Raw genomic sequence first — 48,630 nt, forward strand, 5'->3', positions numbered from 1 at the left:
AGGTTCTTGGCGATCGCCTCGTCCACGGCGGCGCCCAGCGCGCCGTCGTCGCTGACGACCTGGAGCCCGCGCGCCCGGACCACCTCGTCGGGCCCGCCCTCACCGGCCAGCACACCCTCCACGACCTGGCGGGCGAGCTTGTTGGTCAGCGTGCCCTCGGCCACCAGCGCGATGATCCGGGCGACTTGGTCCGGGGAGACGGGCAGGGCGCCCAGCTCGACCTCCTGCTCGGTGGCGCGGCGGGACAGCTCGTTGAGCCACAGCTTGCGGGCCTCGGCGGACGGCGCCCCGGCGGCCACGGTCGCCTCGACCAGCTCGATCGCCCCGGCGTTGACCAGGTCGCGCAGCTCGGTGTCGCTGAGGTCCCACTCGGCCTTGACCCGGGCCCGCTGGGCCGCGGGCAGCTCCGGGAGGGTGGCGCGCAGCTGGTCGATCCACTCCTCGGACGGGGCGACCGGAACGAGGTCGGGGTCCGGGAAGTACCGGTAGTCCTGTGCCTCCTCCTTGGAGCGGCCGGAGATGCTGCGCCCGGTGTTCTCCTGGAAGTGGCGGGTCTCCTGCACGACCCGGTGCCCGGCGTCGAGGACGCCCGCCTGGCGCTCGATCTCGGAGCGCACGGCGCGCTCGACGGAGCGCAGCGAGTTGACGTTCTTGGTCTCGCTCCGGGTCCCCCACTCGCTGGTGCCGACCGGCTGGATGGACACGTTCACGTCGCAGCGCATGGAGCCCTCCTCCATGCGCACGTCGGAGATGCCCAGGGAACGGACCAGGTCGCGCAGCTCGGCGGCGTAGGCGCGCGCCACCAGGGGCGCGAGGTCGCCGGTACCGGCGATGGGCCGGGTGACGATCTCCAGCAGCGGGATGCCCGCGCGGTTGTAGTCGACGATCGAGTAGGTGGCGCCGTGGATGCGACCGGTCGCGCCTCCCACGTGGGAGGTCTTGCCGGTGTCCTCCTCCATGTGGACGCGCTCGATCTCCACCCGGAACTCGCGCGGGCCGTCGGGTGTGTCGACGGTGACGTCGAGGTGGCCGTCCACGCAGATCGGCTCGTCGTACTGCGAGATCTGGTAGTTCTTCGGCATGTCCGGATAGAAGTAGTTCTTCCGGGCGAACCGGCCCCAGGGCGCGATGGAGCAGTTCAGCGCCAGCCCCAGGCGGATCGCGCCCTCGACGGCCTTCTCGTTGACGACCGGGAGGGAACCCGGGAACGCGAGGCAGACAGGGCACACCTGCGTGTTCGGCTCGGCGCCGAACCCGGTGGGGCAGGAGCAGAACATCTTGGAGGCGGTGCCCAGCTCGATGTGGGTCTCCAGTCCGAGTACGGGCTCGTACCTGGTCAGCGCCTGCTCGTAGGCCACCGGGGTGGGTTCGCCACCGCTCTTGGCAGGGCTGGGAGCTACCGCGTGGTCCATCGCCGCAAACCCGTTTCCGTAGAGGACATACCTTCCAGGTCAGCCTACCGAGCGCGCGGAGGTGGAGCGCCCGGTCCTGCGGCGGGGGCGCCTTCCGGGAGGCCCGCCGGCGGCGCGACCTGCGTCTGCGGAGGTCACGGCGAGTACACGATTGGGCTGCTGTCCAGGCGTCAAACGATCACATAGCGTGCTTGGCCGTTAGTGTGGGGTTCCCAGGAAGATGATTTCGCCGGTCGGCCCCGACGGCCCTCCGTCCTTCGCACGGGAGCGCAAGAGCATGTCCGGCATCCTGCTTCGGTGCGCCGTGCTGCTGTCCTCTGCCGCCCTGACGGGCGTTCTGGTCAGCGCACCGGCCGCTGACGCCGACGAATTCTCACGTGTGGACCGCGACCCCGTCGAGGGAGCGTCACTCGTCCTCGCCGACGGCCACGAGGCCGACACGGCGCTCTTCAGCCTGCGCGTGGCCGACCAGGCGTCGGTCCGGGCCTACGCCGCCCAGGCCGACGAGGAGGTCCGGCCCCGCACCGCCTACGTCGAGTCTGCGTGGTCGGACAACCCGGGGTGGACCGGGGCCGGCCAGGGCGCGGACCCGGCCGACCGCGCGAACTGGATCGTCTCCCACTCGTATCCGACCGTCGACCTCCCACTCCTGACACGGGTGACCGGGTTGGTCCAGCTGGACGAGCGGCAGGCCATCGCGGGTACCCAGGCCGCCCTGTGGCACGTGCTCGACGGGGCGGAGCCGGACCCCCTCGCGAACGACCTCGCGGTCGTCGCCCTCTACGAGTTCCTGGTGGCGGGCAGCGAGGCGGCCACCGGCAACGCGACGACCCGCTCGGTCGAGGTCTCCCCCTCCCACGTGGAGGCGGTCGCGCCCGACGCGCCCCTGGGACCGCTCACGGTGAACAGCGCCGGCCCGGACCCGGCCCAGGTGTCGGTCCGCGGCGCTCCCGCGTCATGGCTGGTGGACGGGGACGGCGACCAGGTGACCCAGGCCTCCGACGGCGACGAGCTCTTCCTCGACGTGGACCCGTCGGTCCCGGCCGGGGTGGTGACCCTGCACGTGCTCGGCCTGGACGTGCCGCTGCCCGAGGGCCGGCTGTTCACCGGCCGGGACGGTGTGCGCACCCAGCCCCTGGTGACCGCCGAGGAGGTGGCCGCGACGAGTTCGACCACCGCGACGATCACCTGGCACCCGGAGCAGACCGCGGAGCCGAGCTCCGAGGAGACCCTGGAGCCCACCCCGACGGAGGCGCCCCCGGCTCGCGGGGAGGCCCCTGACGACGGCCCCACCGAGGTGGCGACACCTGCGGGAGCGGATGACCGAATCCCGGAGGACGGTCTGGCGCGCACCGGCACCTGGCTGTCCGGTCTACTCATCATCGCGGGCGCCCTGGTGGTATCCGGCCTGCTCATCCTGGTTCTGGGTCGTCAACGACGCGGTTAATCCCGGACGACACGGCCGTCCCCGGACTTTCGATCCATAACATCGGGTCATAATGCGGATTTGCCCAGCTCGGATTTTTTCCTGCCCGTATCACGTCACATTTTCAGCGAACCGGGTTGGAAGTGGCGAGGGGGGTCGCTAGTATCGGCCGGGCGGTTGGCATTCCACGGCGAGCGCGGCCCGCTCCCGCGTCACAGCGAGCCCTCACCGGACGATCGCGCCCACCCCACACGGCGCCACGTCCCAGACCCCGACGTGGTGACCCCGGAACGGGCGAACGCACACGACCGAATCCAGCTTTTCCCCTGACCCCGTCGTGCGCCGTTGCCCACCGCAACCGTCCCACCGGCCCGTTCGGCCTCTTGGACGGGTATTCCATCCGGTAACCCCTAGAAGACACCGGGACACAACTTGACTAACTCCTCATTCCCCCGCACCGTCGGGCGCGCGGGCCTGGCGGCCTCCGCCGCGGCGTTCCTGGCCTTCGGCCTGGCCGCTCCGGCCGCCGCCGACCCCGTGGAGACCTACGAGGGTTCCGTCCGCGGCCAGTACGTCGGCAACGCGGAGAACGGCACCAGCGTGAAGGTCGGCGGTGAGAACACGCGGACCAGCCTGTTCAACCTGGAGCTGGAGGACGGCACCGTCCTCACCACGTACTGCATCGACTTCCGGACCCGCATCATCAGCGATGCCTGGTACCGCGAGGACAAGTGGGAGAACTACCCCGGTAAGGGCGACTTCGCCGAACCCGGCAAGGTCCACTGGATCCTCCAGAACTCCTACCCGGCCCTGAGCGCCGAGGAGCTGGGCGCCGCAGCCGGCGTCGAGGGCCTCAGCGCCGAGGACGCCCTGGGCGGCACCCAGGCCGCCATCTGGCACTTCAGCAACGACATGGCCCTCGACGGCGACAACAACGCCGCCGTCACCGGCGTCTACGAGTACCTCATCGGCGAAGCCAAGGACCTGCCGCAGACCTCCGAGCCCGACGCGGCCCTGAGCATCACCCCGGGCACCGCCTCCGGCACCGCGGGTGAGACCGTCGGCGAGTTCACCGTCGAGACGAACGCCGCCGAGATCCCCGTCGTCCTGGACGCGCCCGGGGGCGTCACCCTGGTCGACATCGAGACCGGCGAGTCGGTCGAGACGGTCGAGAGCGGCGACACGGTCGGGTTCGCCGTCCCCGCCGGCACCGCCGCGGGCGAGGCCTCCTTCTCCCTGGAGACCACCGCCACCGTCGCCACCGGCCGCCTGTTCAAGGGTGAGTCGGACGAGCCCACCCAGACCCTCATCACCGCCCAGGGCGGCCAGACCACCGTGTCCGCCTCCGCCTCCGCCACCTGGGAGGAGGGCGGCGAGACCACGCCGCCCACCGACGAGCCCAGCGAGCCGTCCGAGGAGCCCAGCGAGCCGGAGGCCCCGGCCCCGAGCCCCAGCGACGAGCCCAGCGAAACCCCGTCGGCCCCCGCTGACGACAGCAACCAGCCCACCCTGCCGGTCACCGGTGGCGCCTTGGCCGGCCTGGTCGCCGCGGGCATCGCCGCGCTCGGCGCCGGCGGTGGAGCCATCTACCTGAGCCGCAAGCGCAAGGCCGCCAGCACCGAGGGCCTGGAGGGCTAACCCCCTCCGCCGCCTCCGAGCGGTGGCACCCGAGGGCCCGTCCCCGTGGAAGACCACGGGAACGGGCCCTTCGCATGCCCGGGGTGGAAGGGCCCCGCCGAGGAAACTTTCGAAAAACCCGAGGTCGTGGCCGGATGAGGACAACCGGAAGCGCGAGTTCCACGTCTTATCTACGCACCACTTTCGTCCCAACCGTGCGCGGCACGGCCATCGGGCCGCACCAGGGTGGGGACGACGGTGCGCATCACCCACAACCCACTCGGCTCTGCTGTGTCCCGGGCGTAGACCCGCCACCGGCCGTCCAGGAGACGTGCGCGCCCCACCGGGCTCCGCTCCTTCCCCTCCTTCGTGGCAGCCCCGCTCCCCGGCGCCGTTCCCGGCACCACCCCGTGAGCCGGCTCCACCGGCCCGCCCCCGGACCCGGACCCGTCCGCCGACACCGCAGAACCCCACAGGAAAAGACGTGACACACGTGTCCCTCCCCCGCACTGCCGGGCGCGCGACCCTCGCCGCCTCCGCCGCCGCACTCCTGGCCTTCGGCCTGGCCGCTCCGGCCGCCGCCGACCCCGCCGAGGTCTACGAGGGCTCCGTCCGCGCGCGGTACGTCGACAACGCCCAGAACGGTGAGACCGTCACCGTGAACGGTTCGAGCGTCGGCACGAGCCTGTTCAACCTCGAACTTGAGGACGGCACGGTCCTCACCACGTACTGCATCGACCTCGAGACGGACATCATCGGCGGCGCCTGGTACCGCGAGGACAAGTGGGAGAACTACCCCGGTAAGGGTGACTTCGCCGCCCCCGGCAAGGTCCACTGGATCCTCCAGAATTCCTACCCGACCGTGTCGGCCGCCGATCTGGGCCAGGCTGCCGGGCTGGGCCGCCGCGCCTCCGAGGCCGAGGCGCTCGCCGCGACCCAGGCCGCGATCTGGCACTTCACGAACGGCGCCACCCTCGGACGCGCCCCCGGCAACACGACCAGGATCTACGACCACCTCGTCGAGAGCGCCGAGGAGCTGCCGCAGGAGCCCGGGGCCACGCTGGGTATCACCCCCGAGACCGCTTCCGGCTCCGCGGGTGAGACCGTCGGCGAGTTCACCGTCGAGACGAGCGCCACCGCCATCGAGGTCGACCTGGAGGCGCCCGAGGGCGTCACCCTGGTCGACATCGAGACCGGTGAGTCGGTCGAGACGGTCGAGAGCGGCGACACGGTCGGGTTCGCCGTCCCCGCCGGCACCGCCGCGGGCGAGGCCTCCTTCTCCCTGGAAGCCACCGCCACCGTCGCCACCGGCCGCCTGTTCAAGGGCGAGTCGGACGAGCCCACCCAGACCCTCATCACCGCCCAGGGCGGCGAGACCACCGTGTCCGCCTCCGCCTCCGCCACCTGGGAGGAGGGCGGCGAGACCACGCCGCCCACCGAGGAGCCGTCGGAGGAGCCCACCGAGGAGCCGTCCGGGGAGCCCGGCGAGCCGGAGGCCCCGGCCCCGAGCCCCAGCGACGAGCCCAGCGAAACCCCGTCGGCCCCCGCTGACGACAGCAACCAGCCCACCCTGCCGGTCACCGGTGGCGCCCTGGCCGGCCTGGTCGCCGCGGGCATCGCCGCACTCGGCGCCGGCGGTGGAGCCATCTACCTGAGCCGCAAGCGCAAGGCCGCCGCCTCCGAGAGCCTGGAGGGCTAACCCCCTCCGCCGCCTCCGAGCGGTGGCACCCGAGGGCCCGTCCCCGTGGAAGACCACGGGAACGGGCCCTTTTCCGTTCACACCGTGACCGGTTCCGGACACACCGCGATTATTCCGCTACACCGGGTTGGAGGGGCCGGGACCGGTCACTACCATCGGCCGGGTACGCCCGCCCCCACCTCGACCGGAACTCCCCTGCGCGCCCCGCTCCCGTGGTTGTTCCTCCCCTCTGCCCTCCCGTGCCGCACCGGCCCCGGCCCGCCCCCTCGGCACGGCGGAACCACAGGAAGCGACGTGACGCACGTGCCCATCCCCCGCCCCGGTCCCGCACGCGCCGTCCTCGCGGCCGGCGCCGCGGCCGCGCTCGCCCTCGGCCCCGCCGTACCCGCCACCGCCCTACCGACCGAACCCCGGGTCTACTCGGTGCGCGGACAGTACACCGGCGTCGCGGAGCACGGCCACGCCGTCACCATGAGGGGCGAGACGTACACGACCACGAGCACGTTCAACGTGGACCTGGAAGGCGACCAGCTCCTCACCACCTACTGCATCGACTTCCGCACCGGCATCGTCGCCGACTCCTGGTACCGCGAGGACCGGTGGGACACCTACCCGGGCGAGGGCGACTTCGCCGAGCCCGGCAGGGTGCACTGGATCCTCCTCAACTCGTATCCGGTCACCGGCATCCGTGACCTGCGCGGGGCCACGGGGATCGCGGGCGTGGACGAGGCCGAGGCACTGACCGCGACCCAGGCGGCGATCTGGCACTTCAGCAACGGCCTGGAGCTGGAGGAGGTCCACCAGGGACCGAACCTGGGCGGGAAGGTCGTCGAGAGCAACGTCGTCAGGCTCTACGAGCACCTGGTGGAGAACGCGGAGGACCTCCCCCACGAGCCGGGGTCGGCGCTGACCGTCAGTCCCGACCGGGACTCCGGGCTGGCCGGGGAGACCGTCGGCGGGTTCACCGTGGAGACCAGCGCCGAGGACGTCCCGGTGACCGTGGACGCCCCCGAGGGCGTGGAGCTGGTGGACGTCGCGACGGGTGAACCCGTCACCGGGGTCGACGACGGTGACACGGTCGGCTTCGCCGTCCCCGCGGACACCGGGGCGGGCGAGGCGTCCTTCACCCTGGAGGCCGAGGCCACCGTGCAGACGGGGCGCCTGTTCAAGGGCGAGGACTCCAACGCCCCGACCCAGACCCTGATCACCGCCCAGGACAGCGAGATCGCCGTGTCGGAGACGGCCTCCGTGGCCTGGGACGAGGAGGGCGGGACACCGCCGCCGGTCGAGTCCACCGAGGAGCCCGCCCTCGCGGCGGCCCCGGCCCCGGACGACCGGTCGCTGCCCCTGACCGGCGGTGCAGTCACCGCCCTGGTCGTGGCGGGCATGGCCGCCCTGGGCGGCGGAGCCGTTCTCGTGTCCCTGGCCCGCAGGCGCAGGGCCGCGGGGGAGGGCGGGACCGCCGGGTAGGCGGCGGTCGCCACTCTGCTCGCCCGGCCCCGACCCGCCACCGGCCCGACGAACACGTGTGCCCGCCGACCCGAAGGGCGGCGGGCACACGGGGTGCCGCTGAAGACGTCCGGCGTCTACCCGACCGCGTAGGGGCTGCGGGCGAGCAGGGCGCCGTCGCGCTCGGTCAGCGCGCGCTCGACCGCCGCGGCCACACGGTAGGTCCGGTCGTCGGCGAGCGGCGGGGCCATGATCTGGAACCCGACGGGGAGGCCGTCCTCGGGGGCCAGGCCGCACGGGACCGACAGCGACGCGTTCCCGGCCAGGTTGGACGGGATCGTGCACAGGTCGGCCAGGTACATGGCCATCGGGTCCTCGGAGCGCTCACCGATCGGGAACGCCGTGGTCGGCGTGGTCGGTGAGACCAGCACGTCGACGCTCTCGAACGCGGCGTCGAAGTCGCGCTTGATCAGCGTGCGCACCTGCTGGGCGCTGCCGTAGTAGGCGTCGTAGTAGCCGCTCGACAGGGCGTAGGTGCCCAGCATGATGCGGCGCTTGACCTCGGGGCCGAAGCCCTGCGCACGGGTCAGCGACATGACCTCCTCGGCGCTGCGCGTGCCGTCGTCGCCCACCCGCAGGCCGTAGCGCATGGCGTCGAAGCGGGCCAGGTTGGACGAGCACTCGCTGGGCGCGATGAGGTAGTACGCCGACAGGGCGGCGTCGAAGCTCGGGCAGGACACCTCGACGACCTTGGCGCCCAGGGACTCCAGCAGCTCCACGGTCTCGCGGAAGCGTTGGCGCACACCGGGCTGGAAGCCGTCGCTGTCCAGCTCCTTGACCACGCCGACGCGCAGGCCGTCGACGTCACCCAGGCGTGCGGCGTCCACGACCGGCGGCACCGGGGCGTCGATGGAGGTGGAGTCGCGCGGGTCGTGGCCGGAGAACGCCTCGTGGAGGAGGGCGGCGTCGAGCACGTTGCGCGCGAACGGGCCCGGGGTGTCCAGGGACGACGCGAACGCGATCATCCCGTAGCGGGACGCGCCCCCGTAGGTGGGCTTGGCGCCGACCAGCCCGCACAGGGCGGCGGGCTGGCGGATGGAGCCGCCGGTGTCGGTGCCGGTGGCCAGGGGCGCCTCGAACGCGGCGACGGCCGCGGAGGAGCCGCCGGAGGAGCCGCCGGGGATGCGGTCGGTGTCCCACGGGTTGCGGGTGACCTGGTAGGCGGAGTTCTCCGTGGAGGAGCCCATCGCGAACTCGTCCATGTTGGTCTTGCCCAGGATGACCAGGCCGGCCTCGCGCAGGCGCGCGGTGACGGTGGCGTCGTAGGGCGGCTGCCAGCCCTCCAGGATCTTGGAGGCGGCCGTGGTGGGCATGTCCTTGGTGGTGAACACGTCCTTGTGGGCGACCGGCACGCCGGCGAGCGGTCCCAGTTCCTCACCGGCGGCGCGGCGGGCGTCGACCGCGCGTGCCTGGTCGAGGGCGGTCTCGCGGCGCACGTGCAGGAAGGCCTTGATCTCGCCGTCCACGGCCTCGATGCGGTCCAGGTAGGCGGTGGTGACCTCCTCGGAGGTCATCTCGCCCGCCTTGATGGCCGAGCCGAGTTCGGCGGCGGTCAGGCAGGTGAAGTCGCTCATCTACTACTCACCCTCTTCGAGGATCCGCGGGACCCGGAACCGCTGTTCCTCCACCGCCGGGGCCCCGGCCAGGGCCTGCTCGGGGGTGAGACCGGGCCTGGCCTCGTCGGGGCGGTAGACGTTGGTCAGCGGCAGGGCGTGCGAGCTGGGCGGGATGTCGCCCTGGGCGACCTCCTGCACCTTGGCCACGGCGGTGAGGATGTCACCGAGCTGGGCGGCGAGCGTGTCGAGCTCGCCCTCGTCGAGCGCCAGCCGCGACAACCGGGCGAGGTGTGCGACCTCATCGCGGGTGATGGCGGTCATGAATGCGGAACCGTTTCTTCGGCGGAAGGACTATCGGGTCAATCCTATGGCGTTTTCCGGGGCCGCAGCCCGTCGGCGGTGACGCCCTCGGCGCGGTCTTCGCGGGGACGGGGAGGCCCCCGCGGGCAGGCGGGGTCAGACCCGGCTGTCGGCCGGGGTACCGCCCTCGTGGGCGGACACCCAGGCGACGACCTCGTCGGCCGTCAGCGGGGGCGAGTAGTGGTTCCCCTGGGCGGCGTGGCAGCCGGTGGTCCGGGCGGCGACGGCGAGCGCCCGGCTCTGCACGCCCCCGGCGGTCGCGCGCATGCCCAGCGCCCTGACCAGGGCGATGGCGGCCCCTACGACGGTGTGGCCGTTGTCGGAGCCGTCCACGAGGCGGGTGGTGAAGGACTCGTGGATCTTCACCTCGTCCAGGGGGAGCCCTGCGAGCTGGGCCAGGGTGAAGTGGCCGGTCCCGAAGTCGTCGAGGGACAGGCCGACGCCGAGGCCGCGCAGCCGCAGGACGGCGGCCGTGGCGGCGTCGGTGTCGCTGATGAGGGCCCGCTCACCGATCTCCAGGACGAGCTCCGCGGGCGGCACCCCGTGCTCGCGCAGCGCTGCGGCGACGGTGGCGGGTAGTTCGGGGTCGAGGAGTTCGCGGACGCCGAGGTTGACGGCGACGGGCAGGTGGAGGCCCTCCTCGCGCCACTGGGCGGCGCGGGCCAGGGTGATGTCGAGGACCTGCTCCGTGAACGCGCGGAACAGGTTGGAGTGCTCGACCACCGGCATGAACTCCTCGGGTGCGAGCAGGCCGCGGGTGGGGTGGTGCCACCGGGCAAGTGCCTCCAGTCCGACGACCCGCCCGTCGTCGAGGGACACCTTGGGCTGGTAGTACATCTCCAACGCGCCCTCGGCCAGACCGCGGCGGAGCTCGCTGTAGAGGCTGAGCCTGGCGGTGGAGTTGCGGTCCTTGCCGGGGTCGTAGGACTCGACTCCGGTGCGGGCGGCCTTGGCGACGTACATGGCGACGTCGGCGCGCTGCATGAGGAGTGCGAAGTCGGGTGCGTCGTGGGGGAAGAGCGCGATCCCGATGCTGGCCTCCAGGTCGAAGTCCATGCCGTCGAGGCGCACGGGCTCGGCGAGGGCGCCGCGCAGGCGGGCGGCGACCTCGCGGGCGGCGGAGGTGTCGCGGACCTGGGGCAGGAGCACGGCGAACTCGTCACCGCCGAGCCGGGCGACGAGGTCGCCGGGGCGCACGCTGTGGGTGAGCCGGTAGGCCACGGTCTGCAGGAGCCGGTCGCCGGTGGGGTGGCCGAGGGTGTCGTTGACCTCCTTGAACCGGTCGAGGTCGAGCAGGAGCAGGCCGACGCTCCCGCCCCGCTGGTGGGCGTGGGTGATCTCCTGGTGGGACCGGACGGTGAGGAGCTTGCGGTTGGCCAGCCCGGTGAGCTCGTCGTGGTTGGCCTGGTGGTCGCGCTTCACCGACAGCATGGCGCTGGTGTAGAGGGCGCCGAGCGGGAAGGCGAACAGGGGCACGTAGAGGACCGAGTGGGCGGTGGCGACGACGACGAGCGGGGCGAGGCTGATGAGGACGCCGCTGACGTAGACCTGCTGGCCGATCCCCTTGAACAGGATCTGTCTGAGCGGGACGCGTTCGTGCATGGCCACCGCGCAGACGACCAGGACACGGTTGACCGCGAAGTAGGCGGTCCCGGCCAGGGCGACGGCGATGAGCTCGCCCGCCGCGGGGGCGGGGTTGTCTGCGACGAAGCCGGGCAGGGCGAGGCGCAGGGCGGCGTCGGCGACACCCAGGGAGAGGGTGTACTGGGCGGCGTTGAAGGCGGTGCGGTGGGGCGCGTGGCCGCGCGCGAACCCGGCGACGGTCGTGGCGGCCGCCTGGACCAGGGCGGCGACGGGCAGGCCGAGGAGGAGGACGAGCGCGAAGGAGAAGGGCAGCGACGTGGGCGCACCGCTGCCGGGTGACTGTCCGGGCATGGTGATGGGACGGAGCTCTCCGAGGACGATCATGCAGAGCAGGACCCAGGTGAGCGGCTCGCCGGCAAGGCCGCGGAGCTCGTCGGCTCCCAGACCGAGGCTGGAGACGACGAGCAGGCCCGCACCGGCGACCGTGGTGCCCAGCATGTACAGCCAGAGCGGTGTCCCGGCACGGGGACCGATGTCCCTGGTGCTGATGGGGTCCTTCATCCGTGGTCCTCGTGAGGGGCCGTGGGGCGGTGACGGCGCGGCGTCACCGGTCCCGCGCTCAGGGTTCCCCGGATCCGGCCACCCCTCATGACCGAATCCGGGTTTTGGATGTGTCCAGATCCAACGCGTTCATGTCCAGCTTACGCGGCTTCGTCACCAACTGTCGTTTGCCCGGAACTATCAGTTAACCAAGGTGTGGGTCGCGTGGGGTGGGGGACGCACAAAATGGAACTCCGACCCGCTGTGATCACCCCGCAGCCCTCTGCTGTTCCACGGGCTGCGGGGCGACCGGAACGGACCCCGCGGCACCGGCTGCTAGGCGTCAGCCCCCTCGGGAGCCGTGCTCCGGGCTGCGGCGTCCTCGGCGTCCTCGCCGCTTCCGGAGGCCGCCTCCTCCTCGGGCGAGCGGTTGATCCGCGCCTTGGCCGCCGCCTCGGCGCCCTCCCGCAGGAGCACCTGGAACCCCTGCTCGTCCAGGACCGGCACGCCCAGTTTGACGGCCTTGTCGTACTTGGAGCCGGGACTGTCGCCCACCACGACGAAACCGGTCTTCTTGGACACCGACGCCGTCGCTCGGCCGCCGCGCTCGGCGACGGCCTCCTTGGCCCCGTCCCGGGTGAACCCCTCCAGGGAACCGGTCACCACCACGGTGACCCCGTCCAGGAACCGCGAACCGAACTCGGGTTCCTCGTCCTCCATGCGCACCCCGGCCGCCGCCCACTTGCGGACGATCTCGGTGTGCCAGTCCACGGAGAACCACTCGCGGATCGACGCGGCGATGGTCGGCCCGACCCCGTCCACCGACGCCAGCTCCTCCTCGGTGGCCCCGCGGATGGCGTCCATGGAGCGGAAGTGGCGGGCGAGGTCCTCGGCCGCGCGCGGGCCCACGTGCCGGATCGACAGAGCCACGAGCACCCGCCACAGCGGCTTGGCCTTGGCCTCCTCCAGCTCGTCGAACAGCTTCTCGACCGTCTTCTTGGGCTCGCCCTTGAGGTTGGCGAAGAAGGACACCACCTTGGGGTCGCCGGTCTTGGCGTCGGTCTTGGGCTCGGTGGTGTCCGGGTCGAGCACGTGCGTGCGGATGGGCAGCAGCTGGTCGACGGTCAGGTCGAACAGGTCTCCCTCGTCCCGCAGCGGGGCCTGCGCGGGCTCCAGCGGCTGGGTCAGGGCGGTGGCCGCCACGTAGCCGAGCGCCTCGATGTCCAGGGCCTTGCGGCTGGCGATGAAGGCCACCCGCTCGCGCAGCTGTCCGGGGCAGGAGCGGGCGTTGGGGCACCGCAGGTCGACGTCGCCCTCCTTCTGCTGGCCGAGCGGGGTGTCGCACTCGGGGCAGCGCTCGGGCATGACGAACTCGCGTTCGCTGCCGTCGCGGCGTTCCAGGACGGGGCCGACGATCTCGGGGATGACGTCGCCCGCCTTGCGCAGCACCACGGTGTCGCCGATGCGCACGCCCTTGCGCGCGACCTCCTGGGCGTTGTGCAAAGTGGCGAACTCGACCTCGGAGCCGGCCACGACCACCGGCTCCATGACGCCGTAAGGGGTGACGCGCCCGGTCCGGCCCACGCCCACCTTGATGTCCACGAGCCGGGTGGTGACCTCCTCCGGCGGGTACTTGTAGGCGATCGCCCAGCGCGGGGCCCGGCTCGTGGAGCCGAGCCTGCGCTGGAGCGCGAAGTCGTCCACCTTGATGACGATGCCGTCGATCTCGTAGGCGGGCTCGTGGCGGTGCGCCGCGTAGTACGCGACGTACTCGCGCACCCCGTCCATCGTCGCCACGACCTTGTAGCGGTCGCTGAGCGGCAGTCCCCACTCCCCCAGCAGCGCGTAGGCCTGCGACTGGCTGGTGAACGCGACGTCAGCGCCCCCGTCCGCGGCGGGGGTGTAGGCGCCGACCCCGTGCACGATCATCGACAGCGGCCGGGTCGCGGTGACCCGGGGGTCCTTCTGGCGCAGCGAGCCGGCGGCGGCGTTGCGGGGGTTGGCGAAGGGGGTGTGCTCGCCGGTCTCGGTGATCCGCTTGTTGAGTGCCTCGAAGTCCTCCACCGGGAGGAAGACCTCTCCGCGCACCTCCAGCAGCTCGGGGGCGGGGCGCACGTCCTCGCTGAGCCGCTCGGGGACGACCCCGATGGTGCGGACGTTGAGGGTGATGTCCTCGCCCACGCGGCCGTCTCCGCGTGTGGCGGCGCGCACGAGACGGCCCCGCTCGTAGACCAGGTCGACGGCCAGCCCGTCGATCTTGAGCTCGCAGAGGTAGGCGCCGACCGGCACCTCGGCGGCGGAGCGGTCACCCCAGGCGTTGAGCTCGTCGGTGTCGAACGCGTTGCCCAGGCTCTCCATCCGCACGAGGTGCTCGACCTCGGCGAAGTCGACGCTGATGGGAGCGCCGACCTTCTGGGTGGGTGAGTCCTGCGTGACGAGGAGGGGGTGCCGGTCCTCGATGCCGCGCAGCTCGCCCATGAGCGTGTCGTACTCGGCGTCGGAGACGATCGGCTTGCCCAGGTAGTAGCGGTAGCTGTGGTCGTCCAGGTCCCGGCACAGCTCCTCGTGGCGGGCGCGTACCTCGTCGGGGATGTCGGTGGTGTTGTCGGGCGCGCTCACTCGCTGCCTTTCTGCTGCTCTCGTGCTCACCTGTCGCGGTCGCGGACTCTAGGACGCCCGTCTGCGGGGTTCGTCCCGCAGCACCCGGGCACCGGCGCGTGCCGCGGTGAGGGCCGCGCGCGCGTGCCCCGGTGAGGCGCCCGCCAGTCCGCACGTGGGTGTGGTGACCACCGCGCGGGAGAGCAGGTCAGGGGTGATTCCCAACCGGTTCCAGAGGTCGCGAACAGGATCAACGGTAGCGGCCGGGTCGGACATTCGAGCGGCCTGCGCGGGGGTGCCGTCGGTGGACGGGACGACCCCGAGGAGGAGTCCGGTGCCCGCCTCGACGGCGGTGCCGATCATCTCGTCGTGGTCGCGGGTGAGCAGGAGTGCGTCGAGGCTCAGGACGGCGGCACCGCTGCGCCGCAGGAGGTCCACGGGCACCCCGGGGTCGCAGCAGTGGGCGGCGGGGACGGCGCCGGTACCGGCGATCGCGGCGAACAGGTTCCTCAGGGTGTCCTCGGCCCGCACCCTGTCGACGGGCCGCAGGAGGCTGAGCCCGCTGGCGGTCGGCAGGGAGCCGAGCAGGACGGCGGGCAGGGAGGGTTCGTCGACCTGGACGAGGAGCCGGGCGCCGGGAACGCGCCCGCGGACCTCGGCGATGTGCGCGAGGACGCCTTCGAGGTGGGACTCGGCGAGGTCGCGGCAGGCGCCGGGGTCGGAGACCAGCCGCTGGCCGTTGCGGAGTTCGACGGACGCGGCGAGGGTCCAGGGGCCGGCGACCTGGATCTTGAGGGTGCCGCCGAACGCGTGGGCGTGCTCGGTGAGGGCGTCGAGGTCGTAGGACATGAGGCTGGCCGCACGGACGATGTCGCGCCCGGGGGTGTCGGCGACCCGCCAGCCGCTGGGCTGCACCTCGACGGGGATGTCGACCAGGAGTCCGGCGGTGCGGCCGACCATGTCGGCCCCGACTCCGCGTTCGGGGAGTTCGGGTAGGTGGGGGAGGGCGGGGAGTTCGCCGAGGATCGTGCGGACGGCTTCGTCGGGATCGTCTCCGGGCCAGGAACCGACCCCGCTGGAGGAGGCGGCCGGCCAGGGGTAGGACTGCTGTTCACTCACGCTGCCCAAGGTTAGGGCAAGGCGCGCCGGGGGGTCGTCACCGTCGGCCCGCACGGGCGTGGTGCTGATCGGCGGCCCGCGCGACGGTCGGCGCTTCCTCTCGTGGTGCGGAACCGCGGTTCCCCGTCGCAGGCGTGGTGGCCGCTCGGTTCGCGGTTCAGGCGGGCCCCGCGGCCACGGCCCGCGCCCGGCCGTCACCGTGCTCGTCGCGGGGGCCTGCGCTCCCGGCCGTGTCCGAGGACGCCGCGGAGGCGGGGGGACCACCGGTCCCGTCCTCGTCCGCGTCCCGCGCGGCGGACCGGGTACGGCGCCGACGCAGCACGAGGACGCCCACGAGCACGCAGGCGGCGGCCACGACGCCCAGGGCCGTCCACGGCGAACTCAGGAAGAGCTCCAGCCAGGTTCCGACGACGCCCCCGATGATCACGCCCCACAGACCCGCCCAGATCAGGCAGCCGACGAACATCGCGGCGAGGTAGCGCGGGAAGCGCATGCGCATGGCACCCGCGGACAGGTTGACGGCGGTCTGCACGCCGACGGTGCAAAAGCTCAGCGTGACCACGGGCGCGCCGTAGCGGTCGATGCGCCGCCGTGCGGTGTCCAGCCGGGGACCGAGCCTGGCGCCCATACGGCTGCGCGTCACACCCGCGCCGAGACCGCGGCCGATCCAGTACGTGGCCTGGGCACGGCACAGGATCACGCCGAGCAGCGTGAAGTAGACGACCCAGAAGGGCTGGCCGTCGAGGAAACCGAACTCTGGCATGGGCAAGCTCCCTAACCTCAGCCAGCAACTATGCTATGCCTAACCTAACTTCGGCAAGGGGACGCAGGTCACCGGTCGGGTGCTTCGCCCCACTCCCCGGGGCGGGTCGGCCGGCCCCGGGGCGCGGTCCGCGCCTGCCCCCGGGGACCGGTCTCAGACGGAGGCCGCCGCCCGGGAGGTGGAGGCGATCGTCGCCGAGCCGAGCACGGCGTCGCCCTCGTAGACCACCACGGCCTGGCCCGCGGCCACACCCGTGGCGGGCTCGGCCAGCCGGACGACCAGTTCCTGGCCCTCGGCTCCCTCGCGCTGCCACACCGTCGCCGGGTAGACCTCGCCGTGGGCGCGCAGCTGCACGTGGCATTCGGTCGGCTCCGCCAGCGGCTCGCTGCCGCTCCAGACCGGCCGCACACCGGTGATCCGGTCGACCCGCAGCGACTCGCGCGGCCCCACCGTGACGGTGTTGCCGACCGGCTCGATCGACAGCACGTAGCGCGGGTTGGGCGAACCGCCCAGGCCCAGCCCCTTGCGCTGGCCGACCGTGAAGGTGTGGGAGCCGTTGTGCGTGCCCACGACGTTGCCGTCCTCGTCCTGGATCGGCCCCGGCTTCTCGCCGATCCGCCGGTTGAGGAAGCCCGCCGTGTCGCCGTCGGCGATGAAGCAGATGTCGTGGCTGTCCGGCTTGTCCGCGACGGACAGCCCCCGCCGCTCGGCCTCGGCCCTCACCTCGTCCTTGGTGCAGTCCCCCAGCGGGAAGAGCGCGTGCTCCAGCTGCCCGGCGTCGAGCACGCCCAGCACGTACGACTGGTCCTTGGCCTGGTCGACGCTGCGCACCAGGCGCCCGTCGATCTTGCGGACGTGGTGCCCGGTGGCCACGGCGTCGAAGCCCAGCGCGACCGCCCGGTCCAGCACCGCCTCGAACTTGATCTTCTCGTTGCAGCGCAGGCACGGGTTGGGTGTGTTGCCCGCCTCGTACTCGGCGACGAAGTCCTGCACGACCTCGCGGTCGAACTCCTCCGACATGTCCCACACGTAGAAGGGGATGCCGATGACGTCCGCCGCGCGGCGCGCGTCGTGGGAGTCCTCCACGGTGCAGCAGCCGCGCGCACCCGTTCGGTAGGACTGTGGGTTCTTGGAGAGCGCCAGGTGAACGCCGGTGACGTCGTGGCCCGCCTCGGCCACACGGGCCGCGGCGACCGCGGAATCGACCCCGCCGGACATGGCGGCCAGTACACGCAAAGTCATAGTGGGTCCAGCGTATGCGCCCGCCGGAGGTCGTGGCCACGGGGATACCGGAGGGTCGCTCGCCGGGGTCGGGAGCGGGGGCCCGGGAGGGCGCCGACGGGGACGCGCCCGCCGTCGAGGGCGAGGGTGGTCGCCCGGTTCTGCGAAAATCAGGGCATGGCTCTGTTCCGTCGTCGCCGCTCCGCCGACTCCACCTCGTCCGTCACCGCGTTCTGGGACTCGTGGTCCTCCACGCGCGAAGCCCTCGCGGGCTCGGTCGACGAGGACCGGCCCGCCCCCTCCGAGGTCTCCGAGCGCGTCACCGCGCTGGTCCGGGCGATCCACCCCGACCTGGGCTGGGAGGTGGGCCCGGCACCCAAACGGCAGGGCGGCCTGGAGGACCTCGACCTGTCCGCGGACACCGACCCCGACAAGCTCCTGGAGCAGTTGGCGGCTCTGGACGACCCGTCCAAGCTGACCGACGGCCCCACCTACGCCCTCACCCTGCGCCCCGGCACCTCCGAGGAGGCGCGCATCCTGTCCGAGCGCTGGGCCCGGTCGGCGCCCGAGGACCCCCAGTGGCTGTTCCAGCCGGTGCGCCCGGCCGACCACGAGCGGCTGTCCTCCGCCGTCCGCTGGGGCGACCACGAACTCGACCTGTCGCACGTGTCGGTGTCCATGCGGGTCAACCAGGGCACCGGCCAGATCGAGGTGGGCGTCTACCACCCGGACAACATGTTCCTGTCCCAGGAGACCCGCGAGAGCGTCGCCGAACACGTGACCCTGCTGGCGCTCGGCGAGGACGACCTGGTCCGGTGGATCGGCCTGACGGCACCGCTGGACGAGCCCCCGCTGGACCCGCTGCCGCCCACGTCGATGCCGTCCGTGGTCCGCCAGATGGCCGACCTCCTCGGCGGCTCCGGCGGCTGGGCGACCCTGCACGGGCGCATCCCCATCCAGGGCGCGGTGGAGATCAAGCTCCGCCACCCGCTGACCCGCCGCGACTTCCCGGCGTTCTCCCTGTTCGTCCAGGTGGTCGTGCCGTACACCCACGCGGACGAGGACAAGCTGCCCACCGGTGCCTCCGCCACCGCCCTGGACGACCTGGAGGCACGGGTCGCGGGCGTGCTCGGGGACAACGGCGCGCTGTTCATGAAGCAGACCGTCGGCGGCAGGCGCGACTACCGCTACTACCTGGACCCGGACTCGGGTGTGCTGCCGGAGTTCGAGACTCTCCTGACGGACTGGCCGGAGGGTGAGGTGAAGCTGCGCAGCCAGCTGGACCCGAGCTGGTCCCAGTTCAACGCCGCGCGCAGACCGTTCCGCCGCCAGCTCGGCGAGTAGGCCCCGACCGGCGGGCACCGCGAGCCTTCTACCGGCCCCCGCGCCGTCCTGACGTGGCGCGGGGGCCGGGCGGGCATCGTGGTGCACACCCCTGGCGTCCCGGCCCCGACAGGCGTAGCGTTTTTCTCCTAGCCAGGAGAACGGTTCGGGTCTGATGGAGGGTCTGCTGTCACGGGCACCCACGGGCCGGCCCCGGGAAACCGCGGTCGGCGCGGTCCTCGCCCTGTGTCTCGTGGGGGCTCCGCTGATGTCGCTGTTCCCGGTGGGGGTGTGGGAGACCGCCCGCGCCCTGGCGATGAGCGGCGCGGGCCTGGGGGTGCTCCTGCTCACCCCCGTGATCGCCGGTGTCATCCTGCTGATGTCCTGGCTGGGGACCCAGTGGTTGGAGAGGGCCGGGGTGCAGCATCCGGCCGCGTCGGCCGCCCTCGTGACGGCCACCTCCATGGTGACGCCCGTCGTCGTGGCCTACCTCGCCCCGGCGGCCACCCCGCTGCCCGCCGGATCCGCTGCGGGAACCGCCTTCGCGACCGCCGTCGTCGCCACCCTGGGCATGGGCGCCGCCATGCTGGTGCACCGACCACCCGGCCGCCGGCAGCCCGGGGTGCTCCCCGCCGTTCTCGTGGTGGCGGTGCTGCTCGCCCTGCTGCCGTCCGTGTCGGACCTGGCGCGCGCGGTGGAGGCCGACGAGCAGTCGCGCTCGCAGATCATGTCGCACGAGCAACCCATCGCGGTGCTCGACCACCCGGGGTGGACCCCGACCCAGGTGTACGAGGTACACGAGGGCCTGCAGCTCACCTACCGCGACCAGGACGGGGGAGTCCTGCACGTGGTCACCTGGGACGCGGCGCACTCGGAGCAGGCGGGTATCCGCAGCGGGTGTGAGCTCTCCGGGACGTGGTGCCGCGATCTGGACGACGCGGTGGTGGTGCACTACGGCGACGGCCACCCGAGCGAGCTGCGCCTGCGCCTCGACGACGGCACCATCACGAGCATTTTCCCGGAGCCGGGGACGGCGGGCGACCTGGTGGACACGTCCAACGGTCTGCGGACCGAGCGGGAGGGGGAGCGGGAACTCCTCGCCGAGTCCGTCACCGGGTGAGCCCGCCGCCCGGGGTCCGGGGGCACGCCCCGACCGGTCCGGCTACTCGGACACGGCGGTGTAGTACTCGGGTTCGCCGTACTCAGGGTCGTCGAACTCATCGTATTCGGGCTCCAACCGCTCGGCCAGATCGACCTCGACCCCGACCCCCGTGAACGCGGCGCGCACACGCTCCACCATCTCCTCACTCAGGAAGTGGTGGTACAGGTCGAGTTTGCGCAGACCCGAGAAGGCGTCGACTCGCTCCAGGAGCGCCTGACCGCCCACATCGGTGAGGATCCCCAACGACAGGTCGAGAACCTCCAGACGCTTGACGACAGGAGCCTCGGCCAACACCGGAATCCACTCGTCCACCTTCTCGGAGTTACACACACCCAGGGACCTCAACCGGGGAAACACCTCACCCGAGAGCACCGGATCCAGGTCCTGCGGAAAGGTGTCACCGCCGTAGGCCTCCACACCCAGCCACAACTCCAGGTGCTCCAACGCGGGCAACCCCGAGGACACCACCTCACACACGACCCGGCCAGGCAGCCCCCCGCTCTCCAGGATGAGGGAACGCAGAGATTCGTGCGAGGGCACGTGCAATGCGAGTTTGCCTCCCAGGCCGTCGGCGCCCTTCACGGTCAACTCCTCCAGCCGGGGGAAGGCGGTGAGGAAGGGCGCCATGTCGCCCTGGGGGATCCAGGAGAGCTGGCACTCCATCGTTTCGACGTCACCCACGAAGACCGAACGCAGGTTCGGCAGCAACCCGGCGTGTTCGATCAGTGGATCGAGGAACGCCGACGGGCCGACTCCTTCGATGCAGCCCCAGTCACCGAGGACCAGTGCCCTCACCTGCTCGGGGTCCACCTCGGACAGGAAACGTTCGACGTACTCCTTGTGCGCTTCGCCGTTGTACTTCAGCCGCCAGGCCACGGAGGCGGGGGCGTGTGGGTCCCCGCCCCGCCCGCGGATCTGTTCGAGCCGCTTCTCCGCCGTGCCTCCGGCGGGGAAATCGACCACGGGCAGACCCGCGAACTCCTCAAGATCGGGCACAGGAAATCCCTTCAGGGGGCGATGTGTTCCCTATGCCTAGCAGCCCCGGGTGACAACCGGGGGCGACCGAAGGAACGGCGGCCGGTGCGGGTACTCCTGCGGATCCGCTGGGAGAGGGGCACGGAGACGTGTCCGGCGGACGGCCGGGCCCAGGGGCGGGTGACAGGCCGGTCGGCGTGCGGAGGGGCGGGCGGAGTGGCGTGCGGCGAGAGGGCGAGGAGGAGTGCGTCGAGGTCGCGGCCCTCGACGAGGCCGTGGGGTGTGACGGCCCAGAACGACTGGGTGGCCTCGCCCCACCAGATGACGAGGTGGCGGTGGCGCGCCTGGACCTGGGCGGCCCGGGCGTGTTCGGGTGCGAACTCGGAGCGGTGTCCGCCCAGGAGGGGCAGGCGCTGGGCCCGGCGGGTGCGGCAGGACGGATGGTCACAGACCGGGCAGGCGGGGCCGTGGAGCGGGTGCCGTGCCGGGAGCGGAAGCACCGGGATCGGCCGAACATCGTCCGAAGGGCGGGGGGAAGGGATAGGGTTCCTCATCAGATCCTGCTTTCTTTGCTATTACGCGTTGGTATTCGGGATTCGAGGGCCCGGGAGGCGGTGCTACGCCCCCTGGGCCCGTCTCATGTCCCATGTCAGGGGTGCGACTGCCAGCGGTGGTGACTCAGATGTCGGTGTGGGTGTTCCACCGGCTGCCGGTCAGGTCGAACGCCAGGTAGAACCACACCTTCCGAAAGTTCGCGTGGCCGTTGTCGCCCCAGTCCGAGGCGAGGGCGTCGACCATGGCCAGGCCCCGACCGGACTCGGTGCTCAGGTCCAGGCCGTCCGGCGCGGGCTCCAGGCGGGCATCGTGCTCGCGCAGCCCGCCCCGGTCCCGGCAGGTCAGGTGCAACCCGTCCCGGCGGCGGTGGACGACCAGGGTGTAACTGCCTCCGGGCCGACTGGACAGGCTGTGCCGGATCGCGTTGTTCGCGAGTTCGCTGCCGAGCAGGGTGAACAGGTAGCGGTAGTCCTGCGACCGGGTGGCCGCGCAGGTGTCCAGGAACGCGCGGACCAGCGGCATCACCGCCGGGATCCCGGCGAAGTCGTAGCGACGCAGCCGGTACTGGGACCGCTCGGGCCGACCGGAGAAGTAGTGGCGGTGGACCGGTCGGATGAAACTCACCAACGGAACCGTGGCCTCGCCCAAAACGGGCATCGGGGCGATCGAAGGCATGACGAACACACTCCTTGGCATGTCGGAGTAAGGACATACGGACAAAAGGGGATTTCTGTGCCCAGGAGTGGTGGGTCCGGGATTCCCGAGACGCTGAGATGGGGCACGGCATAGCCTGGCCGACAAGAACGCTGAGTGATCCGCCGGTGACTACAAACTCAAGTTAACTTGTATCTTACAAGTCACGCAAGTCATTCCCGCATATTACTCGTGAGTACCAAGTGAGGTTCGTACTATGCAAGACCCTCGAAGCCCCTCTCTTCGCCTTCGTCGCCTCGCGACCGAACTCCGCAGATCACGGGAATCCGCCAACTACACCGCCGCCAGAGTGGCAAAGGAGCTGGGCTGGAGCTCACCCAAAGTCACTCGAATGGAGACAACCGACTCAAAGCGAATCAAACCTGATGATCTCGATAAGCTCATGGATCTTTATAGGATCACAGACGCCACGAAACGTGAATCCATGCATGCGCTTGCCAAAGACGCCCGCCTGCGAGGCTGGTGGTCCCGGTACAAGGACGTCTTCAGGAACGAGTCTCTGCCCGACTTCGAAGCGGAAGCTTCCGTCCTACGGAACTACCAGTCGCAGCTCATCCCAGGGCTGCTACAAGTACCTGAGTACACAGCTGACATCTTCCGAGGCGCCCGGTACACAGATCCCGACGAGATCGAACGGCATGTCGAAGCCCGGATGGCCCGACGGGAGATCCTGGTCAGGATCAATCCTGTGCATCTTCGTGCTGTCATCGATGAGGCTGCCCTCCTACGGCCCATCGGAGGACTCAACGGGATGCTGGCTCAGATGAAGCACCTGCTACACATGGCCCAGCTCCCAAACATCGACATCCAGATACTGCCGCTCGACGAGGGGACCCATGCTGGCTTTACGGCCTCCTTCGTGATCCTGGACTTCCCGAGCCCGCTGGATACACCCATCATCTGCATCGAGACCCTGGCCGATGCCCTCTACCTAGAGGAGCATGATGATGTAGAGATGTATGTCGCAACTTTTGGGGATATACAAGGCTCAGCCGCCAGCACCCTAGAGTCCGTCGACATCATTCACAAGCACATTAAAAGGTTGGAAAATCACCTATGAGAACAGACTATTTGTCCTTCTACAAGAGCAGCTACAGCGGTCGAGGCGTTGAATGCGTCGAGGTCGCACACATCCCCGCGAACTTCCGGAAGAGCAGCTACAGCGGCCAAGGAGTCAACTGCGTCGAGGTCGGCGACCTCCCCCGGGGCGCCGCCATCCGTGATTCCAAGCACCCCGACGCCGGACACCTCCCCTTCCCTGCCTCCGAGTGGGCCACCTTCCTCGACGGCGCGCGTCGTCGGAAGCTGTAACCGAGCAACGGCCCCCATCGACAACACCCGGAAGCCCTCCCTCGGGCCTCCGGGTGTTCAGTGTCCGCGTCCGCGTCGGGTTACTGCCCCGGAGCGGCCTGCACGGTGGTCTCCCTGCCCTGACCGGCGTCCGGCTCCAGGGTTGGGGCCCCGTCACGCTCGACCAGCATCCGGTTGAGCTGTTCCACCTGCCGCCCCAGCTCCGTCAGGCGGGCCATGACCGCCTCGTGCTGGACCTCCTCCAACTCCTGGTCCTCGGCCCAGCGGCTCTCGCTCACCTCCTGCTCCATGGAGGTGACGATCACGCCGATCACCAGGTTCAGCATGATGAACGCCGTGAGCACGATGTACAGGACGAAGAAGATCCACCCGAGCGGGTGCTCCTCCAGCACGGCGTTGGAGACGTCCGGCCAGTTCTCCGTCGTCATCAGCAGGAACATCGTGTAGAGCGACCGGCCCAGGTTCCCGAAGAACTCCGGCACGTCCTCGCCGAACAGCTGCTGGGCGATGATCCCCGAGGTGTAGATGACCACCAGGAGCAGCCCTATGACCGTCCCCATTCCAGGTACGGATTTGAACAGGGCGGTGATGATCATCCGCATCTGCGGTACAGCGGTGATCACGCGGAGGATTCTGAGGACCCGCAGGATGCGCAGGACCGCGAACGGGCCGGTCGCCGGGACGAGGGAGATCGCGACGACGAGGAAGTCGAACCAGTTCCAGGGGTCGCGGAAGAAGCTGCCCCGCCAGGCGTAGAGCTTGAGAGCCATCTCGACGACGAAAACACCGACGACGACGCGTTCCGCGACGATGAGATACGGAAGTGCCGTACCCCCATAAGTGGCCCAACCCAAAATCACCGCATTGACCAGAATCACCACGAGCATCGTGTTGGAGAACCACCGGCTCTCGACCAACCCGGTGACCTGATCACGCCGCAATGTCGCTTCCCCCTCTGCAATGCCACCTGAAATTCGGACTCCGAAGACCTGAATATATCGAAGCGGACTCGCTCGCATTCCGCCGCACCGCCCGCGAGTCGGACAGTCATGTGCCCCTCCCACCCCGGCGGACCCGTCACGCCTGGTGACGCGGCGCCCTGCGGTCTCAGGTGCCCGGAAAAACCGGGTGGAACATCCCACACCCCGGCCCGCTCCCTCGACCGGACCGGGCGGGCACACGACCGGAAACGCCATGCGCGGAGGAGACCCGACCCCGCCGGGGAAGCCCTGTTCCTGCGACGAGGGGCCGATGGCGGGCGGTGGTTCGGGTCCGGGGCCGACCGCTGATATCTTCACAGCTGGCCACGGCAGAAGTCCGGGCCGTCGACGGCGCCGGCGCCCGCGACCCAGGAAGAGACATGGCGGAGCTGAAGTACTTCACCGGTTCGATGAACTCGGGCAAGAGCACGATGGCTCTCCAGGAGCACCACTCACGTGGCGGCGAAGGGGTGCTCTACACCAAGCAGGACCGGGCCGGAGCGGGCATCATCTCGTCCCGCCTGGGGCTGGCGTCCCCAGCGATCGAGGTCGGGGACCACCTCGACCTGTACGACGACGTCGCCGACCGCAAGGCTCCGTACGTGATCTGCGACGAGGCCCAGTTCCTGTCCCACAAACAGGTCGGGCAGCTCGCCGGAGTCGTGGACGGCATGGGGATCGACGTCTACTGCTACGGGATCCTCACCGACTTCCAGGGGCAGCTGTTCCCGGGTTCCAAGCGCCTGGTCGAACTCGCCGACAAGATAGAGGTCCTGCCGGTCTCCGCCCGGTGCTGGTGCGGTGGCCGGGCCACGCACAACGCGCGCGTGGTGGACGGGGTCATGGTCTACGAGGGCGCGCAGGTGCACATCGGCGGCAACGAATCGTACGCGACCCTGTGCCGCCACCACTTCATGGCCGGAGTCGCCTGACCTGCAAGCCTCCCACAGCCTCAGCGAAAATTACTCCGGAATCCAGAACTCAAATCCATGCCCGAGAAAGTTCGAGATTTTCCTCGCCTCGTTCTCGAACTCATTCTCTGACACCCCATCGACCAGAGCATCATCTCGTGCTTCAAAGCGAATCTGATAAACAGCACTCCTTGTTTGCACAAGGGCTATGTAAATTGACTGCCCCTGACTCCCTGAACCATAAACCGAGTACGATGCATCTCCGAATTCAGCTTCTCCTTCGGATTCTACATCAGTCAGCCCGCTCGAAATATCGGATCGAATATCCTCGAACCTCAGAGCAGCAACCTGCTCGGACTCTTCTCCCTCTGTCGCATCTATGACCGCCTCATAGGAGAATCGAAAGTCCCAAGGAGTGGAATTTGAGCTTGGGGTGATCGTCCAGAGGCAGTCGTCTCGAACGACCCTCTCGGCACCGTCGATTTCCGGGTCGCCGCCGGACGCGGTGTCGACGAAGTTCTCTCCTTCGTCTTGCCGAGTCGTGGTGATGGTGGTCAGGTGGTCCAAGTTGTCTTCGCAGACATTCATCTGCCCGGCTTCGAGGGAGGAGCGAGCTTCGCCAATCTGCTCCGCTGGCCCTGCACCAGGCTCATCCGATTCGCTTTGCACCCCGGACGAGGCGAAATTGAGAAAAATACTGGCGATACCGATGAGTATTCCAAAAACACCGAAGGCTGCTACGCTTCCGCACCCGAACACCGCGACGGCGGCCCTCCACCCGTGCAACCCCTGTTTGGCGGGCGGTGCCTTCTCGTCAACCACGGTTATCCTGCGCCTCCAACTGGGCTTTCACATCCGGGTGCTCAAGCGGTCGCGTGAATCCCACGATGTCCGAACGATTGGGGTCATCGTACTCGCGCACCGCAATCGGTCCACAGTTGGTGCACCAGGCCTCGACCATCAGCCCGTCACCGATCACCATGGCCATGTGCCCGGGTCCCGGAGGTTCCCCCGCCCGGGTCACGTCGAAGAAGACCAGGTCGCCGGGCTGTTCCTCACCGATGGGAATCTCTGGGCCGAAGTTCCACTGGTCCTGTGAGACCCGGGGAACGGTGACGCCGATGCTCTCGTAGGCCTTCATGGTCAGTCCGGAGCAGTCGTAGCCGGCAGGGCCGGTCCCGCCCCAGATGTACGGCTTCCCACGCTGGTCCAGTGCCCAGTCGATCACCGCCTGGGTCAGTTCGTCCGGAGCACGTCCGATGAACTGCCCGGTCTGGTCCATCTCGCACAGGACCGCCGTCCGGATGGAACCGCTCGTGTCGAATTCCCCCCCGGCGTACTGCTCGGCCCATTCCAACACGTCGTCCACGTACCACCAGGCGTGGTTGTAGCCGTAGATCGCCTGCCGAACGTCTTCCTCCAGGCCGTGCGCGATCAGGTAGTCGGCAGCAGCGGGGATGGCGTCCCCCGGATCGTAGACGTTAACGATCCCGTCCTCGTTGCCGTCGACCCCGTACCCGTTCTCCGGGCGCTCCTCCACGGCCTGGACGGGTTCTCCGCCCCAGCTGTTACCCGCCGCCGAACCGTCGAGCGAGCCGAACTGCATCGGTCCGGCCGCCCCCCAGTCGTTGTGCCCCTCGGTGATCCCGGGGCCCTCCCAGCGCCCGTGGTGGGACTCGACCTGGCCGACCCCGGCCAGGATGTTCCAGGGGATCCCCTTCTCCTCCCCGACCTCCTGGTAGATCTCCAGATAGTTCTCAGGGATGGAGTCCATGGCGTAGCCGCTCGCGTCGGGCTGCTCCGCATCCGCGTTCGGGGTGCAGACGAGCCCGCTCGCCATCAGGGAGCCTGCCTGCTGGGTGGACGTGGTGATGACGGGAATCACGAACATCGCCAGCATGACCGTGAGGGCGACCGCGACCACCGCCGTGACACCGACCCAGAGCCCTGCGGCTCCCCGGTCCGAGGATGAGGTGGTGAAGAGGGGGGACACGTGGACTACTCCTCCCCGAACTGGCCCGCGTCGGCGGGCTGGAAGTCGAAGACCTGCCATGAGTCACCGCTGCGGACGACGGTGACCGCGAACTCCCCGAGCTCCTCGTCGAACTCGGCGTTCGCCGTCTCGGTGATGGACTGGGCTGTCACGACGAAGGTGATCGAGTCGCTGCCGTAGGTGCGCACCGAGTCGACCTCGGCCCTCCCCTGGGCGACGGCCTCCGCCTCGGACCTCTCGTCCCAGAAGGCCCCGGCCCTGCTCGCGTCCACGAGCACCCGGGCGTACTCGTCCGTCGCCAGGGCCTCCATCGAGGCGTAGTACGTCTGGGGGGACCCGGTGTAGTCGATCGTCCCGTAGGCCTCGGCGAAGGTTCGCGCCGTCGTCCCCGCCGCTCTGAGCTCCTCCTCCGAGAAGGGGAACCAGTCGAGAACGTCCACGTCCTCCTCGGCTGTGGTGTCGATGGGGCTGGGCTCCACCGTCGACAGCCCGCCGGGGGCGGGCGGCTCGGCGGCTCGACTCTGGGACGCCCCGGGTTCCTCAGAGGCAGCGGTGGGATCCTCCTCCTCACCGCCCCCGAAACCGCCGAAGCTGAGATACAGGCCGAACACGACCAGCACGGCTATCAGTGCGATGAAGACAGCCCGCTGAGCACGTTCGGGGAGAGGGTTGGGCATTGTTCGGGGCCTTTGTCCGTCAGTCGTCGTTCAGCCAGAAGGGGACGTCGCGCTTGCGGTCCCTCGTGCCGGAGCCCCGGCTCTCCCCCCAGAAGGGGGTGATGGGCGCGTTGTCCTTGTTCTTGCCCGACCCGGTCAGCCAACCGCCGTCACCGTCGCCCCGGCCACGCCCTTCACTGGAGGGCGCGGGGCGGGCCGGGCGCTGCGGGGCGGGTCGCTCGCGCCGCTCCCTGGGCGCTCCCCAGCGGGATCCGCGTGCGTCCAGGGCGCCCCTGGCCGGGGTCTCCTCGCGTCCGGTGAAGATGCCCCGGCCTGTGCTCGGGTCGGGCCTGTCGGAGCCTGCCGCACGGCTGTTCCCGGACACGGGGGCCCCGCCACCGAACACGGAGCCGCCACCACCGCTGTCACGGCGTTCGGAGCCACCGCGGCTGCCGTTGCCCGTGCCGAACACGCCCGCCCAGCCGCTGTCACCGGTACCGGTGTAGCCGCCGCTCGGGCGGGGCGGGATCGATCCGGCCCGCGCCCCGTCGAGGCTGGGCGCCTGGTTCGCGTCGCGCCCCCCTCCGGTCGGGCGGGGCCCGACCCCGCCGCTGTTGCTCCTGTTGACGTTCAGCGGTGGGGCGTCCCCGTCCCCGCGAACGCGCCCGTATCCGCCACCACGCGCGCGGACACCGTCCGCGCGCACCGGAACGCCGTCGGCCGGAACTTCGTCGCCGACACCCGTCTCCACTCCGGTTCCGGCTCCGGGAACGCCTCCCCCGCCTGCGGGGACCCCCGCCGCCCCTGCGGCGATCTGCGGGGCCCTGCGGAGCCCCCAGGCCTGCGTCTTGAGGTTGGCGACGGGAGGGAGGACCATCGCGCTCCTGCTGAGCGCCTGGCTCTGAGCGGCGTCGCTCACGATCCGCGAGGTGAAGGTGTTCGCGTTGACCGAGGTGAAGAGGTAGGCAAAGGGCTTGCGGTAGACGAACAGAGCGACGGTGAAGAGTGCCAGCAGGATCATCTGCAGCCCCCAGCCGAGGCTGGTGGACATGACCATTCCGTAGCACATGACGAGCAGGGAGATCAGGAGTACGACGAAGATCTGTTTGAGCAGGAACCCGATCATCAGCTCTACCCAGCGCAGAAGGACCATACGTCCGTACCCTGGATGGATGCCAATGAGCAGAAAAATAGGAGCAAAAAGGAAGAGCAGAAGGAAGGCGATCTTGAGCACGATGAGCGCCACCGAGCCAGCCAGGATCAAGCCACCCGCAAAGACCGATGCGAAGAGTGCGAGAGTCGCCACTCCCAGGCGACTTCCCTGGTCCTGCCCCCCGAAGAGGGGGTAGACACTGGGGAAAGAAGACTCAACACTCGAAGAGATCTCTTCGTATGATGCCTGTTTTTCCTCCACGAGGGGCGTCGCCTCGACTTCACCATCAGCAATCTGTTGCTGCTCAATTCGGCTGATCCCCTGTGCCGCGATCAGATTCGTAGCGTGTTCCTGGGCGGCAATCTCAGCGATGTCACCGTTGCCGAACTGACCAGCGACCCATGGCTGGCAGACCAGGCTCGACCACAACATGTCGGCATTCCGCCTGACCTGGAAGTCAGACTCCGATTCCCAGTCAGCACGCTCTGGCGCGGCAGCCCCCGCCGGGCACGTCCCCGAGCCTCCTCCGTAGGGGACTTGGCCCACGGCGCTCGTCACCAGCTGGCTGCCGGAGTTCACCAGGCTGCTCGCCATGCTCATGATCTGGGCCGGGTTGATCATGATCCACAGCCCGAGGGCCGTGGCGCCGATCATCCAGATCGTCGACTCGACCGTGAGGGTCATCCGCTTGCGGATGAGTCCGAACCAGCCGAGCCACAGGGCGCCCAGGATGACGACCGTGGGGATGAGCGGCCGCCAGATGCCCTCCCGGAGCGTGACGACCACGTTCTCGACGAGTTCGTTGAAGCTAGCGAGGAGTCCGTCCGACGTCGCCGCCTGGTAGACGGTGATCGTCGACTGGTTGATGGTCTTGGAGAGGTCCCACGCGGTGTTGGCGAGCGTGGCCTGGGCGCCGTTGCTGATCCCGTCGATGCACGATTCGGTGATCATGTGCCATTGCTGGCCGGCGGTGCCGTACTGCCCGTACATGCTGGCGTCGGGGGGCAGCCCGTCGGGGGCCCCGGCGATGGCCGACTGCGACTGCGGGGGGACCAGGAGGCCGTCCGACCCGCTGCCCGCGGATTCGGGCAGCGGCGCGGGCTCACCCGGGCAGAGCGGGTTGGCCTGGGCGCCGCTGAGCGGTAGCAGGAGGAGCCCCGACAGCATCAGGAACGTCATCAGGAGGCGTCGCCAGCCCCGGCGTCGGACGTGCTGATGCGTCATCTGCTGGCTCCTGCGTCGTGGTTCGTGCGGGTGACGATGGCAGACACAGGGCCCTGGCGATGGTCGCCCGCACACGCGTACACAGCTCCGTACGCGACCGCGCGCGACCGCAGGGCCCCCGCATGTCTTTACCCCATCCTCTATGGTGCGCCATCACCGGGTTGGGGGACGGGTACAACGCGATGGGATTTCCGGTTCTCCCCCTTCCGACCACCAGACCAGCAGACACAAAAGCCACCATTAGCCATGTTTCTGCAGGTAGAAGACATGAACGGCCTTCCGGAACGCCCAAAAACCGTGAGGCCACAATTTTCTCTCCACCAGGCGACTATGAGGGGCATCACACTCGACTTCACCCCCAGAAGTGGACACATTGCCACCAATCGGACTGACACCCGGTTCCACTCCGGCCTTCCGTGGGCTCCCGAGATCCCATTGGCGCACGGCCGAAACCAGACCCTCCGTCACCTCGCCCGACCGAACCCCGGCCCTCCCACCGCCCCGCCCCCGACATCAGCACCAGACGATCCCGCCCGACCCCGACCGGAGGCCGAAGCATGACCGTTCCGTCACCAGGCCAGCCCGATCCGTCCCGCGGCCCCGGAGAGCCCGCTCCCCCTCCCCTCTCCGTAGTGAGCGTCACCGTGCTCTACGCGAGCGCGGTCCTGTACTCACTGGCCACCACGGGGATCCTCCTCGTGATCGGCTCCCTCCTCCTGTTCGCCGCCACCACCGGGGCGGCAGCGTCCGCCGCCTGGGCCGCGGCCGCCCTCGTGGTGCTCGCCGCGGCCCACGCCGCGCTGTTCGCGGTTCTACGCGGCGCGGGCCTCCCCCGCCCCGGGGCCACCGCCGCCCTCCTGACGGCGTCCGTGGTGCTGGCGCTGCTCCAGACGGCTCTCATGTACGTCTGGTTCGACGTCGGCCGGGCCGGGGGACCGCTGTTCGCCGCCGGAATCCAGGGAGCCGCGGTCGCCCTGGTCCTGAGCACCACCCGGGGCCGCGCGATCGGGTGGGCCGCCGCGGCCCTGTGCGCGGTGTCGCTGCTGCGCCTGCTCGTCACGGGGGGCCTGGACGCGGCCCCCTCCTCTTCGGAGGCCGGCGATCGGCCGCCCGTGATCGCCGCCCTCCCGTACGGGGCCGCGGTGGCGGACGCGCCCGGCCGGAACCCCGTGGGAGCGGAGGGCGAAGCGGAACCCCCACCGGATTCGTCACCGTGAGCAATGCTTCGCAATCCCTGAGTGGCGAAAGGTGAGGAAAGCGCGGGACGGCGCCGAAGCCGTTCCGCCGAAGCCCCGGAAAGGGCGCCCGGACACCGAATCATGTCCAAGGTCAGTAATGACCCTGACCAGGACTCCCTCCGCCCCGGGCGGCCTCTTCCGCCCAGGTCCGGTCGGCGCGTCGGAGATTCCGTCGCACCGCCCCGGTACCGTGGTCACTGTCCCGGAAGGCCCCTGGAACCCCCTGGATCACCCCCCTGTGGCGGTGACCACTTTCGGTCACCTCCCGTTCGCGCCCGGGGGTGCAGGGCCCTCCGGATTACAGTGAGAACCATTCGAAAAACGGCGGCGAGCACCGCGTGGCGCGGCGGTCAGGCCTTTCTTGGATAGATTGGCTGCGCATCGCCCCCCGCCCCCAGAAGGGATGCGCCCCTATGCCCACCCCCGGCCGTACCTCCGTCGGCCGTTACGAGCTGCGAGAACGACTCGGCGCGGGCGGAATGGGCACGGTGTGGCGCGCCTGGGACCCCTCCCTCCAGCGCGACGTGGCCGTCAAGGAGGTCCTCCTTCCCGAGGGCATGGACCCGGAGGACCGGGCCGAGGCCCGTGCGCGCACGCTGCGCGAGGCGCAGGCGACCGCCAGGATCAGCAACACGTCGGTGGTCACCATCCACGACGTCCTCGAACACGACGACAGCCCCTGGATCGTGATGGAGCTGCTGAGCGGGGCGTCGATGCAGCACCACCTGGACCAGCACGGGCCGATGCCGCCGGAGCAGGTCGAGGAGGCGGCGAGGTCCCTGCTCGGCGGGTTGAGGGCGGCGCACGCGGCAGGGGTCACCCACCGGGACGTCAAGCCCGCCAACATCATGCTCACCGACGACGGCCGGACGGTCCTGACCGACTTCGGTATCGCGAACGTGGACGGCAGCACCGCCCTGACCCAGACCGGCGTGTACATCGGGTCGCCCGAGTACATGGCACCGGAGCGGTTCGAGGGCGAGCGCGCCCTGCCCGCGTCCGACCTGTGGAGCCTGGGCGTCACCCTGTACTCCCTGTTGGAGGGGCGTACCCCGTTCAAACGGGACAGCATCACGGGGATCATCAGCGCGGTGCTGACCACGCCGATGCCGCCGGCGCTCTCCCTGGCGGGGGACGAACGGGACCCGGCGAGCAGACCGCTGCGGACGCTCATCGGTGCGCTGCTGGACCGCGAGGTGGCGCGGCGCCCCGATCCGACGGAGGCGCTGGCCCTCCTGGCGCGGGAGAGGCGCGCCCACACCGGGCGCACGGCCTCCGCCCCGGGCACCGGCCCGCAGAGCGCTCCGGGCGGCGGCCTGTCCGCGTACGGTCCCGCAGGACCCGGCGGTGTCGGCGGAGGAGTGACCCGTCGGCAGGAGACCGGGCCGAGCGGGCCGTACTCGGCGCACCGGAACCCCACGGGCGGTGAGGGGGCGTTCCCGGACACCCTGCGGCCCGGCGCTCCGGGGGGACCGACGGTGCCCGGGGTGATCGGGATCCCCGCGGTGCCCGAGGGCTCGGCGACTGCGGGCGGCCCCGTGCAGGGTCCGCCCGGGCACACCGGGACCTCCGGTGGCCGACCGGCGTACTCCGGGCCGGCGGGACCTCCCCGCGCGAACCCCTCCCACGCACAGCTCCCCGGCGGTCCCGGGACCGCCAACGGCCCCGGGACGGGCGGGACCCCGGTCCTCCCCGGAGCACACAACACCCCCCACCCGATGACGGCTCGCGGCCCCCAGCCCTACCCGCAACAGCGGTACGGGCCCCCGGCGGCCCCCGGGACCGGGTACCACGCCCCGACCGGGAACACCGGCCCGGGGACCGGGCCGGGCATGGTGGGCACGGGCTTCACCCCGGGGACCGGCCTGCCTCCCGGCACCGGCGGCCAGGGGTCGTGGGCGCCCGCCGGGGCCGCTCCGCGCAGGCCGGTGCCGGTGGTCGTCGCGGCGGTGATGCTGGGGATCAACGCGGCCTACCTGCTGTTCCTGACCGTGATGTTCGGGGCCGAGGCGCTGGGCGGGGACACGGACAGCTGGGGCGCGGTGCTGCTCCTGGGCCTGTGGGGGTCCTACTCGGTCATCGGGTCGGCCGGAACGATGCTGCGCTCGCGCCTGGTGTTCGGCGCCGTGGTGCTCGGCCAGGGGATCGCGGCGATCGGATTGTTCTTCAGCCTGTTCTCGGTGCTGATCTACAACCCCGAGCAGCTGGCGTTCTACGTGTTGGTGCTGGTGTTCAACGTGGTGATCGGCGGCCTGCTGCTGATTCCGGCGCGGGCGCGGGCGTACTTCGGTGTGGGCGCGTCCGCCGGCTGAGGTCCCTGAACGGCGGTCCCGGAACGGCGGTTGCGGAACGGCGTCCCCGCGGGGTGGCCGCGGGAGGGGTCTCACCAGCGGGTGACCCGCAGCCTGCCCAGGTCGGCCAGCGCGACCCGGCCCTCGTCGCCCAGGACGCGCACCATCTCCTCGGCCTCGGGGAGGCTGACGTGGCGGCCGCGGGCCAGGCTCTCCCGGGGCGAGGGGCTCTCCATCCACAGCCGGGGCCCCGGTTCCCACATCATCTGCACGACCCCCTCGTCCCGCGAGGAGAACACCGCGAACGTGCCCTTGACCGGGGTGAGCCGGTGGACGAGGTGGCGTGCGGCCGCCGTGCGCATGGGCTCGGCGTAGTCCACGTACCCCATCCCCTCCTCCTCGGTGTCGGCGTAGTTGACCTCCAGCAGTCCGGACGGCGAGGGGCGGGCGTCCTCCCCCGGCCAGGCGGCCCCGACCGCCCAGCGGCTCAGTGGCTCCTCGACGCGCTCCCGGGACAGCGCGGGGCCGCCGGTGACGCGCAGGAGGTCGAAGTCGCGTGTGATCTCCGCGCTGTGGCCGAGGTCGCTCTGCAGGGTCGCGACGAACCCGTTGGGTATCCAGGGCAGGACCATGCGGGCGAACTCGCGGACGGGCACCCGCCCCTCGTAGCGGGTGATCCACGCGGGGACGGCGTACGGGCCGGGGCCGGCCACGTCGACCCGCACCATGGGCTCGCCGTTCGCGGCGGGTCCCGCGAAGGCCGCCTGCCGGTCCCAGCGCCGGTGGCTCCAGTCCATGCGCACGCTCAGCTTGCGACCGGGGTCACCGTCCCAGTCGACGGTGAGCCCGTGGGCGCGCAGGACCTCCGCGACCTCCTCTCCGACGGCCGCGAGGCGGATCGGATGGCTGGACTCGAAACCGACGGCCAGCGGAGCGCCGCCGGCCGCGAGGCGGCTCTCCCCGTGGTGGTAGAACGCGTAGCCGCGGGTGGCCGCTCCGCCCGGCTCGGAGTTGCGGACGCCGAGTTCGGCGTCGAGGACGGCCCTTCCGCAGGCGTCGCAGCAGGTGAAGTCCTCGCGCGCGATGATCCCCGACTCGTCCAGGGCGCGGAAGGCGCGGGTGAGGCGTTCGCCGTCGGTGCGGGAGGGCCACCGCCGCTGCCGGTTGGCGTGGTCGGCGAGGGCCGCGTCCACCTGGTCGGACAGGCGGGCGAGTGCCGCGTGCACCCGCGAATCGTCCGGGTCGGGTTCCTCCCCCAGGGAGTCGAGCAGGTCCCGCCGCGCGTGGTGGAGGATCTCGACGAACCCTCCCCGGCCGGAGGCGACCCGCACCTCGATGCCCTCCCCCGCGTCGGTGTGGGGGTGGCGGTCGGGCTCGCGGACTTCACTCATCAGCCCAATGTGACAGAAGCCGCCGGGGTTTGGGGAGGGAGGCCCGCCTCCTCGCTGTCCGCAACCGGACAACTACCATCCCCCTGCTCACGGTGGGTGCGGCCCCGCTCCCCTGCGTGCCCGGCGGGAGCGGGGCCGGTGCGCGGGAGGCCCGGTCGCCGCCTCACTCGGGCGCGGTCAGGAGCAGATCGGCCCCGAGCACGCGTTCGACGCGCTCGTCGCGTACCCGGCGGGCCGACTCGGCGGTGTCGGACAGCTCTGACACGTGCGCCGAGACGGTGCCGAGGCACCCCGCGGACACCCGGTGGTCGACGTAGTCGGCGGTGGAGTCCACCGCCTCCTGGCACTGCTCCCACTCCCGGTGGGCCGCCACGGCCCGCTCCACCAGGACCCCGTACGCGGTGATCTGGGCCACGCGGGCGCGTACCGCCTCCTCCACCGCGCCCAGGTGCTCCCGCTGGGGCCTGAGCGCCTCCCTGACCCTGGGCGAGACGGCCCGCTGCCACCGGCGCATGTGGGCGCGGCGCAACTCCCGCTGCCGGGCGAGGAGGGAGGCGATCCGCCACTCCTGGTCGCGGAGGACGGCCACCGCCCTGTCGGTGTCCAGCGCGTCCGCGCCGAGGTCGACGCGGGCGTCCGACACCAGGTCGATCGTGCGCTGCACCTCGGCGAGGAGGGCGCGGTCCGCCTCCGTGAGGTCGTCGGGGAGGACCACGAACTGCTGCCGGGGTCCCCGCACGGTCCGCTGCGGCCTCGCCGTGAGGGAGTCGACGGCCACCAGCGCGACGAGGACGCCGAACAGCGCCCACGGCACGCCGGAGAGCGGGTCCTGCGGTACGACGTCCATCAGCCACGCCGGTGCGGTGGCGACCGCTCCCACCCCGGCGAGGGTTCCCGCGGCCCGGACCGCGGGGTGGGTGTCCCGGCGGCAGGCCAGGGCCACGACGTAGGCGACCAGGCTGATGCTGACGATCACCATGCCCAGGTACCACCCCGCGGTGAACAGGGCCAGGGCGGTGGTGAAACCGACCCCGACCAGCTGGACACCGCCCTCCCGCAGCCGGGCCCGGCGTCCGGCCGCCCCGGTGTCGTACCGGCGCGGGAAGCGGTCGGGTGCACGTGCCTGCCAGGTGACCTCCTCCCGCAGCTCCTCGGGAAGGGAGGGGTCGACGACGGGTCGCGGCCGGATGACGTCCTCACTCATGGGCGGTCCCTTGTGAGTGGTGGGTCTGTCGGGAGGCGGGGCGGGGGCGGGCACCCGGGGAGGAGCCCGACAAAAGAGGAGATGCCCACCCCGGGGTCGCCCCGAACCTGCCACCCGGGTCGCCTTTACCGCGTGGCGCCCGCCGGTCCGCGAAGGACCGCTGCGACCTGTGGCGGGCCCGCCCGGAGCACGGCCCCGCCCGGCCCCGTCAGTCCGATCCGTCGTGTCCGGCCGCCACCAGGTCGTCGCCCCCCGGGCGCTGCCGGGTGGGGTTGGTGTCCAGCCAGCGCAGCAGCCCCTCCGAGACGAGGTCGACGCCGATCCGTCCGGCCCTGCCGTCCAGGTCCCGGAACAGGCACTCGCCGTTGCCCAGGTTGCGCAGTACCGCGAGGTGGTCCTCGGTGGGTTCGACCCCGAGCAGCGCCATGACGCTCTCGACCTCGAAGCGTTCGCTGGAGCGGAACGCGAACACGGAGGACAGGCAGTTGGTCACCTGTTCGTTCAGGAGGTCCCCCGCGTTCTGGGACACGAGGATGAGCGCGGTGTTGCGGGAGCGGCCCATCCGGGACACCTCGGGGACGAGCTTGGCGCCCTCGGGGGTGGAGGTGACCGCCCACGCCTCGTCGAGGAAGATCGCCTTGGGCAGGTGGCGGTCCAGGCCGTTCATCAGGCGGCGGGCGAACTGGGACACCAGGTAGAGCAGGGCGACGGAGAGTCTCTGCTCGTAGGAGTAGTCGTCGCGGCCCACACCGGAGTCGGGCAGGGTGAGCCCGCCCAGGGTGAACACGGTGGTCCACCCCTCGGTGTCGATCTGCGTCTCGCCCTGCGGGTCGAAGCACAGCGAGGCGAGCCGCATCTCGGACATGGACTGCAGGACCGCGCCCAGGTTCCGGGAGGCGGCGCCCTGCGAGGAGACCAGGTGGTCGACGACCTTGGCGAGGGAGGGCTGGGGCTGGTTGGCGACGGCGGCGACCGCCTGGATCATGGCCGACTCGCGCTCCTCGCTCATGCGGGGCAGCAGGAGCCGGAGGGTCTCGGTGGCCATGGTCTTCTTGGCGGCGAGGTCGTCGCCGAACGCGAACGGGTCGAGCAGTCCGGGCTGGGCCGATCCCAGCGACATGGTCCTGGCCTTGCGGCCTCGCCTCTGGAGGAGTTCGACCAGCGACTCGGCGTCGCCCTTGGGGTCGATGGCCGCGACGGTGACGCCGCGCAGGGCCAGCTGGTAGATGAGCAGGAGCGCGAGGGTGGTCTTGCCGCCTCCGGGCTCGCCCGTGATGGCGATGGCGGTGGGGCGGTTGCGCGCGGCGGCGACCATCGGGTCGAAGTGGACGATGGAGCGGGCCCGGCCGATGCTCTCGCCGATGTAGGGGCCGACCCAACCGCCGCCGCTGTGGTCGACGCGGTCCCCGACGTCGACGGTGGCGGTGGGCATGCCGCCCGCGATGGTGCGCAGCGGCTGGCGCTGGGCGTAGGCCTGGAGCCGGATGCGGTCCCCGGGCAGGGACTCGTTGAACAGGGAGAACTGGTCCCCGGTGGAGTTGATGACGTCGATGCCGATGTCGCGGTAGTGCTCGACCACGGCCTCGACCTGCTGGACGAGGAGACGCTCGGTGGGCGCGGACACCATGAGTCTGTGCCAGCCGTAGACGAAGGGCAGGCGTTCCTTGGTGATGCCGTGCTCCAGCATGCGGGCGGCGTCGATCTGCTCGGCGAGGGCGATGGGGGCCTCCACCCCGGCCTCGCGGATGTGCGCGTCCATGTCGCGGGCGTGCGCGAGCTTGCGGCCGACGTCCTTGGAGGCCTTGGCGGGCGGGATGAGCTTCATCCGCAGGGACACCTCGACCGGGAAGGGCAGCGAGTCGGCGTGGTGCAGCCACGGTTCGCCGTCCGGGAAGGGCATCAGGTCCGGGAAGCGGGCGAAGGACAAGAACGCGACGTGGGTCGATCCGGAGGGCTGTTCGAGGCGCAGCATGGAGCGGCCGTTGTGGACGACCCCGTCGACCAGTGCCTCGATCTCGCCGCGTCCCCAGGTGCGGCGGCCCGCCGCGGAGGGGCGGACCTCCTCCGCGGAGCCGCTGACGGAGTGCCGGATGAGCCAGGCGATCTCGTCGGAGGTCGCGTGGCGCGCGTGCAGGGAGCTGGCGGCCAGGGCCCGGCCGAGCCGCTCGGACTGGTCGGTCCAGCGGGCGATCTCCTTGTCGTCCACGGCGTCGTCGTCGATGCCGAGGGCCTCCTCGGTGCGCTGGTAGGCACCGAACACCTGGGAGAAGAGGCCGAGACCGGTACCGGAACCCCGCAGGCCGAGGCGGACGCCGAGGTAGACCTCCTTGGTCCAGAAGTCCTTGGCCCACACGTGCCGGTACATCTCGTCGAGGTAGTCGTACCAGCCGGCCCCGGAGTCGGAGGTGCCGTCCAGGCGGGTGGCCCACTGCGCGGCCGGGTAGGTGCGGTGGGCGACGCGCAGGTGGACCTCGGCGTCGTTCATACGGATGGCGGCGAGGGCGATGGTGATGTTGGTGGCGAGGGCCTGGCGCTCCTCCGGGGTGGTGAACTCGTACGACACCGTCGGCAGCCGGAAGTAGGCCCAGGCCTCGCTGTCACTGAAGAGCACGCGGTCGTCGAAGTAGCGGACCGCGAGGCGGGTCGCGCCGCGGGTCCCCCTGGTGCCGGTCATCTCTGAGCCCTTCTGGTCGCGTCGCGTGTCGGGTGCGCCTGGAAGGCGGACGCACCCGGGCCTGCCGCCTGTGCCAGCCTCCATAGTGGAGCATCGTGCCGGGGCCGTAGAAGCGGACGGGGTTACGGCGCGCCAGAATTCCGGCGAAACCGCTTCAGGGCCCGCGTCCGCCCGCGGCCGGCCCTCCCACCGCGGCCCCTCCCCGCTCTCCGGTCGCACCCGGCCCGTTCCCGCCCTCCGGCCGCACGGGCACTCCCCCGCACACGAGCGGGCCCGCCTCCCCCTCCTCGGGAAGGCGGGCCCCGTCGGCCGCGGGTGCGGGCGGCCGGTCAGCGGTGGCGGACCCCGTTCAGCAGGCGGAGTCGATGGTGCCCTGGACGGAGGACTTCTCCGTGGAGGTCACGGTGAGGTCGTACTCGTACTTCACGTTGATCCAGGACTTGACGTAGTCGCAGTGGACGGCGGTGTTGGTCGGCATCCACTGGGACGGGTCCTTGTCGCCCTTGGAGCCGTTGCTGGACGGGGTGGCGAGCCACAGCTGCGAGCTGGTCACGTCGTTGGCGAAGTCGGCGCGCTGGGAGGTGGTCCAGTCCGCGGCACCGGTCTTCCACGCCTCGCTCAGCGGCACCTGGTGGTCGACGCTGATGTTGGAGGGCACGTCGTACACCCAGGAGTCGTCGAAGGCGCTGTACCAGCTGCCGGAGGTCGGTTGGCAGTCGTTGTTGGTGACCACGTCGTGGCCGTCGCGGAGCAGGACGACCTGGCGGGCGGTGCAGGGGCTGTCGACGACGTTCCAGTGCGGGAAGAGGCTGCGGTCGTAGCCGGTCTGCGGCCCCTTGGCCGCCACGGTGAGGGAGTTGAGCTGTGTCTGGGCCGCGGAGGTGCTGGGGATGTTGGGCGGCAGGACGTGGTCGGCGGACGCGGGGGCGGCCCATCCGAGAACGGCGGCGAGGGTCGCCGCGGCGGCGGTCGCGATCACGCGCGAAACCGCACGGGGGAAGGGGGTCACGTTTTCTCCTCTTGAGCGGGTCGAGGAAACAAGGCCCCCACCACTGTGGTGTAGCACGGTCTTTCGCGCCAGCCCCGGGCAGAGAATTCACGTCCGCTTCGGACGCTGCTTCCCCGGGCCGGGACACCCACTTGTGTTCCAATACCTGTACCATATTTTTGTGATCTAGCACACGTTCAAATCGCCCAGGGTGACGACGTGTTTCGGTGGGTGCGAGCGCGGTGGGGCCACCTGCGCCGATGGCGGGGCTCCCCGACCAACGGACACCGAGAGTGACGCAGGGCAGGTGGGCGTGGAGGATCCGGGTGCCGAAGACGCCGGAGGGGACGGCGCATGCACATCCGAAATATGTGTTTTGCCCCTTAAGTGAAACCGTAGTACCCGGAAAGGCAACCGACAAACACGGGAGTTATCAGCGAATCGGGAAATAAGCCTTCTCGTTTGTTAAGTTCGCATGTCGTAGGGAACGCCGTCTACCTCAGAGAGGACGAACCCCACAAGGGGACAGGCCATGACTCTCCTGATCGACATCCCGACAGCGGACGAGTACCCGACCCGCAAGGCCCACGAGCCAGCCCTCCTCTACCGCAGGTCCCCCACCGTGTGGGGGTCGGCCGACGGCGGACCCTTCTCCGCGGAGCAGATCGCGGACTACGACCGGCGCGGTTACACCCAGATCGACTCCCTCGTCAGCGGCGAGGAGGTCCAGGCCTACCGCGCCGAACTGGAGCGGCTGGCGGCCGACCCCGCTCTGCGCGGGGACGACCGCGTGGTCGTCGACCCCGAGTCCGGCACGGTCCAGTCGGTCTACGGGGTGCACGGCCTCAGCGACGTCTTCTCCGCACTCGTCAACGACCCGCGTCTGGTGGAGCGCGCGCGCCAGATCCTCGGCTCCGACGTGTACGTGCACCAGAGCCGCGTCAACCACAAGCCCGGCTTCGGCGGCGGCTCGTTCTTCTGGCACTCCAACTTCGAGACCTGGCACGCCGAGGACGGCATGCCGCGGATGCGGGCGGTCAGCTTCTCCATCGCCCTGACCGAGAACTACCCCCACAACGGCGCGCTGATGGCCATCCCCGGTTCGCACCGCACGTTCGTCTCCTGTGTGGACCCGTCCCCCAGTCCCCACCACCGGAACCCGCCCAAGACCCGGGGCGCCGGGGTGCCCGACGAGAGCTCGCTGTCGCTGCTGGCCCACCAGCACGGCATCGAGGTGCTCACCGGTCCGGCGGGCGGAGCGACCGTGTTCGACTCCAACTGCATGCACGGTTCCGGTGACAACATCACACCGCATCCGCGGTCGGACGTGTTCGTGGTGTTCAACAGCGTGCACAACGCCTGCACCACCCCCTTCGGCTCCTCCGGCCCCCGGCCGGAGCACGTCGCGTCCCGGGACTTCTCCCCCGCCGGACGCTGAGCCACCGCCGCGCGGACGGGCCCCGCTCCCGCCTGCGCGGCGGTTCACCCCACCCCGTGGCGCACCGGCGCCCGGAGCCCTCTGCGGGCTCCGGGCGCTGTTCCGTTCCCGGGGGCGCGGCCGGCGCCCTCCTCGCGGACCGGGCGCCGACCGGCCTCCTACCGGACGAGCGCGTTGACGAGGACGCCGCCGAGCGCGCCGTGGGCGCGCTTGGTGGCCGGGCGCAGGGCGCCGACGTCGATCTTGGTGTAGGACGAGCCGAGGTGGTCGTCCCACGGGATGCGGACGATGGCCCGGCAGCGCCCCCGCGCAACCCGCTCGGCGGCGTCGACGTCGGCGAGGCTGCGCTTGCTGACGCCGTTGACGACCAGCACCGAGTTGGCGCGCAGGGCGTGGTAGCCGTTGCCGTCCAGCCAGTCGAACGTCATTGAGACCGCCCGTTCGGCATCGGCGTTGGCCGGAGCCACCAGGACCAGGCCGTCGGCGACCGGCAGGGCGCGCGCCACCCCCGTGGCCGCCGGGTCCAGCAGGGTGACGCCGTAGAACGAGCCGAGCAGGGACGCCAGCTGGCCGTAGTCGCGGTCGTCGAGGGTCTGGACGTAGGGGTCGTCCAGGGTCTGGATGACCTCCAGTCCGGTTCCCGACTGGCTGGTGTAGTCGCTCATCCGGGCGTAGTCCCCGATCCCGTCCGCGTTGGCGAGCAGGGCGGTCAGGGTCTCCGGGGTCTGGGCGCCGACCCTGCGGGAGAGCCCGTTGGGGCCTGGGTTGACGTCGACCGCGACGACCAGGTCGTCGCGGTGCGCGGCCAGGGTGTGGCCGATCATCAGAGCGGTGACCGTCTGCCCCGCACCGCCGGTGCACCCCAGGACGACGAGGCTGCGCGGACCGTCGAGCGGGGTGCGCAGGCGCTCGATGTCGCTGGGAGGCAGGTCCGACCGGACGGGTGTCGCCCCTCCGGTGACGACCTTGGCCAGGCGGCGCCAGCCCCGGGTGCCGCCGGACTCGCTGCCGCCCGGTTCTCCGCGGGCGGGCGCCTCCGCTTCCCGGACGGGTTCGGGCGGCCGGGGGCGCTGCGAGGGGACCCCGTTGGGCGTGTCGCCCAGGCGTTCCTGCTCGCCGGTGCCGTGGTCGAGTTCCAGCTGGGGCTTGGTCTCCCTCGCGGGCCGCTCGGGCTCCTCGCCCGGGGAGGGCTGGCCGAAGAGCTGACCGAGCCTGCGGGCGTTGTGGGCGACCCGGTGGAAGACGCCGTCGCCGTGATCGCCGTCATGGGGGGCGGGGCCGGGGTGGATGTCCTGATCGAAGCCGTGCGCCCCTGTGCCCTGCCCGGCGACCCGGTCGCCCTCGGACGGCGGGGCGGCGGGGGTGCCCGCCCCGTGGGACCACAGGTCCTCCGAACCAGCCCTCTCGGCCGCGAGGGCGTCGGCCATGCTGGGGTTGCCCCTGGGGTCGCGCGCCGCGCGCCCGCGCTCGCCCGTGTCGGCACGACCCGCCGTGCGGGCGTCCGCGTCGGAGCGGTCCCCCTCCGCGGGCCTCGCGTCCTCCACCGCGCCGGTGGCGCGCATGCTCCACCTGGTGGGCGAGGACGCTGCGCCGGGTGAGGTCCCGGAACCGGCCGGCTCGGCACGGGCGGCCTCGACACCGGAGGCCTCGGCACGGGCGATCTCGGAGCGGGCGGCCTCGGAGCGGGTGCCCGTCTGGCGGGCACCGTCCGTTCGGGCCTCCCCGGGAGCGCCGGCGGTGCGCCGTACGTCCGCCGGGCCGTCGGCAGGGACGGTTCGGGGCTTCTCGTCGCCGTGTCCGGCCGACCGCCGGTCCGTCCCGTGCCCCGCTGCCGCACGGCGGCGGGCCAGGGCCGCGGCCTCGGCCTCCTCCAGGTCGGAGACCGTGCGTCGGCGCGCCGCCTCGGCGCCGGGGTCCGCGCGCACGTTGCGGTCGGAGCGTTCGGGTTCGTCGCGGACCTCGGCGAAGCTGACCAGCTCGCCGGTCCCGTGGTCGAGCTGGGTGGGTGGTTTGGGTTCGACCGCCGGAGGGGCCGGGAACGGCTCTGTCTGTTCCGTCTGCGGGAGCGCCTGTGCCGTCTGCGGCGCGACCGTTTCGGCCGCCCTTTCCGTGTCGGAAGCGACGGCGGTGTCGGAAGCGTCGGCGGCCCCGGGCTCGGCGGTGCCGTCCTCACGCAGTTCGCTGGCCGGGATCACCGGGTTGCCGCGGTCACCGACCTTGGGCTGGTCCGGGTGGCGCCTCTTTCCGTCCTCGAACCACTCGGCGGGGTCGCGGGGGGTCTCCCGCTCGGTACCGGGGACGGCGTCGGCGAACTTGGGGCGGGGCGGCGCCGGTGTGTCAGCGGTGATGAGGTGCCGGTCGAGCACGGACATGTGCGCGTTCCACTCCGGCCCCCGGTCCTCCGGTTCGTCCTCGGGCCGCCTGGACATGGCGTCCTGCTCGCCGGTGCCGTGGTCCAGCTCCAACGCGGGCACGGCGTCCGCCGTACGGGGGGTACCGGCGCGGAGCGCGGTGTCCTCCGCGCGCTGCGGCTCGGGGCCCGCCTCGGCGGGGGTGCCCGCGTCCGGTGCCCTGTCGGCAGGGGCGGGAGGGGTCTCGGAGGAGACGGCCCCGGGGGCCGGCTCGGATGCGGTGGGGGCCGCCTGGGAGGCCGTGGGCTCCTTCGGGCTCCGCGCGGCGTCGTCGTCCTGCGCGCGGTCCGGCTCGGCAACCACCTCGGACGCGGGCTGGGGAGCGTGTTCCGTGCCGTCCCCGCGGTCCTCCTCCGCCGGTGCGGCGGAGGCCGGGGGCAGCCACGGCAGGGCGGTCTCGGCCGCGGGCCGGCCCGTGGCGGCAGCGAAGCGGGCCGCGTAGTCGGACAGGTCCGGGTGCTCAGCGGGTTCCTCCGCGCCGCGCTCCGTCCCGAGGTCCCACGGGGCGGCGTGCGGGCGGTCCCGGCGGCGCGGGTGCTCCTCGGCCCTCCCGACCTGCGCGCGCCCCTCCCCGCCGGCGGGTGCCGTCCCCTGTTCCGGAAGGCCGAGGCCCTGGGCGCGGACGGGGCGCTGTTCTCCCGGGCCCCGCTCGCGCACCTGGTCGGTGCGGCGCTCCTCCAGGTCCTTGGCGACCTGGATCCCCTGGGTGCGGCCGCGCAGGCGCCGCGCGGCGGGCGTCTCGTCCGCCGGGTCGGGCTCGTGACCGGACACGACCTCCTCGGTGCGGCCGCGGTCCCGCACGGGGGTCCGCCTCCCGGCGGGCGAGACCGCGTCGGCGACCTCGTCCCGGCTCAGGGCACCGGTGTCGCCGACGGAGTAGGCGCTCTTGGAGGTGAGTCCGACGGGAGTCTCCCCGGAGGAGGCACGCAGGTTCGCGAACCACGCGTCGCTGGCGCGCTGCTCGTCGTTCTCGGTCGCATGGACCGGGTCGTCGCCGAACCCGTCCTCCCCCCCGTCCCGCTCACGGTCCTCGCTGCGGTCGGGTTCCTCCGGGGAGTCGGGCCGCCCGGGGCCGAGGCCCCACCCGAAGTAGTTGAGCACGCGTCGGCCGACCCCGCGGCTGGGGCCCTCCGGCCTGCCGGGCTCTCCTGTGGCGCCTTCGTCGGCTTCGAACGCGCGGGGGGCCTCGTCCCAGGCCTGCGCCGGGGCGCGGTCACCGGGTTCGGCGCGGGAGGCGACGGCGACCGGGACGCGTTCCTCGCGCGCGGGGGCCGCGGCCTCCTCCGGGGCCCTCCCGGTGAGGGCGTGCCCGGAGGCCACGGGGAGCTCGGGGGCGGCGGGGAGCGCGGGGGCGGCGGAGGCGCGCACCGGGGTCCGCTCCCTTCGCCCGTGCTCCGGGTCGGCCTCGGCCGGGGCCCGTTCGGGCACGGCCGGGGTGTACACGGGCTCGTCCACGAGCGCCGGAGCCGACGCGACGGGTTCGGCCACGCCGCGCAGCGGGGGCGCGGCCTCGGGGACGGGGCGCAGGGGGGCGGTGTCCTCGACGAGGACCTCGGCCGGTTCGGCCTCGAACTCCACCGCGCGGCGTCCGGCGCGGCCGCGCCCGGGCATGGCGAGGGGGCCCGCCTCGGGGTCCCGGTGCCAGACGCGCACCGCCACACGGACCTCGGACGGCTCGTACTCCGGAGCCAGGCGGGTGTACACCCTGGCCTCGGCGAGGAAGCGCGCCTGGGAGATGAGCAGCTCGGTCAGCCGCTTGCCCTCGATGACCGGCCGTGTGGCCAGCACCGTGATCACCCCGGGGGGCACGACCCAGAGCACCAGGTGCCAGCCGTTGCCGAACGCGAAGGGCGCGTTGAGGATGCTGAGCAGGACCACCCAGAGCGCGAACACGCCCAGGGCGACCCCGAACGTGCCCACCGGGAGCGGCATGGGCAGCCGGAAATCGTAGAGCTTGTACAGCCGCTTCTCGATACGCCAGATGTTGGTGTACGTGGGCAGATCCACGTTCCCGGCCTCCCTCGCCTATTCCGTCGATACGCCCATCGCTCGGGCGAGCGCCACTGCGATGACCTCGATGATGCCGGGGACGTAGAACACGATCCCGATGAAGATCGCCAGGATGATGAACTGCGCGAAGCGCGTGATCTCCCTGGTGAACAGGAAGAACACGGCCACGATGGACACGATGACGAGGAAGAGCGGCCCGAAGAAGCCGCGCAGGAAGTCGGCCAGGCCACCGGTGTCGGGGGCGTTCTCCGTCGGGGTCGTCCCGACCGCGAGGGAGATCAGGTCGGTGGCGCCGACGGCATGGAACACGTCCGGTGTGGATGACAGCAGGGGGAGCATGTCAGGCGCCGTCCTCCGCAGTCGTGACTGGTGTGCTCATGGTTCTTCTCGTCTCCTTGCCTACTGGCCCCGTCACTCGCCGAACGAGCGAGGGGCGCCCTGGATGTCGCGGACGTGCCACTCGGTTCCGGAGTTGACGACCGTGACCAGGTAGTTCTGCGTCACCTGTCCGGCTTCGGCCCCGTCGGAGGCCGGGACGCTCCACGTGACCGTGGTCGCTACCTGTCGTACGTCATCATCCCCGTTCGGAGACTGTGATGGCACCGTCGTATCGGACAGTTCGACGAATTCCAGACTGTTCTCCGGAAGTGGGGCGATGGTGACACCCGCTTCGACGTAGCGCTCCAGGTGCGCGGGCTCCCCCGCGTAGGCCTCGAAGAAGCCCGGCAGCACCTCTGTGAGCTGCTCACCGGCCTGCGGATCGGTTTCGAAGGAGACGTCCTCCGGCAGGCTGGCCCGGGTGGGCGGGGCGAGGAAGGCGGGGGTACCGGCCACCACCAGGGACTCACCGTCGGCGTAGACGGGCACGTCCAGCCGCATGGGCTCGCCGTTGACGTCGGCCCGCACGATGACGGAGGCGTTGTGGTCGTCGTGGACGTCCACGGCGACGACCGTGAGGTTGTCCCCGGTGAGGCTGTCGACGGGGACGTCGAGCGCGGCGGCCTCGCCGTCGGGGACGAACGCGGCCAGGGCCGACAGGCGGGCCTCGGAGTCGGCGGTGTCGAGGTAGGTGTCGGCGAAGCGGAGCCCGAAGGCCGCTGCCGCCGTCTCCGGGTAGGTGGCCTCCTCGGCCTGTTCGGGCTCGTCCGAGGCCGTGGGCAGGGCGAACCCTCCTCGCAGGGGGAACCAGACGCCGTTGAAGACGACGACGATGATGAACGCCCACAGGACGGCGCGTCCCACGCCGACCCACCAGCGTCCGCCCGACCCGGCACGGAGCCGTCGGGTTCGGGGGGCGTCGAACTCGCTCTCGTCGCCCTCCCGGTCACGTACGGCGGTGCCGCGTCGTGACGCCTTCGCCATCCCCGCCTCCTGCACACTGTTCCGCGCCGTCCGCCTCGGACGGCGTATCCGCCATGCCCTTGTCTACCCCATCCCTATAGTGAGGCATTGTGGGGGTTGGGAGCGGCGTCCGTGACTGCGCGTTTTCCCGCTGAGAGCGCAATGCGCGCACCGGCTGAACTTCGCAAAAGGTGCATATCACGGCAATGACTCATGGAACTCATGGTGGGGCTGTGCCTGTCAGTCCAATTACGGTTGGCCCGGAAAGCGATTAGTCACCCGGCAGAGAGCAAGGTCTGGCCCCCGGGGGCAGGAAACCGTTGACGGGATGTAACCGGGATCTCCCTCCGCGGGAGCCGGAGCCCCCTGCCGGGAGCAGTTCACACCACTCCGGCCCCACCGCCCCCTCCGCCGTCCCCGGAACGCACGACTCCGCACAAGGACGAGCACCGCGCGGTGCCTATGATGGCGCGATGATCCCCCGCCGCCCGCTCGCACGGGCCCTGCTGGCCCTCTACGGCGCGCTGGCCGCCGTACACCTCTTCGTGCAGTGGTCGGACTCCGACGCCTGGTCCCGTCCGACACAGGCGCTGCTGATGCCCGTCCTCGCCGCGGTCCTGCTCACGGAGGCCGTCCGCGCGGGCGAGCGCCTCGCCGTCCTGACCGCGGCCGCCCTCGGCTTCTCCTGGCTCGGCGACACCGCACCGGCACTGGCCTCGGGCGACACGGCGTTCCTGCTGATGGTGGGGTTCTTCCTCGTCGCGCAGGTGGTGTACGCCGTCGCGTTCGGGCCCCTGCGCCGGGGCAGCGTCCTCCACCGCCGGCGGGCTCTGCTCGTCCTCTACGCCGCCGCCGTGGGCGCGCTGGTCTGGGCCTGTGCCCCCGGAGCGGGAGTCCTGCTGGTTCCCGTGCTCGCGTACGGGCTCTGCCTGGGTGCGGCGGCGGTCCTCGCCACGGGGGTGCACCCTCTCGCGGGGGCCGGCGGGGCGCTGTTCCTGGTCTCCGACGGACTGATCGCCCTCGGGGCGTTCGCCCCCGGCTTCGACCTGCCCCGGGACGGCTTCTGGGTGATGCTCACCTACACCGCCGCGCAGGCGCTGCTCGTGCTCGGCGTCCTGGCCCGCCTGCGGGCCCAGGAGGGGTCCCCCGCACCTGCACCGGGCGCGGAGGCGGCCGACAGGACGTGAGGGGCCGCGTTCCGCCGTGGTCACGGCGGGACGCGGCCCCTCACCCGTGCTGCGGGCCGGTGCGCCGGGTCAGACGTTGAAGCGGAACTACACCCC

36 protein-coding genes are annotated in these 48,630 nt (G+C 71.2%); 13 read left to right on the forward strand and 23 right to left on the reverse strand.

Annotation, left to right across the window (positions count from 1 at the left end):
- A partial coding sequence (gene gatB, locus ACFWTE_RS17275) for an Asp-tRNA(Asn)/Glu-tRNA(Gln) amidotransferase subunit GatB (RefSeq protein WP_378780504.1) occupies positions 1–1,358 on the reverse strand: 1,358 nt, incomplete at its 3' end.
- A gap of 331 nt (positions 1,359–1,689) precedes the next feature.
- Here gatB and ACFWTE_RS17280 point away from each other — a divergent pair.
- From ACFWTE_RS17280 to ACFWTE_RS17295, 4 genes are all read left to right on the forward strand, one after another.
- The gene (locus ACFWTE_RS17280; protein ID WP_378780460.1) at positions 1,690–2,859 is read left to right on the forward strand and encodes a thioester domain-containing protein; all 1,170 of its coding nucleotides are present in this window, start codon (positions 1,690–1,692) and stop codon (positions 2,857–2,859) included.
- Between the two features lie 411 nt (positions 2,860–3,270).
- On the forward strand, positions 3,271–4,476 hold the full coding sequence (locus ACFWTE_RS17285) for a thioester domain-containing protein (RefSeq protein WP_378780462.1): 1,206 nt from the start codon (positions 3,271–3,273) through the stop codon (positions 4,474–4,476).
- Positions 4,477–4,939: 463 nt separating this feature from the next.
- Complete coding sequence (locus ACFWTE_RS17290) at positions 4,940–6,154, forward strand: Cys-Gln thioester bond-forming surface protein (protein WP_378780463.1); 1,215 nt, start codon at positions 4,940–4,942, stop codon at positions 6,152–6,154.
- A 294-nt stretch (positions 6,155–6,448) separates the two neighbouring features.
- Complete coding sequence (locus ACFWTE_RS17295; protein ID WP_378780464.1) at positions 6,449–7,624, forward strand: thioester domain-containing protein; 1,176 nt, start codon at positions 6,449–6,451, stop codon at positions 7,622–7,624.
- A 116-nt stretch (positions 7,625–7,740) separates the two neighbouring features.
- Here ACFWTE_RS17295 and gatA read toward each other — a convergent pair whose 3' ends face one another.
- The 7 genes from gatA to mnmA form a co-directional block, all read right to left on the reverse strand.
- Complete coding sequence (gene gatA, locus ACFWTE_RS17300; protein WP_378780465.1) at positions 7,741–9,237, reverse strand: Asp-tRNA(Asn)/Glu-tRNA(Gln) amidotransferase subunit GatA; 1,497 nt, start codon at positions 9,235–9,237, stop codon at positions 7,741–7,743.
- A 3-nt stretch (positions 9,238–9,240) separates the two neighbouring features.
- A complete protein-coding gene (gene gatC / locus ACFWTE_RS17305; RefSeq protein WP_378780467.1) occupies positions 9,241–9,540 on the reverse strand; it encodes an Asp-tRNA(Asn)/Glu-tRNA(Gln) amidotransferase subunit GatC in 300 nt (99 codons plus the stop codon).
- A gap of 135 nt (positions 9,541–9,675) precedes the next feature.
- Positions 9,676–11,724 carry a putative bifunctional diguanylate cyclase/phosphodiesterase gene (locus tag ACFWTE_RS17310; protein WP_378780469.1) on the reverse strand — a complete coding sequence of 683 codons (2,049 nt, stop codon included), beginning with the start codon at positions 11,722–11,724 and terminating at the stop codon, positions 9,676–9,678.
- A 315-nt stretch (positions 11,725–12,039) separates the two neighbouring features.
- Positions 12,040–14,322, reverse strand: a complete 2,283-nt coding sequence (gene ligA / locus ACFWTE_RS17315; RefSeq protein ID WP_378780470.1) for an NAD-dependent DNA ligase LigA — start codon at positions 14,320–14,322, stop codon at positions 12,040–12,042.
- Between the two features lie 48 nt (positions 14,323–14,370).
- Entirely contained in the window at positions 14,371–15,420 is a 1,050-nt protein-coding gene (locus ACFWTE_RS17320; protein WP_378780471.1) for a methionine synthase, read from the reverse strand.
- A 157-nt stretch (positions 15,421–15,577) separates the two neighbouring features.
- On the reverse strand, positions 15,578–16,183 hold the full coding sequence (locus ACFWTE_RS17325) for a DedA family protein (protein WP_378780472.1): 606 nt from the start codon (positions 16,181–16,183) through the stop codon (positions 15,578–15,580).
- A gap of 153 nt (positions 16,184–16,336) precedes the next feature.
- Positions 16,337–17,425: a tRNA 2-thiouridine(34) synthase MnmA gene (gene mnmA / locus ACFWTE_RS17330; protein WP_378780473.1), complete on the reverse strand. Its 1,089-nt coding sequence runs from the start codon at positions 17,423–17,425 to the stop codon at positions 16,337–16,339.
- A 156-nt stretch (positions 17,426–17,581) separates the two neighbouring features.
- On the opposite strand from mnmA, the gene ACFWTE_RS17335 reads away from it, so the two are divergent.
- Positions 17,582–18,748 carry a DUF695 domain-containing protein gene (locus tag ACFWTE_RS17335; RefSeq protein WP_378780474.1) on the forward strand — a complete coding sequence of 389 codons (1,167 nt, stop codon included), beginning with the start codon at positions 17,582–17,584 and terminating at the stop codon, positions 18,746–18,748.
- A gap of 247 nt (positions 18,749–18,995) precedes the next feature.
- Entirely contained in the window at positions 18,996–19,847 is an 852-nt protein-coding gene (locus tag ACFWTE_RS17340; protein ID WP_378780475.1) for a hypothetical protein, read from the forward strand.
- Between the two features lie 42 nt (positions 19,848–19,889).
- Here the strand turns inward: ACFWTE_RS17340 and ACFWTE_RS17345 are convergent, their stop codons facing one another.
- The 3 genes from ACFWTE_RS17345 to ACFWTE_RS17355 form a co-directional block, all read right to left on the reverse strand.
- The gene (locus ACFWTE_RS17345) at positions 19,890–20,885 is read right to left on the reverse strand and encodes an STM4015 family protein (protein ID WP_378780477.1); all 996 of its coding nucleotides are present in this window, start codon (positions 20,883–20,885) and stop codon (positions 19,890–19,892) included.
- Positions 20,886–20,896: 11 nt separating this feature from the next.
- Positions 20,897–21,364 carry a hypothetical protein gene (locus ACFWTE_RS17350; RefSeq protein WP_378780478.1) on the reverse strand — a complete coding sequence of 156 codons (468 nt, stop codon included), beginning with the start codon at positions 21,362–21,364 and terminating at the stop codon, positions 20,897–20,899.
- Positions 21,365–21,542: 178 nt separating this feature from the next.
- Positions 21,543–22,094: an ATP-binding protein gene (locus ACFWTE_RS17355; protein ID WP_378780479.1), complete on the reverse strand. Its 552-nt coding sequence runs from the start codon at positions 22,092–22,094 to the stop codon at positions 21,543–21,545.
- A gap of 235 nt (positions 22,095–22,329) precedes the next feature.
- Here ACFWTE_RS17355 and ACFWTE_RS17360 point away from each other — a divergent pair, with 235 nt between their 5' ends.
- On the forward strand, positions 22,330–23,193 hold the full coding sequence (locus ACFWTE_RS17360; RefSeq protein ID WP_378780481.1) for a helix-turn-helix domain-containing protein: 864 nt from the start codon (positions 22,330–22,332) through the stop codon (positions 23,191–23,193).
- Positions 23,190–23,444, forward strand: a complete 255-nt coding sequence (locus tag ACFWTE_RS17365; protein ID WP_378780483.1) for a DUF397 domain-containing protein — start codon at positions 23,190–23,192, stop codon at positions 23,442–23,444. Before ACFWTE_RS17360 ends, ACFWTE_RS17365 begins: the two co-directional genes overlap by 4 nt.
- A gap of 80 nt (positions 23,445–23,524) precedes the next feature.
- On the opposite strand, the gene ACFWTE_RS17370 is transcribed toward ACFWTE_RS17365, so the two are convergent.
- Complete coding sequence (locus tag ACFWTE_RS17370; protein WP_378780484.1) at positions 23,525–24,385, reverse strand: ion transporter; 861 nt, start codon at positions 24,383–24,385, stop codon at positions 23,525–23,527.
- A gap of 419 nt (positions 24,386–24,804) precedes the next feature.
- Here ACFWTE_RS17370 and ACFWTE_RS17375 point away from each other — a divergent pair, with 419 nt between their 5' ends.
- Complete coding sequence (locus tag ACFWTE_RS17375) at positions 24,805–25,356, forward strand: thymidine kinase (RefSeq protein WP_378780485.1); 552 nt, start codon at positions 24,805–24,807, stop codon at positions 25,354–25,356.
- 30 nt (positions 25,357–25,386) lie between these two features.
- Here ACFWTE_RS17375 and ACFWTE_RS17380 read toward each other — a convergent pair whose 3' ends face one another.
- The 4 genes from ACFWTE_RS17380 to ACFWTE_RS17395 are packed head-to-tail and all read right to left on the reverse strand — an operon-like array spanning position 25,387 to position 30,361.
- Entirely contained in the window at positions 25,387–26,157 is a 771-nt protein-coding gene (locus tag ACFWTE_RS17380; protein ID WP_378780487.1) for a hypothetical protein, read from the reverse strand.
- Entirely contained in the window at positions 26,150–27,328 is a 1,179-nt protein-coding gene (locus tag ACFWTE_RS17385; RefSeq protein ID WP_378780488.1) for an NlpC/P60 family protein, read from the reverse strand. The genes ACFWTE_RS17380 and ACFWTE_RS17385 overlap by 8 nt, the downstream gene beginning before the upstream one ends.
- 5 nt (positions 27,329–27,333) lie before the next feature.
- Positions 27,334–28,005 carry a hypothetical protein gene (locus ACFWTE_RS17390; RefSeq protein WP_378780489.1) on the reverse strand — a complete coding sequence of 224 codons (672 nt, stop codon included), beginning with the start codon at positions 28,003–28,005 and terminating at the stop codon, positions 27,334–27,336.
- Positions 28,006–28,024: 19 nt separating this feature from the next.
- Positions 28,025–30,361 carry a type IV secretion system protein gene (locus ACFWTE_RS17395; RefSeq protein ID WP_378780490.1) on the reverse strand — a complete coding sequence of 779 codons (2,337 nt, stop codon included), beginning with the start codon at positions 30,359–30,361 and terminating at the stop codon, positions 28,025–28,027.
- A 632-nt stretch (positions 30,362–30,993) separates the two neighbouring features.
- Here ACFWTE_RS17395 and ACFWTE_RS17400 point away from each other — a divergent pair.
- Both ACFWTE_RS17400 and ACFWTE_RS17405 read left to right on the forward strand, forming a co-directional pair.
- Positions 30,994–31,578 carry a hypothetical protein gene (locus ACFWTE_RS17400; RefSeq protein ID WP_378780492.1) on the forward strand — a complete coding sequence of 195 codons (585 nt, stop codon included), beginning with the start codon at positions 30,994–30,996 and terminating at the stop codon, positions 31,576–31,578.
- A gap of 434 nt (positions 31,579–32,012) precedes the next feature.
- Positions 32,013–33,911 (forward strand): protein kinase, encoded by a 1,899-nt coding sequence (locus ACFWTE_RS17405; RefSeq protein WP_378780493.1) that lies wholly within the window; start codon positions 32,013–32,015, stop codon positions 33,909–33,911.
- A 71-nt stretch (positions 33,912–33,982) separates the two neighbouring features.
- On the opposite strand, the gene ACFWTE_RS17410 is transcribed toward ACFWTE_RS17405, so the two are convergent.
- The 4 genes from ACFWTE_RS17410 to ACFWTE_RS17425 form a co-directional block, all read right to left on the reverse strand.
- Positions 33,983–35,281: a DUF6891 domain-containing protein gene (locus ACFWTE_RS17410; RefSeq protein ID WP_378780494.1), complete on the reverse strand. Its 1,299-nt coding sequence runs from the start codon at positions 35,279–35,281 to the stop codon at positions 33,983–33,985.
- Between the two features lie 163 nt (positions 35,282–35,444).
- Positions 35,445–36,485, reverse strand: coding sequence for a hypothetical protein (locus tag ACFWTE_RS17415; protein WP_378780495.1), 1,041 nt, complete (start codon positions 36,483–36,485; stop codon positions 35,445–35,447).
- A gap of 208 nt (positions 36,486–36,693) precedes the next feature.
- The gene (locus ACFWTE_RS17420) at positions 36,694–39,159 is read right to left on the reverse strand and encodes an ATP-binding protein (protein ID WP_378780496.1); all 2,466 of its coding nucleotides are present in this window, start codon (positions 39,157–39,159) and stop codon (positions 36,694–36,696) included.
- A 349-nt stretch (positions 39,160–39,508) separates the two neighbouring features.
- Positions 39,509–40,168, reverse strand: a complete 660-nt coding sequence (locus tag ACFWTE_RS17425) for a DUF1524 domain-containing protein (RefSeq protein ID WP_378780497.1) — start codon at positions 40,166–40,168, stop codon at positions 39,509–39,511.
- Positions 40,169–40,679: 511 nt separating this feature from the next.
- On the opposite strand from ACFWTE_RS17425, the gene thpD reads away from it, so the two are divergent.
- Entirely contained in the window at positions 40,680–41,585 is a 906-nt protein-coding gene (gene thpD, locus ACFWTE_RS17430; protein WP_378780498.1) for an ectoine hydroxylase, read from the forward strand.
- Between the two features lie 158 nt (positions 41,586–41,743).
- On the opposite strand, the gene ACFWTE_RS17435 is transcribed toward thpD, so the two are convergent.
- From ACFWTE_RS17435 to ACFWTE_RS17445, 3 genes are all read right to left on the reverse strand, one after another.
- On the reverse strand, positions 41,744–46,003 hold the full coding sequence (locus ACFWTE_RS17435) for a TcpE family conjugal transfer membrane protein (RefSeq protein ID WP_378780499.1): 4,260 nt from the start codon (positions 46,001–46,003) through the stop codon (positions 41,744–41,746).
- A gap of 18 nt (positions 46,004–46,021) precedes the next feature.
- On the reverse strand, positions 46,022–46,345 hold the full coding sequence (locus ACFWTE_RS17440) for a hypothetical protein (RefSeq protein ID WP_378780500.1): 324 nt from the start codon (positions 46,343–46,345) through the stop codon (positions 46,022–46,024).
- Positions 46,346–46,417: 72 nt separating this feature from the next.
- Positions 46,418–47,368 (reverse strand): conjugal transfer protein, encoded by a 951-nt coding sequence (locus tag ACFWTE_RS17445; protein WP_378780502.1) that lies wholly within the window; start codon positions 47,366–47,368, stop codon positions 46,418–46,420.
- Positions 47,369–47,820: 452 nt separating this feature from the next.
- Between ACFWTE_RS17445 and ACFWTE_RS17450 the strand changes: the two genes are divergently transcribed.
- Positions 47,821–48,534 carry a lysoplasmalogenase gene (locus tag ACFWTE_RS17450; RefSeq protein WP_378780503.1) on the forward strand — a complete coding sequence of 238 codons (714 nt, stop codon included), beginning with the start codon at positions 47,821–47,823 and terminating at the stop codon, positions 48,532–48,534.
- The last annotated feature ends 96 nt before the right edge of the window (positions 48,535–48,630 follow it).

Source organism: Nocardiopsis sp. NPDC058631 (assembly GCF_042716955.1).
Taxonomy (GTDB): Bacteria; Actinomycetota; Actinomycetes; order Streptosporangiales; family Streptosporangiaceae; genus Nocardiopsis.

Excerpts from the sequence above, each read along its gene's own strand:
- ACFWTE_RS17365 (WP_378780483.1), top strand. The coding sequence starts at position 23,190 with ATGAGAACAGACTATTTGTCCTTCTACAAGAGCAGCTACAGCGGTCGA.
- ACFWTE_RS17355 (WP_378780479.1), bottom strand. The coding sequence starts at position 22,094 with ATGCCTTCGATCGCCCCGATGCCCGTTTTGGGCGAGGCCACGGTTCCG.
- ACFWTE_RS17445 (WP_378780502.1), bottom strand. The coding sequence starts at position 47,368 with ATGGCGAAGGCGTCACGACGCGGCACCGCCGTACGTGACCGGGAGGGC.
- gatA (WP_378780465.1), bottom strand. The coding sequence starts at position 9,237 with ATGAGCGACTTCACCTGCCTGACCGCCGCCGAACTCGGCTCGGCCATC.
- ACFWTE_RS17395 (WP_378780490.1), bottom strand. The coding sequence starts at position 30,361 with ATGACGCATCAGCACGTCCGACGCCGGGGCTGGCGACGCCTCCTGATG.
- ACFWTE_RS17335 (WP_378780474.1), top strand. The coding sequence starts at position 17,582 with ATGGCTCTGTTCCGTCGTCGCCGCTCCGCCGACTCCACCTCGTCCGTC.
- mnmA (WP_378780473.1), bottom strand. The coding sequence starts at position 17,425 with ATGACTTTGCGTGTACTGGCCGCCATGTCCGGCGGGGTCGATTCCGCG.
- ACFWTE_RS17280 (WP_378780460.1), top strand. The coding sequence starts at position 1,690 with ATGTCCGGCATCCTGCTTCGGTGCGCCGTGCTGCTGTCCTCTGCCGCC.
- ACFWTE_RS17450 (WP_378780503.1), top strand. The coding sequence starts at position 47,821 with ATGATCCCCCGCCGCCCGCTCGCACGGGCCCTGCTGGCCCTCTACGGC.
- ACFWTE_RS17325 (WP_378780472.1), bottom strand. The coding sequence starts at position 16,183 with ATGCCAGAGTTCGGTTTCCTCGACGGCCAGCCCTTCTGGGTCGTCTAC.
- ACFWTE_RS17410 (WP_378780494.1), bottom strand. The coding sequence starts at position 35,281 with ATGAGTGAAGTCCGCGAGCCCGACCGCCACCCCCACACCGACGCGGGG.
- ACFWTE_RS17375 (WP_378780485.1), top strand. The coding sequence starts at position 24,805 with ATGGCGGAGCTGAAGTACTTCACCGGTTCGATGAACTCGGGCAAGAGC.
- ACFWTE_RS17360 (WP_378780481.1), top strand. The coding sequence starts at position 22,330 with ATGCAAGACCCTCGAAGCCCCTCTCTTCGCCTTCGTCGCCTCGCGACC.
- ACFWTE_RS17310 (WP_378780469.1), bottom strand. The coding sequence starts at position 11,724 with ATGAAGGACCCCATCAGCACCAGGGACATCGGTCCCCGTGCCGGGACA.
- ACFWTE_RS17390 (WP_378780489.1), bottom strand. The coding sequence starts at position 28,005 with ATGCCCAACCCTCTCCCCGAACGTGCTCAGCGGGCTGTCTTCATCGCA.
- gatC (WP_378780467.1), bottom strand. The coding sequence starts at position 9,540 with ATGACCGCCATCACCCGCGATGAGGTCGCACACCTCGCCCGGTTGTCG.
- ACFWTE_RS17440 (WP_378780500.1), bottom strand. The coding sequence starts at position 46,345 with ATGCTCCCCCTGCTGTCATCCACACCGGACGTGTTCCATGCCGTCGGC.
- ACFWTE_RS17420 (WP_378780496.1), bottom strand. The coding sequence starts at position 39,159 with ATGACCGGCACCAGGGGGACCCGCGGCGCGACCCGCCTCGCGGTCCGC.
- thpD (WP_378780498.1), top strand. The coding sequence starts at position 40,680 with ATGACTCTCCTGATCGACATCCCGACAGCGGACGAGTACCCGACCCGC.
- ACFWTE_RS17340 (WP_378780475.1), top strand. The coding sequence starts at position 18,996 with ATGTCGCTGTTCCCGGTGGGGGTGTGGGAGACCGCCCGCGCCCTGGCG.
- ACFWTE_RS17415 (WP_378780495.1), bottom strand. The coding sequence starts at position 36,485 with ATGAGTGAGGACGTCATCCGGCCGCGACCCGTCGTCGACCCCTCCCTT.
- ACFWTE_RS17405 (WP_378780493.1), top strand. The coding sequence starts at position 32,013 with ATGCCCACCCCCGGCCGTACCTCCGTCGGCCGTTACGAGCTGCGAGAA.